Here is a 56,551-nt window from a genome sequence, read left to right on the forward strand (position 1 = left end):
CGGCTCTGCCCAGTCTTGCAGGCTCAATGCCTCCAGCTGGCCCTGAGCGATGGCGGGCCGGGCCAGAAAGGACGGCAGTGCACCAATGCCGAGGCCGGCCACCAGCAGCTGCCGCAACATCAGGCTGTTGTTGACGCTGGCGCGTGCGTCACCCGGTGCCTGCAGGCCGTCATCGGCCTGAGCCAGGCTGTAATTCAGCAGCGCATGGTCGCGCAGCGCTGCCACGCTGGCCGGACGGCCGTGTTGCTGCAGGTAGGCCGGCGACGCGCACAACATTTGCGACAGCGAGGCCAGACGCCGCGCAATCAGTGATGAATCAGCCAGTTCGGCGCTCAGGCGTATGGAGACATCAAAGCCCTGGCCCACAGCGTCCACCAGCCGGTCTTCCATGGATAGGTCGATCTGCAACAGCGGGTGGCGCTGCATGAAGCGCGCCAGCAGCGGCGCCAGCGTGCTCAGCGCAAACGACAGCGGCGCGTTCACGCGCAGCCGCCCCGTCACCTGCTGGGACTGCGCCCGCACTGACTGCTCCAGCATGTCAAAGCCATCGAGCAGCCGACAGCATTCGGCGTAGTAGGCCCGGCCGGTATCGGTCAGGCTCATGCGGCGCGTGGTGCGCTGGATCAGCACCGCACCCAGCTGCGCCTCCAGCGCGCGCAACTGCTTGCTGAGGGCCGCCGAGGAAAGATCGAGTGCATCGGCTGCCCTGGCGATGCTGCCCAGTTCGACAATGCGCCTGAAGGCGCGCAAAGGGGTGAGCGAATCCATGGAAGAGAAGAGCGAGAAACTGGGCCGCAGCGTAGCAGCTTTCGCTGCAGGGTCGACGCGACCGGGGCGGGCTCGCTCTTCTTCTGAAACGTGGACTGCTCAAGCCCTGCCGCGGGCTCGAGCGGTCCCAAGCATCACGCCAGCGTATAGGCCGTCTTCACCGTGGTGTAGAACTCCTGGGCATAGCGCCCCTGCTCGCGCGGGCCGTAGCTGCTGCCCTTGCGACCGCCAAACGGCACGTGGTAGTCCACACCCGCTGTGGGCAGATTGACCATGACCATGCCAGCCTGGCTGTGGCGCTTGAAGTGCGTGGCGTACTTGAGGCTGGTGGTCGCAATGCCGGCCGACAGGCCGAACGGCGTGTCGTTGGATACGGCCAGTGCTTCGTCGTAGTCCTTGACGCGGATCACGCTGGCCACGGGGCCGAAGACTTCTTCGCGGTTGATGCGCATGCCGGCTTCGGTGTCCACAAACAACGTGGGCGCCATGTAGAAGCCGTCCTTGCCGCTGCCCGTGTGGCAGGCGACGCGGGCGCCACCGGCCGCCAGGCGCGCGCCTTCGGCCTTGGCGATCTCCACGTAGCTCAGGTCCTGCTCCAGCTGGGCCTGGCTGACCACGGGGCCCATGTCGGTGCCGGCGGCGCGTGCGTCACCGACCTTGATTTGGGCCATGCGCGCCTGCAGGGCCTCGATGAAGGCGGGGTAGATCTTGTCGGTGACGATAAGGCGGCTGGAGGCCGTGCAGCGCTGGCCGGTGGAGTAGAAGCCGCTTTGCGCCGACAGTTCCACGGCCTGGTTCAGGTCGGCATCGTCCAGCACGATCTGGGGGTTCTTGCCGCCCATTTCCAGCTGCACCTTCTTGCCGCTTTTGACGCAGGCTTCGGCAATGCCGCGGCCCACGCCGGTCGAACCCGTGAAGCTGATGGCCGCCACATCGGCGTGATTCACCAGGGCTTCGCCGATCACGCGGCCCGGGCCCATGACCAGGTTGAAGACGCCGGCGGGGATGCCGCTGCGATGGATGATGTCGGCCAGGGCCCAGGCGCTGCCGGGCACCAGGTCGGCGGGTTTCAGCACCACGCAGTTGCCAAAGGCGAGGGCCGGAGCGATCTTCCAGGCCGGGATGGCGATGGGGAAGTTCCAGGGCGTGATCAGCCCGACCACACCAATCGGCTCGCGCGTGATTTCCACACCGATGCCGGGGCGCACCGAAGGCACGGTGTCGCCAGTGAGGCGCAGGCATTCACCAGCAAAGAACTTGAAGATCTGGCCGGCGCGGCCGACTTCGCCAATGGCTTCGGGCAGGGTCTTGCCTTCTTCGCGCGCCAGCAGCTCGCCCAGCTCGGCCTTGCGCGTCAGGATTTCCGTGCCGATCTTGTCCAGGGCGTCGGAACGCGCCTGGATGCCCGAGGTGGACCAGGCCGGGAACGCGGCGGTGGCGGCTGCCACGGCGGCCTGCACATCCTCGGCACCGCCCTGGGCGTACTCGCCGATCACATCAGACAGGTCGCTGGGGTTGGTATTGGGGCTGTAGGTGGTGGCGGCCGTCCATTGGCCGTTGATGAGGTTGTCGTAGCGGGACATGGAGTTCTCCGTAAGAAAAAGAGGAACGCGAAGCAAGCGTCGTGCAAATCAGGGCGCAGCCCAGGCCAGAGACGCCGAGCAAGGGCCGCCCCGCAGCGATGGCGCGTCCCCCTGGGGGGAAGGCGCGCAGCGCCTCAGGGGGAGGCATCACCTCACCATGCAAGGCCGTTTGTTGTCGAACTTCCAGCCGGGGATCAGGTGCTGCATGGCGATGGCGTCGTCGCGCGCGCCCAGGCCGTGTTCCAGGTACAGGGCGTTGGCGCGCTTGAGGGCTTCGCGGTCCACGGTCACGCCCAGGCCGGGGGTCTTGGGCACTTCCACAAAACCGCCCTTGATCTGCAGCGGGTTCTGCGTGAGGTACTGGCCGTCCTGCCAGATCCAGTGCGTGTCGATGGCCGTGACCTTGCCGGGCACGGCGGCGGCCACGTGGGTGAACATGGCCAGCGAGATGTCGAAGTGGTTGTTGGAGTGCGAACCCCAGGTCAGGCCCCAGTCGCGGCAGGTCTGGCCCACGCGCACCGAGCCGGCCATGGTCCAGAAATGGGGGTCGGCCAGAGGGATGTCCACGGACTGCAGCGACAGGGCGTGCACCATCTGGCGCCAGTCGGTGGCGACCATGTTGGTGGCCGTGGGCAGGCCGGTGGCGCGGCGGAATTCAGCCATGACTTCACGGCCCGAGAAGCCGCCTTCGGCGCCGCAGGGGTCTTCGGCATAGGCCAGCACGCCGCGCATGTCGCGCATCAGGCGGATGGCGTCCTTGAGCAGCCAGCCGCCGTTGGGGTCCAGGGTGACGCGGGCATCTGGGAAGCGTTTCGCCAGGGCCGTCACGGCTTCGACTTCCTGCTCGCCGGCCAGCACGCCGCCCTTGAGCTTGAAGTCGTTGAAGCCGTAGCGGGCGTAGGCGGCTTCTGCCTGGCGCACGATGGTCTCGGGCGTCATGGCCGTCATGTGGCGCACCTGGGTCCAGTCGTCGGTGCCCAGCTTGTCTTCGCCGGGCTTGACGTAGTCCAGGCCGGTCTTGTCGCTGGGGCCCACGAAGAACAGGTAGCCCAGCATTTCCACGCGCTCGCGTTGCTGGCCTTCGCCCAGCAACGCGGCCACGGGCACACCCAGGTGCTGGCCCAGCAGGTCCAGCAGGGCGGATTCGATGGCCGTGACCGCATGCACGCCGATGCGCAGATCGAACGTCTGCAGGCCGCGGCCACCGGTGTCTCGGCCTTCCAGGGATTTCTGCACCTCTTGCAGCAGCTGCAGGTGCTGGCCGATGGAGCGGCCGATCAGCACCTGCTGGCTGTCCTCCAGCGCCTGGCGGATGCCTTCGCCGCCCGGTACCTCGCCCACTCCCGTACGGCCCGCGCTGTCGTGCACCAGCACGACGTTGCGGGTGAAGTAGGGCGCATGCGCGCCGCTGAGGTTCATAAGCATGCCGTCGCGGCCGGCGACGGGGATGACTTCAATGGCGGTGATGGTCGGGGTAGTGGACATGGGAAGGCTCTTCAACAGACTCGGAGGGAAAAGGAAATCACTGCGCGGCGGACCAGGGCACCTCGGCCGCAGGGCGGCCCGTGGCGATGAACTGCTGCAGGTTGTGCAGCACCAGGTCGGCCATGGCGCGGCGGGTTTCGTGGGTGCCGCTGGCGATGTGGGGGGCCAGCACCACGTTGTCCAGGGCCAGCAGGGCAGGCAGGGGGCGGGGCTCGTCCTCGAACACGTCCAGGCCGGCGCCGGCGATGCGCTTGTTCTCCAGGGCATCGGCCAGGGCGGCTTCGTCGACCACGCTGCCGCGCGCCACGTTGACCAGGAAGCCCTGCGGGCCCAGGGCGGCCAGCACTTCGGCATTCACCAGGTGGCGCGTGCCTTCGCCGCCTGCGGCGGTGATGACCAGGATGTCGGCCCAGCGCGCCAGCTCCAGCAGCGAGGGCAGGTACTGGTGGGGCGAGCCTTCGACGGGGCGGCGGTTGTGATAGGCCACTTCCATGTCGAAGCCAGAGGCACGGCGCGCCACGGTGGAACCGATGCGGCCCATGCCGAGGATGCCCAGGCGCTTGCCGCTGGCGCGGGTGCGGATACCGAAGCGGCTCTGGCTCCAGTCGCCGCGGCGCACGAAGCGGTCGGACTCGCTCAGGCCGCGTGTGGCATCCAGCAGCAGGGCAAAGGCCAGGTCGGCCACGCAGTCGTCGAGCACGCCGGGCGTGTAGCCCACACGTGCGCCACGGCGCAGCAGAGCGTCCTTGTCGAGTGCGTCGAAGCCCACGCCGAAGCTGCTCACGAACTTGAGATTGGGCAGAGCGTCGACCACGCCCGCAGGCAGGCCCATGGCGGCCGAGGTGACCGCATATTCGAACTGGCCGCCATGCTCGGCAAGAAAGCGCTCGGGATCGGGCTGCTCGGAGAGGATGCTCACCTCGTAGGCCTGCGCCAGTTCGGCATCAAGCTGGGTCAGCGGCATCTTGCCGTATTGAAGAACGCGTGGTCGGGTGGTCGCCATGCCGGGAATTCCTTGCTTTGGTCAATGGTGGAGGCCGCAGCCTCCAGGGGAGAAAGCGGCCCGCTTGTACGGGCCGCCAGGGGTTTAAAGCTTATTCGGCCTTGATCCCCTTTTCGGCGATGAGCTGGGCGTAGGTCGTGTAGTCGGACTCGATCAGCGCGGCGAACTGCCGGGGTGTGGTGGTCCTGGCGACAGCGCCCTGTTCGTTGAGCCGCTGGGCGATGTCGGGCTGGGCCACGGTATCGCGGATGGCCGCTGCCAGACGGTCGATGGTGGCCTGCGGCGTCTTGGCCGGAGCCAGCACGCCCACCCAGGAGATGGACTTGAAACCTGGCACGGTCTCGGCCACCGTGGGCACATCGGGCAGTGCCGGCACACGCTTGTCACCAGTCACGGCCAGGGCGCGCAGCTTGCCTGCCTTGATGTGACCCAGGCTTTCGAGCACGGTGGCAAACGTGATCTGCACATGGCCGGACAGCAGGTCCACGATGGCCGGCCCGCCACCTCGGTAGGCCACATGCTGGATATCGGTCTGGGTGGCGCTCTTGAACATCTCCCCGGCCAGGTGCATGGAGCCGCCCGGGCCCGAGGTGCTGTAGCTGAGCTTGCCGGGCTGGGCCTTGAGCAGGGCAATCAGGCCGGCCACGTCCTTGGCCTGCACGCCGGGATGCACCAGCAGCACCTGGGGCAGCTCGGCGACCAGGCTGACGGGGGCGAAAGCCGTCTTGGCGTCGTAGGGCAGCTTCTTGTAGAGGATGGGGTTGATGGACTGGGTGCCGATATTGCCCAGCAGGATGGTATTGCCGTCGGCCGGCGCTCGGGCCACCTGGTCGGCACCGATCACCCCCGCAGCGCCGGGCTTGTTCTCGATGACCACGGTCTGTCCCAGGCGGCTGGCCAGGGCCTGGCTGAGCAGGCGGGCACTGGTGTCGCTGCCGCCACCGGGCGCGAAAGGAACGACCAGGGTCAGGGGCTTGCCGGACTGTTGTGCGCTGGCGGCGCAGGACAGTCCGGCCAAGACCAGTGTGAGCAGCAATCGGCGGGAAGGGTGTCGCATGCCTTGTCTCCGTTATCGGTTTTGTGGGTGCATGGGCCGCGGTTCGCGGCAGGAAAAACCGCCGGGCGCAGAGCGCCCGTCGGCGGCGGACCGCCTTCAGTCGGCGGTGATCTTGCGGGTCTGGATCAGCTGCTTCCAGCGCTCGTTCTCCTGGGCCTGAAAGCGCGTGAATTCCTCGGGTGTGTTGCCCACGATTTCCAGCCCCTGCTCCACAAAGCGCTTGCGGATGTCGGGTTGCTGCACGGCGACAATGGCGGCCTTGGCCAGTCTGGCCTTGACATCCGCCGGCAAACCCTTGGGAGCGGCCATGCCTTGCCAGGAGTAGACCTCTGCACCCTTGACGCCTGACTCGGCCAGTGTGGGAACGTCGGGCAGCACGGGCGAACGCTGGCTGCCGGTCACGGCAATGGCACGCAGCTTGCCGCTACGCAGATGGGGCAGCACGGCATTGACGTTCTGGAAGGAAAAATCCACCTGTCCGCCCAGCAGATCGGTGATGGCCGGTGCTCCGCCCTTGTAGGGCACATGCACGGCTTCGGTGCCCGTTTGCTGCCAGAACAGTTCGGCCGACAGATGGTCCGAAGAGCCATTGCCGGAGCTTGCAAAACTGATCTTGCCGGGATTGGCCTTGAGCGCGGCAATCACCTCGCTCACGCTGCGGGCCTTTTGCGTCGGGCTGGCAACGAGCACATTGGGCGCCTGCACGGGGATGGTGATGTAGTCGAAATCCTTGCTGGCGTCATAGGGCACGTTCTTGACCATATGAGGGGTCACCACAAAAGGGCCCAGCGAGGCCACCAGCAAGGTGTAGCCATCGGCCGCTGCACGCTTGACGGCTCCCGCACCGATGGTGCCCGTGGCACCAGGACGGTTTTCCACGACAAATGGCTTGCCCAGTTGCTCGGCCATGCTCAGGGCCACCGCACGCGCCACGGTGTCGGTGGAGCCGCCGGCCGGGAACGGCACGATGATGTTGACGGGCCGGTCGGGAAAGTTGCCGGCCGCCTGGGCAGCCAGGGCCAGGGTGGCACCCAACGTGATCAGTATCTTTTTCATGCTTTGTCTCCTGAAGACGCGGGGCCCGGTTCTTGGCCTGGCCCCTGCATCGGGTCTTACTGGGGGCCGAGCTTGTCGATCAGGACCTTGAGTTCCTCCATCTCGGAAGGCTTGAGGTCGGTCAGGGGAGCGCGCACGGGACCGGCATCGTGGCCGACCAGCTTGGCGCCGGCCTTGATGATGCTCACGCCGTAGCCTTCGACACGGTTGCGGATCTTCAGGTAGGGCATGAAGAATTCCTTGAGCAGCTTGTGCTGCGTGGCCATGTCGTCAGTGCGCACGGCTTCGTAGAACGCCATGGCCGTCTTGGGGATGAAGTTGAAGACGGCAGAGGAATACACGGGCGTGCCCAGAGCCTTGTAGGCGGCTGCATAGACTTCGGCCGTGGGCAGGCCACCCAGGTAGGCGAAGCGGTCGCCCATCTTCATGAAGATGGAGGACATGGTCTCGATATTGCCCATGCCGTCCTTGAAGCCCACCAGATTGGGGCAGCGCTCGGCCAGAATGGCCAGAGATTCGGGCGTGAAGCGTGTGCGGTCGCGGTTGTAGACGATGACGCCGAACGTCACGCTCTTGCAGACCTGCTCCACATGGGCGATCAGGCCTTCCTGACCGGCTTCGGTCAGGTAGTGGGGCAGCAGCAGGATGCCGTGGGCGCCCAGGCGCTCGGCTTCCTGGGCATGGGCAATGGCAGTGCGGGTGGGGCCGCCGGCGCCGGCAATGATGGGCACCTTGCCGCGGCAGGTATCCACGGCGGTCTTGATGATCTGACCGTATTCCTCGCCATACAACGAGAAGTATTCGCCTGTGCCGCCTGCAGCGAACAGGGCACTGGCACCGTATGGGGCCAGCCATTCAAGGCGTGCGGCATAGCCCTTGGCATTGAAGTTGCCCTGGGCATCGAAGTCCGTCACGGGGAAGGACAGCAGGCCGGAACTCATCACGTCTTTGAGGTCTTGGGGTGTCATGGTAATCCTTGAAAAGAGGAGTGCAAAAAAGATCTGGCAGCTCAATCCAGCTGCAGGTGGGCGGCTTGCACCACGGCGCGCCAGCGCGCGCGCTCGGCGTTGAAGAATTTGTCGGTTTCGGCGGGCGTCATCGTGACGACCTCGGCACCCTGGCCGGTCAGCCGGGAGCGGACCTCGGTGGAGCGGATGGCACCGAGCAGCACCTGGTTCACACGCTGCACCACGGCTTCAGGCGTCTTGGCGGGCAGCACCACGCCCTGCCAGGTGCCCGAGGCAAAACCCTGTGCGCCCTGCTCCGCCAGCGTCGGCACATCGGCAATCAGGGGCATGCGGGTGTTCTTGGAAATGCCCAGCAGCTTGAGCTTTCCGCTTTGCACATGCGGATAGGTGGCCAGCATGCCGTTCATCAGCACCTGGGTCTGGCCTGCCACCGTGTCCTGCACCGACTGCACGCCGCCCTTGTAGGGCACATACACCCATTTGGCGCCGGTGATGCGGGCCAGCTCCACGCCGGCCAGATGGGGGGCACTGCCCGATGCGGTAACGGCAAAGTTCAGGTCCTGCTTTTTGGACAGCTCCACTAGCTCCTTGAGATTGCTGGCCTGAACCGAGGGGTGCACCACCAGCATATGGGGCGAATAGGCCAGCATGGCCGCGCCGCGCAGCGCCTTGGAAGGATCGAAGCTGAGCTTGGTATAGATCGAGGGAGAGATGGCCAGTGCACCGAGATCGCAGAGCAGCCATGTATAGCCGTCAGCCGGTGCACGGGCAACGAATTCAGCGCCCAGATTGCCATTGGCGCCGGGCTTGTTGTCGATCACCACGGTCTGCTTGAGCTCCTGGGAAATCAGCTGCCCGATGGAGCGCGCAATGATGTCGGAGCTACCGCCGGGCGGATAGGGAACGACCAGACGGATGGGCTTGCTGGGCCAGGCATCGGCAGCCAGCAATGTGGACGACAGCAAACCGCCGGCCGCCAGGGCCAGCAGAGAGCGCAGAAAGTGCGAGCGTCGGACCATGGTGAAATGTCTCCTTGTTGTGGTCAGTCATCATACAACTAGGTTTTTTTGAACACCAAGAGATTTTTTCTAAGGGTAAGCACGGATCGCAGCCGTCTACCAGGCTTTGGTCTTCGTCACTTTCATCCAAGAAAAATGCGTCAGACTCAATCCTGAATAGCGATTGAAGCTATTAATTTGGAAGCACCTTCAAGTGCTCGACGCAGCGGGACACTGCGGCCGCCGCATGCTGCAGGCGGTCCGCCGCGCTTTGCTGCGGTCAGCCTCTTCCATCAGGCGCCCGCCAGGCCAGGGTTTCGGAATCAGGACTCTGCGCTCAGGCTCAGACGCTGCGCCAGGCGCAAACGCTCCCGCGAGTTGGTCAGATGGATGCGCATGGCGGCGCGGGCCGAATCGGCATCCTGGCGCACGATGGCGGCATAGATCTCCTCGTGCTCGCGGTTCACACGACGCAGATAGTCGGGATCGCGTGCCGGCGTATGCATGGAGGCGATGCGATTGCGCGGAATCAGCAGCGTTCCGAAATGCTGCAGGATGTCCTGAAAATACCGGTTGCCTGTGGCCTGCGCGATGCTCAGGTGAAAGGCCAGATCATGCTCGACAGTGTCGTGCCCCAGGGCGAAATGATGCTCGAACTCCTGCAGTGCCTCGCTCATGGCCTGCAGATGGGCTTCGCTGCGGCGCTGGGCAGCCAGACCGGCTGCCTCGGTCTCCAGACTGATGCGCAGCTCCAGCACGGCCAGCACATCGACGGACTCGCTGAGCTCGCGCGCGCTGAGCATGGGGCTTGCACTCTGGCGCGCGGGCAGCACAAACGTGCCTATGCCATGGCGGGTCTCGACCAGCCCTGCAGCCTGCAACTTGGACAACGCCTCGCGCACCACGGTGCGGCTGACGTCATAGCTGCGCACGAGTTCGGACTCGGTGGGCAGCTTGTCCCCCTCATGCAGCAGGCCCTGGCGGATCTTGTGCTCGAACTCCTCGGACAACAGATTCGCCAGACTGCGGCTGCCCTTGCTGGTTTTGCTGCGCAGCGCGTACCCCTCCGTCAGCGGCAAAGACGGGGTTGATTGGGGTAATTCCGATGTCTGAGTACTCATGAGCCTGATGATAATGGCTTTCAGTTGTACGACAACATACCACAAAGCCTCCTTATTTCAACTTCGGCCCGGAGCTCCTGCGCCGCATCAGTCATCTCAAGATGAGCACCTCTCACCAGATCCGCCACATCCGCATCACGCCGATTGCCTTCCGTGATCCGCCGCTGCTCAACGCCGCCGGCATTCACGAGCCCTGGGCGCTGCGCTCCATCATCGAGATCGAGACCGCCTCCGGCCTGGTCGGCATCAACGAGAGCTATGGCGACCAACCCATGCTGGATGCTCTGGCCAAGGCCGCACCGGCCCTGGTCGGGCTCTCGCCCTGGGCCCTCAATGAAATGGAGGCCCGTGTTGCCGCCCTGGTCACTCCGCCCAAGCTCACGGCCTCGGAATTTCTGGGTCAGCAGGTCTCGCTGGCCCCAGGCACCCATGTCTCCAAGACCGTGGCCAAGGTGGTCAGCGCCTTCGAGGTCGCCATGCTGGACCTGCAGGGCCAGATGGCCCAGGCCCCCATCGTCGACCTGCTGGGCGGCCCCGCACGCGACCGCGTGCCCTACTCGGCCTATCTGTTCTACAAATACGCCGAGCATGTGGACCAGCCCTATGCACCCGACGCCTGGGGCGAAGCCCTGACGCCGGCCCAGCTCGTGGCCCAGGCCCGACGCATGATCGACCAATACGGCTTCCAGAGCATCAAGCTCAAGGCCGGTACGCTGCCACCCGAGCAGGAAGCTGCCGGCATCCTGGCGCTGGCCGAGGCCTTCCCCGGCACACCGCTGCGCATCGACCCGAATGGCAACTGGACCGTGGAAACCAGCCTGAAGATCGTGCAGCAGTTGCGCGGCGTGCTCGAGTACTACGAGGACCCAGCCCCGGGCCTGGACGGCATGGCCGCCGTGGCACGCGAGTGCGACGTGCCCCTGGCCACGAATATGGTGGTGACGGACTTTGCCGAGTTCCGCCGCAACGCCGACATGGGCTGCCCCGTGAAGATCGTGCTCAGCGACCACCATTACTGGGGCGGCCTGCGTGCCACACAGCGCCTGTCCACGCTGTGCCGCACCTTCGACCTGGGCCTGTCCATGCACAGCAACTCCCATCTGGGCGTGAGCCTGGTGGCAATGACTCATCTGTGCGCCAGCGTGCCCCTGCTGACCTATGCCTGCGACACCCACTATCCGTGGCAGGACGAAGAGGTCGTCGAAGGCGGCCGCCTGCAGTTCGAACAGGGCAGCCTGCGCGTGCCCACCACGCCCGGCCTGGGCGTGACCCTGGACCGCGAGGCCCTGGCTCGCCTGCACGACAACTATCTGCATTGCGGCATCCGCAACCGCGACGACCTGGGCCAGATGCGCAAATACGACCCGGAATTCACCGGCAAGCAACCGCGCTTCTGAACTCCAGCCCCCTGCACAGAAAAGACCGCAAAGAGCAAACATCCAGCCCAAGCCGAGCTGGTTCGATCGCCCCCTTTCCACAGCGCGAAAAGACGCTTTTCAACCGGAGACAACCATCATGCAACGCCGCACCCTGCTTCAATCCACCCTCGCCGCCAGCGCCCTGCTGCTGGGCACATCCCTTGTCGCCGCACCGGCCCTGGCACAGGGTAACTGGCCCACGGGCAAGCCCATCACCTATCTGGTGCCGTTCCCCCCCGGTGGCAATACAGACACCCTGGCGCGCGTGATTGCGCAGCCGCTGAGCAAGGCCCTGGGCACGCCCGTGGTCATCGAGAACAAGGGCGGCGCCGGCGGCAGCGTGGGCTCGGCGCTGGCGGCACGTGCCCCGGCCGACGGCTACACCATTCTGGGGGGCACCATCAGCTCGCACGCCATCAATGTCAGCCTGTACTCCAAGCTGGACTATGACCCCGTCAAGTCCTTCACGCCCGTCGCCATGCTCGGCTCCGGCCCTCTGGTGCTGGTAGTGCCTGCCTCCAGCCCCTACAAGACACTGGCCGACGTGCTGGCTGGCAGCAAGGCCAAGGCCTCGTCGGGCGGCCTGACCTCGGCCTCGCCGGGCAACGGCACCTCCAACCACATGGCGCTGGAACTGCTGGCCTACCAGACCGGCGTGAAGTTCACCCATGTGCCCTACAAGGGCAGCGGTCCCGCCGTGCAGGATGTCATGGGCGGACAGGTGGACATGATGTTCGATACCGCCCTGGTTGTCGGCCCGCACATCCAGTCCGGCAAGCTGCGCCCCATCGCCGTGAGCAGCTCCAAGCGCCTGGAATCGCTGCCCGATGTACCGACGATTGCCGAGGCTGGCGAGAAGGGTTTCGACATGGGCTCCTGGCAGGCCGTTTTCGCCCCTGCGGGCACGCCCAAGCCCATCGTGGACCGCCTGCATGCCGAAATCCTGAAGATCGTGGCCACTCCCGAAGTCCAGGCCCGCCTCAAGAACTTCGGCATGCTGTCGTCGAACATGACGACCGTCGAGCTGGCCGACTACCAGAAGGCCGAGGTGAGCAAGTGGGCCAAGGTGATCAAGTCTGCTGGAATAAAGGCTGAATAAGTAAAGCCCCCCCCTGAGCCGCTTCGCGGCTTCCCCCTCTCTAACTTGCTTCGCAAGGGAGGGGGACGACACCATCGCTGCGGGGCGGCCCTTGCTCGGTGTCCCTCGCCTTGGGCTGCGCCGTTTGCTCAGGCTGTGCCGTAGCCGTGCTGGCCCTCTAGAAAATTGAGACATTGACATGAGTACCCCACTTCCGCTTTCCATCAGCATGCATCCGGCCGACAACGTGGCCATTGTTGCCAACGACGGCGGCCTGCCTGCGGGCACCGTGCTGCCGTCCGGCCTCACGCTGCTCGACAAGGTGCCGCAGGCGCACAAGGTGGCGCTGGTGGACATTCCCGAAGGCGGTGAGGTGCGCCGCTACAACGTGATCATCGGCTATGCGCTCAAGCCCATCGCCGCCGGCAGCTGGGTGCATGAGCGCTTGCTGCAGATGCCCGAGGCACGCTCGCTGCAGGGCCTGCCCATCGCCACCGTCAAGCCACCCGTGCTGGAGCCGTTGGCAGGCTATACCTTCGAGGGCTACCGCAATGCTGACGGTACGGTGGGCACGCGCAACATCCTGGCCATCACCACCACGGTGCAATGCGTGGCCGGGGTGCTCGACTTTGCGGTGCGCCGCATCAAGTCCGAGCTGCTGCCCCGATACCCCCATGTTGACGACGTGGTGGGCCTGGAGCACAGCTATGGCTGCGGCGTGGCCATCGATGCCGTGGGAGCCGAGATCCCGCAGCGCACGCTGCGCAACATCAGCCGCAACCCGAACTTCGGCGGCGAGGTCATGGTGGTCAGCCTGGGCTGCGAAAAGCTGCAACCCGAGCGCCTGCTGCCGCCGGGCAGCTTTCCCATCGTCGACGAACGCGAACCAGCACTTGATGTGGTCTGCCTGCAGGACGAGGCCCATGTGGGCTTTATGTCCATGATCGACTCCATCATGCGCCAGGCCGAGCAGCACCTGCGCCGCCTCGACGCCCGCCGTCGCGAGACCGTGCCCGCCAGCGCCCTGGTGGTGGGCGTGCAATGCGGGGGCAGCGACGCCTTCAGCGGCGTCACGGCCAACCCCGCAGTGGGCTTCTGTACCGACCTGCTGGTGCGTGCGGGCGCCACCGTGATGTTCAGCGAGGTGACCGAGGTGCGCGACGGCATCGACCAGCTCACCTCGCGCGCCGCAAGCCCCGAAGTGGCCGAAGCCATGATCGAGGAAATGGCCTGGTACGACGCCTATCTCGACAAGGGCCGCGTGGACCGCAGCGCCAACACCACGCCGGGCAATAAAAAAGGCGGATTGTCGAACATCGTCGAAAAGGCCATGGGTTCCATCATCAAGAGCGGCACGGCCCCCATCACCGGCGTGCTGTCGCCGGGTCAGCGGCTGGCCGATCGCAACATCAGCCAGGGTCTGGTCTATGCAGCCACGCCGGCCAGCGACTTCATCTGCGGCACGCTGCAGCTGGCAGCCGGCATGAACCTGCATGTCTTCACCACGGGCCGCGGCACGCCTTACGGCTTGGCACAGGTGCCAGTGATCAAGGTGGCCACGCGCAGCGACCTGGCGCGACGCTGGCACGATCTGATGGATATCAACGCCGGACGCATTGCCGACGGCGAGGCCACGATCGAAGACATAGGCTGGGAAATGTTCAGGCTGATGCTCGATGTCGCCAGCGGTCGCAAAAAGACCTGGGCCGAGCATTGGCAGTTGCATAACGCACTGGTGCTCTTCAATCCGGCTCCGGTGACCTGAAGCCGTACCGCGCGCCGGAACAGCTTGCAAATCCAGAGCGCTTTGCGAAGCCGCCATCCGGGTTGCAGACAGCATCACCAAAAAACGCTGCCATGGCAGCGTCTCTGGTTTGCGCATGTACCCTCAGGCGCGCATGGAGCCCGTCTTCAGATAGCGCTGGTGCCAGGCATAGGCTTCATCCAGCAGATGCGGCGTGTGCTTGCCCGGTGCATCGCGCAGCGCGCGCTCCAGGTACTCTCTCATCGCCGCCTTGTAGTCGGGATGTACGCATTTCTCGATGATCAAACGTGCGCGCTGCACCGGTGCGAGACCTCGCAGATCGGCGAGGCCTTGCTCGGTCACGATGACCTGCACATCATGCTCGGTGTGATCGACATGGGAGACCATGGGCACGATGCAGCTGATCTTGCCGTCCTTGGCCGTGGATGGCGTCATGAAAATGGACAGATAGGCGTTGCGTGCAAAGTCGCCGCTGCCGCCAATGCCGTTCATGATGGATGAGCCCATGACATGCGTGCTGTTGACGTTGCCGTACATATCGGCCTCGATCAGCGCGTTCATCGAAATCAAACCCATGCGGCGGATCAGCTCCGGGTGGTTCGATATCTCCTGCGGGCGCAGCATGATGCGCTGGCGGTAATAGTCGATATTGGCCAGAAAGCGCTCCATGGCCGCAGGGCTCAACGCAAGCGAGGTGGTCGATGCGGTATCGAGCTTGCCCGACTCCAGCATGTCGAGCATGCCGTCCTGCAGCACCTCGGTATAGGCGTTCAGATGGTCGAACGGGCCGTTGTTCAGCCCCGCCAGCACGGCGTTGGCGATATTGCCAACGCCCGACTGCAGCGGCAGCAACTCGGGCGGCAGGCGGCCCGCTTTCACCTCGTGCTGCAGAAAGTCGATGATGTTCTCGGCAATGCGCATGGAGCCCTCATCGGGCGCCGTGAATGCTGCCAGCCTGTCGCGCTGCACCGTGGGCACCACGGCAATCACCTTGCTCAGATCGCAATGCAGATACGGCTCGCCAATGCGGTCGAACGGGTGCTCCATGGGTATGGGTTTGCGCCTGGGCGGCACGGCCGCGCCGTAGTAGATATCGTGCATGCCCTCGAGCTCGGCGGGCTGGGCGCTGTTGACTTCGAGAATGATCTTGTCGGCCTGCTCCAGCCAGGTCTTGTTGTTGCCCACCGAGGTCGACGGAATCAGGCGACCATCGGGCAAAACACCCGCCACCTCGATCACCGCCACGTCAAGATGACCGAGGAAGCCGAACCACACATGCTGCGCTACATGCGAGAGGTGGATGTCCACATACTGCATGCGGCCCTCGTTGATCTCCTTGCGCACCGTGGGGTCCGACTGATAGGGCAGACGACGTTCGATGCCATGCACTTTGGCCAGTGCGCCATCGAGTTCAGGCGAGGTCGAAGCTCCCGTCCACAGACTGATGCGGAAGTTGCCGCCAGCGGCGTTCTGCGCTTCGATGCGGCGTGCCAATGCCTGCGGCACGGCCTTGGGGGCACCTGCGGGAGTGAAGCCGCTCATGCCCAGTGTCATGCCGGATTGAATCAGGCCGGCGGCCTGGTCCGCCGCCATGATGCGTTCGCGCAAGACAGGGCAAAGCACGCGATCTGCAGGAGAAGCGGTGGTGAAGGATGCCTTCATGAAATGTGTCTCGTCTCACCAGCTTTCGTGAAGCAGGATAGTTTTTTGTAGTTAAAGAGTTGCACTTTGACTGGTGCAAACCCGGATTGAACTACGACACACAGAAGACCGCCAAGCGTAGTTGACTAGAGAAAACCCCGATGCGCTCTCCTGAAGGAAGCCAACGCAATTGAGTTCATCTACAAAAAAGTGAGCATTCATCGCTCATCAGATAAAGGATGAGAACCTGAAGCTGCTGAGGCTCGCCACCATGGCAGATTTGCCAGAGCCCTGGCGGCAATTACAAAATATTTGCTTATCCTCAATGCCAGCCGACATAGGCTGACAAGCCCTCCGTGTTTTCGCAACCAGAATTCGACACATGGCTTTTGATACCTCCGGCTGGCAGCATAAGCTGCGACGCCTCACCCAGCCTCTGCAACCGCTCATTGATTCCGTACAGCTCTGGCTGCAGGCCGATGGTCTACGCATGAGCGCCGCCATGTCTTTCTACGGCATGCTGAGCCTGGCGCCGCTACTGTTGGCCGTCGTGGGCCTGCTGGGCTGGTGGCTGGACCGCAGCTATGTGGAAAGCACCTTGATCAGCCAGATACAGAGCGTGGTCGGAGAGCGCGCAGCACAGGTCGTCAAAAGCGCGCTGGCCAGCGCCCAGAACGCCAATCAGGGCTCGCTCGCGTCCGTGCTCGGTCTGGTGATGATGCTCTCGGGCGCCACGGGCGTGTTTGTGGAGCTGCAGGCTTCGCTGGACAAGCTCTGGTCCATGGGCGAAGAGTCGCGCCCACAGGAAAACAAACCATGGTGGAGCATGGCCATCTCGCGGCTGTGGGGACTGAGCTATGTCGTGGGCCTGGGATTTTTGCTGCTGGTGTCCATGGTGCTTTCAACCGCCATCCAGATGATCACCAAATGGGCCAACGACGAGCTGCAGCTTGTACCGCTGGGTCCGCTGATGGGGCTGATCAACGAGGGCCTTTCCTTCGGCATTGCGGTGCTGCTGTTCTGGGGCCTGATGCGCATGGGGGCCGGCATCAAGCCCGCCACCAGATACCTGCTGCTGGGCTCGCTGACGGGTGCCGCGCTGTTCACCATAGGCAAGCAGGCCCTGGCCTGGTATCTGTCCACCGCCGCCGTGGTCTCGGCCTATGGTGCCGCCGGCTCGCTGGTGGTGGTGCTGATGTGGTTTTACTTCACCTCGGCCATTTTGCTGTTCTCCGCCGCCACGGCCAAGGCCTGCAGCAAGTCCCGGGTCCAGTGGGTCGTCCCTTTTGTCGCGCGCAAGGCATCCAGCGCCAGGCCCATGGATTTGCAGCGCCTGCCCGAGAACGCAGGGGAGAACATCTAGGTCAAGCACAACAGCCATGCCAGACATGGACTCTCCGCCATCTTCTCCTCAGCGCAAATGCAAAAGGCCTGCGAATGCAGGCCTTTTGTCAGGGACAAGCCGGAATTACTTTTCCACGAAGGCGCGTTCGATGACAAAGTCGCCGGGCGTAGTGGTGTTGCCTTCCTTGAAGCCGCGCTTTTCCAGCAGTTCCTTGAGCTCGGACAGCATGGCGGGGCTGCCGCACAGCATGACGCGGTCGGTCTCGGGATTCAGATCGGGCAGACCCAGATTCTGCGGGAAGGTGCCGTTGTTGATCTGGGCCGAGATACGGCCCTGGTTGCGGAAGGGCTCGCGTGTCACGGTGGGGTAGTAGTGCAGCTTGCCCTTGGCGATATCGCCGAGGAATTCATGCTCGGGCAATTCCTTCTCGAACAGCTCCTGATAGGCCAATTCCTGCACCTGACGCACGCCATGCACGACGACCACATTGTCGAAACGCTCATAGGTCTCGGGGTCGCGCGCCACGGCCAGCCAGGGAGCCAGGCCCGTGCCCGTGCCGATCAGATACAGATTCTTGCCGGGCAGCAGATAGTCGATCAGCAGCGTGCCCGTGGGCTTCTTGCCCACGATGATGGTGTCACCCACCTGGATGTTCTGCAGCTTGGAAGTCAGAGGGCCTTCGGGCACCTTGATGGACAGAAACTCCAGATGCTCCTCATAGTTGGGGCTGGCGATGGAGTAGGCGCGCAGCAGGTTCTTGCCATCCACCTTCAGGCCGATCATGGTGAAGTGGCCGTTGGAAAAGCGCAGCGATGTGTCGCGGGTGGTGGTGAAGGAGAAAAGACGGTCGGTCCAGTGGTGGACGGACAGCACGCGTTCTTCAAGAAAAGCACTCATGATTCGTCTGAAATAAAAACTCTAAGCAGAAAACCTGCGCGGCAAATGCTGGGCGGTGGCGGGGCACTGCAGGTCAGGGCTGCTAGCGCGTTGGCTGCCGGTTGCCAAGCGGGACAAGACCTATATTGTCCGGCAATTGCACAGAAACGGGGGAATCACCCATCAATGTCTTGAGATCGAATAGTGATAAGCAGAATGAAGCGCTCCGATACCACCCGATCGCCGGAAAACTGCCTCGCCCTTCTTGACTCAGAGAAAACGCTGCTCTAGGATCACTCCCCACGCGCTTTGAACAAGCGCTTTATTTGTCTATATAAATGCTCAAATTGAGCATTAGTGATTGCAGCGACCCTGTGCCTCGGGCCATGGTCGCCCACCTAGCACCAAGGAGAATGACAATGCAGCTGCGCTGGTCCCTGCCCCTGCTGACACTGGCCGCCCTGCCCGCCTGGGCACAGGGCGTGATCAAGATTGGCGAAATCAACAGCTACAAGGCGCAGCCCGCGTTTCTGGAGCCCTACAAAAAGGGCATGGAGCTGGCGGTGGAGCAGGTCAATGCCGCAGGCGGCATTGCCGGCAAGAAGCTGCAGCTTATCGTGCGCGACGACAATGCCACGCCGGGCGATGCCGTACGTGCCGCCGAAGAGCTCTACACGCGCGAGAAAATCGATGTGCTCACGGGCAGTTTTCTCTCGCATGTGGGCCTGGCGCTGACCGACTATGCCAAGCAGAAAAAGCGTTTCTTCCTCGCCTCCGAGCCGCTGACCGACAAGATCGTCTGGGCCGACGGCAATCACTACACCTACCGTCTGCGCGGCTCCACCTATATGCAGACCGCCATGCTGGTGGAAGAAGCGCTCAAGCTCAAGAAGAAGCGCTGGGCCATCGTCTACCCCAACTACGAATACGGGCAGTCGGCGATTGCCACCTTCAAGACGCTGATGAAAGCCAGGCAGCCCGACATCGAGTTTGTGGCCGAGCAAGCGCCTGCGCTGGGCAAGATCGACGCCGGCTCCGTCGTTCAGGCGCTCGCTGACGCCAAGCCCGATGCCATCTTCAATGTGCTGTTCGCCACCGACCTCGGCAAGTTCGTGCGCGAAGGCAATACACGCGGCCTGTTCAAGGGCCGCGAAGTCGTGGGCCTGCTGACGGCAGAGCCCGAATACCTGGACCCGCTCAAGAAGGAAGCGCCTATCGGCTGGACCGTGACCGGCTACCCCTGGTATTCCATCAACACCCCCGAGCACGCAGCCTTCCTCAAGGCCTATCAGGCCAAGTTCAAGGACTACCCGCGCCTGGGCACCATCGTGGGCTACAACGCCATCCAGTCGATTGCTGCGGGCCTGCGCAAGACCAAGGGCGATCCCGACACCGAGAAACTGATTGCGGCCTTCAAGGGCCTGGAAGTCGCCACGCCCTTCGGCCCCATCACCTACCGGGCACAGGACAACCAGTCCACGATGGGAGCCTACATCGGCAAGACCGCCTATGACGAGAAGCTGGGGCACGGCGTGCTGGTCGACTACCGCTATGCCGACGGCAAGAACTACCAGCCCACGGACGAGGAAGTGAAGAAGCTGCGTCCCGCGACAGCGAACTGATTTCGCTTCGGCGAAAATGCCAGGCCACCTGCACTGCAGCAGGTGGCTTTTTCATCTCTGAACACACTATGTCGAGCTTCAGGAGCTACGCAGCATGAGTGCATCCGGCCTGCTGGCCCAGTTGCTCAACGGACTGGCCAGCGCATCGTCGCTGTTTCTGGTTTCAGTCGGGCTGTCACTGATCTTTGGTGTCACCCGCACCATCAACTTCGCCCACGGCTCGTTCTACATGCTGGGCGCCTTCATCGCCTACAGCAGTGTGGACCGGCTCTCGCCCCATATCGGATTCTGGCCCGCGCTGCTGCTGGCTCCGCTGGCCTGTGGCGCACTCGGGGCACTGACCGAGACACTGCTTCTGCGTCGCATCTACAAGGCGCCCGAGCTATTCCAGCTGCTGGCCACGTTTGCACTGGTACTGGTCATCAAGGACGCTGCGCTGTGGCTGTGGGGCCCCGAGGAACTGTTCGGCCCGCGTGCCACAGGACTTGAAGGCTCGGTGGAGATTCTGGGCCGCCAGTTCCCCACTTACGATCTTTTCTTGATAGCGGTCGGTCCCTGCGTGCTCCTGGGCCTGACGCTTTTGTTGACCAGGACCCGCTTTGGCACCCTGGTGCGTGCCGCCACGCAGGACCGCGAAATGGTGGGCGCCCTGGGCGTCAACCAGGCCTGGCTGTTCACCGCCGTCTTCGCACTGGGCACGCTGCTGGCAGGCCTGGGCGGCGCGCTGCAGCTGCCGCGCGAGCCCGCCAGCCTCGAGATGGACATGCTCACCATTGGCGCCGCGTTTGTGGTGGTGGTGGTCGGCGGCATGGGCAGCATACCGGGCGCCTTCATGGCCGCGTTGCTGGTGGCGGAGCTCAAGGCCGTCTGCATCTGGCTGGGCGTGCAGGAGATCGCGGGCTTCGAGCTGTCGTTCTCCAAGCTCACGCTGGTGGTGGAGTTCCTGGTCATGGCCGTGGTGCTGATCTGGCGGCCCTGGGGCCTGCTGGGCAAGCCCCAGGCACTGGCACGCAGCGCCGGCGAGCCCGAACAGCCGCTGCGCCGCTCGGGGCGTGGTGCAACGGCCGCATGGCTGGGACTGCTGAGCGCGCTGGTGCTGCTGCCGCTGACGGCAGGTGCAGCCGAAGGCGGCAGCTATGCCACCGTGCTGCTGGCCGACATTTTTGTCGCCGCACTGTTTGCGAGCAGTCTGCACTTCATACTCGGGCCTGGCGGCATGCACTCCTTCGGTCACGCGGCCTACTTTGGCCTCGGTGCCTACGGTGCTGCACTGCTGGTGCGTGCGCTGGATCTGCCCATGGAGGCCGCGCTGTTGCTCGGCCCCCTGGCCGCCGCTGCGGGCGCCCTGCTCTATGGCTGGTTCTGCGTGCGGCTGTCAGGCGTCTATCTGACCATGCTGACGCTGGCGTTTGCGCAGATCAGCTGGGCCATCGTCTTTCAATGGGATGACTTCACGGGCGGCAGCAATGGCCTGACGGGCGTATGGCCCCCCGAATGGGCATCGCAGGGTCCGGCGTTCTACTGGCTGGCGCTGGGCATCTGCACGCTGGGCATCTATCTGCTGCGTCGCCTGCTGTTTTCGCCGCTGGGCTATGCGCTGCGCGCATCGCGCGACTCGGCGCTGCGGGCAGATGCGATCGGTATCGACGTGCGCCGCGTACAGTGGACGGCGTTCGTGATCGCCGGGCTGTTTGCCGGCTTGGCCGGTGCGCTGTTTGCCTTCAGCAAGGGCGGCGTGGCGCCCGATGCGATGTCGGTCACCAAGTCGGTGGATGCACTGGTCATGGTGCTGCTGGGCGGTGTGCAGACACTGGCCGGCCCCCTGGTGGGGGCGGCAGCCTTCACCTGGCTGCACGACACCGTGGCGCGCAACACCGAATACTGGCGCGCGTTGATGGGAGCGACCATGCTGATTCTGGTGCTGCTGGCACCGCAGGGTATTGCCGGCTATGCGCAATGGCTGTGGTCGCGTGTGAGCGCCAAAGGCAAGGCAGGAGCCAGAACATGAACTTGCTGCAGGTACAGAACGTCAGCAAGGCCTTTGGCGGCGTGAAGGCCGTGCAGCAGGTCTCATTCAGCCTGCAGGCGGGTGAGCTGCTGGCCCTGATCGGCCCCAACGGCGCTGGCAAGAGCACCACCTTCAATATGGTCGGCGGCCAGTTGCCACCCGACAGCGGCCAGGTGCTGCTCAATGGCCAGTCCATCACCGGACTGCCGCCGCGCGCCATCTGGCGCAAGGGCGTGGGACGCACCTTCCAGATTGCACAGACTTTTGCCTCGCTCAGCGTGGTGGAAAACGTGCAGATGGCTTTGCTGTCGGCCGATCGCAGGATCTTCAGCTGGTGGCCGCGTGCCGCCAGCCACCGGCGTTCCGACGCACTGGCCCTGCTGGATCAGGTGGGCATGGCGGCTCAGGCCGATCGCCCCTGCAGCGCTCTGGCCTATGGCGATGTGAAGCGAGTGGAGCTGGCCATGGCTCTGGCCCATGATCCTCTGCTGCTGCTCATGGACGAACCCACGGCCGGCATGGCCCCGGGCGAGCGTGTCGCGCTGATGCAGCTGACGCGCCAGCTTGCGCAGCAGCGCCGCATGGGCGTGCTGTTTACCGAACACAGCATGGACGTGGTCTTCGGTCAGGCCGACCGTGTGGCCGTGCTGGTGCGCGGCCAGCTGCTGGCCGAAGGTACGCCGCAAGCCATTCGCGACGACGCGCGCGTGCAGCAGGCCTACCTCGGTACCGGCCTCGTACTTGAAAAACAGCAATGAATCAAATGCATAGCAACCAACGCTTGATGGATAAGGGCAAGAGCCCAAAATTGCTTGAAGTCCAGAACCTCAATGCCTGGTATGGCGCGGCCCATATCCTGCATCAGGTATCTCTGGCCGTGGGGCGCGGCGAAGTCGTGGCGCTGATGGGTCGTAATGGCGCTGGCAAGTCCACCACGCTCAAAAGCATTGCCGCCCTGGTGCCGCACCGCGAGGGCAGTATCCGCTTCATGGGAGAAGCGATAGAGAAAAAAGCCTCGCACCAGATCGCGCAGCGCGGCCTCGGCTATGTGCCCGAGGATCGCCGCATCTTTACCGAGCTGACGGTGCTGGAAAACCTCGAGGTCGGCAAGCAAAAGCCTCGCCGATGGCCCGATGGCTCCGCCATGCCGCACTGGACGCCCGAAAGGCTTTTTGCGCTGTTCCCCAACCTGGGAGAGATGCCTGACCGCCTGGGCGGGCGCATGAGTGGTGGTGAGCAGCAAATGCTGAGCGTGGCCCGCACGCTGATGGGCCAGCCCTGCCTAGTGCTGCTGGATGAGCCCTCCGAGGGGGTTGCTCCGCTGATCGTCGAGCAGATGGCGCGCACGATTCTCGAACTCAAGGCACAGGGCATAGGCATCTTGCTCAGCGAGCAGAACCTGCCGTTTGCCGAGGTCGTGGCCGACCGCGCCTATGTGCTGGAAAAGGGCCAGATCGTGCACGAAGCCAGCATGGCCGAACTGGCTGGCGACAAGGCCGTGCGCCAGCAATATCTGGGCGTATAGCGCCCGGGCCTAGTGCAAGGACAGCAAGGGCGTCAGCGGACGCAAGCGGGATGAGCGCAGCAGCTGGCCGGGCAGCAGGTAGCGCCCGCCGAGAATCGGTAGCTCCAGCCTGGTGAACACCACCCCGAGATCCATACCGCCTTGCTGCCAGGCCTGCCAGACCAGCGTGGTGCAGTACAAATCCTGAGCATCTCCCTGCAGCTGAAACGGCTTGCCCTGCTGCGCCATGGCCCAGGCCACGGCCCGCTCGCGCGTGCCGGGGTCGGAAGCGACCTGATACAGGCGATAGGCCCGGGCGCGCTGAGCGTCCAGAAAAAAGTCCAGCGAATCGAGCACCACGGCATCCGCCTGACCCGGACGCTCGGACGGCGTGGCATGCAACACCTGCCACTGACCGGGCCGCCCCACCAGCATGCCCACATGGCTGAAGTCACCATGGTCCACGGCTTGCACCAGATGGCTGACGTTTTCCGTACCCTGGCGAAAGATCAGATCGCCAGGCGCAGCCTGCGGCGGCAATGGCGGCATTGAAAAAGCCAGACCAGCGCAGCAGGCCGATACTGCGATCACAGCGGCCGTGGCCAGCCGCGCAAGCATCACAGCAGCACTTTCCAGACGCCTTCTTCCTGGACCAGATTGATGCGCTCGCGGCGGGTGCTGCCATTGCGATAGCTGACCAGCACCCTGAGCTTGATGACCTGCTCCTCCTCGGAAACTTTTCTTTCCACCACTTCGACCTTGGCCAGGCCGCCCTTGGAGTCGATCATTCCCTTGGCGCCTGTCAGCATGCGGCGCAGCTTTTGCTCAAAACTCGCCAGTTGCCCGCTGGAAATATTGCGTGCCGAGATCAGGGCAATGCAGGTGTCGAAATCGCCGGCAGCCATCAGTGCGTAGAAGCGCTGGATTAGTTCATCCTGGCTTTGTTCAGGGGTGGTCGTGGCACAGGCCGACAGGCCCAGAGCCAGGGGCAGCGAGAAGGAGAGATGCAGACAGCAGCGGCGGGAAAGGTAGACAGAAGCAGACACGGACCGGGTACAGCAAAAACAAGGAAGGCCGCAGTGTAGCCCCCACTGCGGCCTTGATCTTGCATGCTGTCAGTGCACCGGCTTATTCGACCACCACCGGGCTGAATTCCGGGGGTGCGCCGAAGTAGGCACGCGGCGACGCGGGCTGCGCGCCATCGATGTCCTGCACGCCATACTCGCTGGCCAGTTCGGCCGTATAGAACACGCCGCCGGAGCGCCGCGCCAGGCAGTCGGCATCGCCATGCAAGGCCAGCACCACCCGGCCAATGAACTGCGGCGTTTCGGCGCTGTCGAAGCTGTCGCCGTACTTGTCGGGCTCGGCCGCGCAGACGCGTTCGGAGCGCTCGGTCCTGACCAGTCCGGGCCAGAGCGAAACCACGCTCACGCCGGCAGGCTTGAAATCATGGGCCATGTCGAAGCTCATCTTGTCCGTGCCGGCCTTGCCTGCGCCATAGGCCGGCCCATGCATGTAGCAGCGACTGCCGGCCGACGAGATATTGACCACCAGGCCGCGCGCCGCGATCAGCAGGCCGGCCGCGCAATAGCTGGCCACATAGGTAGAACGCAGGCCCACATCGAGCAGTCCGGTCATCTCCAGCGGCTTCTGCCAGAACGGGCCGGGCACGGTCAGCGCATCGGGAATCGCAATCGCACAATTGACCAGAATGTCGAGCCGGCCATGCTCGCGGCGCACGCGCTCGAACAGCGCTTCCACCTGGGCATCATCGCCATGGTCACAGGCCACGGCAATGCCGTGGCCGCCGGCAGCCGTCACATCGGCGGCCGTCCTGCCCACCGTGCCCGGCAGCGGCGAGTCGCCCTCCTTCACGCTGCGCCCCGTCACGTAGACGGTTGCCCGCGCCGCACCCAGCGCCAGCGCCACACCCCGGCCCACGCCACGGCTGGCCCCCGTCACCACACATACCAAAGCCTGGTTCATGCCGTTCCCCTGTTTCATGAAGCAGCATGAATCTGAACCAGACAACGGCGCCCGGCAACGTCCAATAAGACTAGGTTTCGCGCTGCATGCGCTGTTGGGCCCAGGCGTGGCGGGCCAGTGTCTGCTGCGCCAGATGAAGCACGGGCGCATCCACCATCCTGCCGTTGACCGTGCAGACGCCGCCGCCAGAAGCCTGCATGGCCTGCACCACCGCACTGGCCTGGGCCACGGCCGGATCGCAAGGCGCAAACACGCGGTTGACCGGGCCGACCTGGTCCGGGTGTATGCACAGCTTGGCGCCAAAGCCCATGCGCAGTGCACGCCGGGTGTCGCTCTCCAGGCGGGCCTCATCCTTGGTGTCGATGGTGACGCCATCCACGGCGCGGGCCAGGCCCCGCCGGCGCGATGCGAGGATCAGCGCCAGGCGCACCGGCTGCAGCTCGGCTTCGTCCGGCTCGCACTGCATGCCGGCATCGACCTGGAAGTCCAGATGCCCGAAAGCCAGCCGCACCACCTGCGCGGTGCCGGCCAGTGCATCGCAGGCATCCAGGCCGGCCACGCTTTCCACCAGGGGCAGCAACGCACAGCGCGGGCCGGCTGCATCGGCAATCTGCTGCAGCACGGCCGCGCTTTCCGCCTTGGGCACCACGGCCCCGGCCACACCGACGGCCACCAGCCGCGCCAGCGCCTGCAGATCTTCATCGAACCATGGCGTTCCCCAGGCATTGATACGCACCAGCAGCCGTTCACGTTCGGACATGGAAAGCTGCTGCACGGCCTGCTCCAGGGCCAATCTGGCGGCCGGCTTGTCGCCGGGGGCCACGGCATCCTCGCAGTCGGCAATCACCATATCGGCGCCGCTGGCGAGAGCCTTGGCAAGCCGCTGCGGCCGGTTGGCGGGAACGAACAGAAAAGTGCAGGCGTTATGCAGCAAGGTGCTCATGGCGTCTCCTGGGAATGCAGGATGTCAATCAGGTGGTGGCGGGCCCGCGCCGGGGCGCGGATCTCGTTCCGTGCATGGCCTCACTCGGCCTTATTCGGCCGATACGCCGGCGGCCTTGATAACGATGCGCCAGCGCGCGACTTCGGCCTCCAGATGCTTGCGCAGTCCTTCTGGCGTGGCCTTGTCGGGCGTGACGAGATCAGAGCTGAGCTCGGCGATGCGCTTTTTGACGTTATCATCCTTGAGGGCCACATTCAGTGCCTTGTTCAGCTGCTCTATCGCCTCCCTGGGCGTGCCCTTGGGTGCATACATGCCATGCCAGACCTTGACGTCGAAGCCCTTGAGGCCCTGCTCGTCCAGCGTCGGGATATTGGGCAGCGACGACAGGCGCTGGGGTGTGGTCACGCCGAACACCTTCGCGCGCTTGCCGTCCTGGATCACGGGCATGGTCTGGGTGGTCTGGTCGCACAGCAGGTCAACCTGCCCGCCCATCAAATCGTTCATGGCGGGACCGGCCCCCTTGTAGGGAACGACGGTCAGCTTCACGCCCACCTGGTGCATGAACAGCATGCCGCACAGCTGCGACACGGCGCCCACACCGGCATTTGCCAGCGACACCTTGTCCTGGTGCTTTTTCACATAGTCCAGCAGCTCGGCAAAGTTGTTGGCCGGGAAGTCCTTGCGCGACAGCAGGGTCATGGGGACGTCCAGCACCTGGCCGATGTACTCGAAGTCCTTGAGCGGGTCATAGGGCAGCTTTTTGTAAAGCGAGGGCGCAGTAGCCATGCCCATGTGGTGGATCAATATGGTGTAGCCGTCGGGCTTGGAGCGCACGATGCGCGCCGGTGCCAGCGTGCCGCCTGCGCCCACGGTGTTTTCGACAAGCACCGACTGCCCCAGGTACTGTCCCATCGGCACGGCCAGCAACCGCGCCACTACATCGGTAGGCCCTCCGGCGCTGTAGGGAACGACCAGGGTCACAGGCTTGTCCGGCCAGCCTGCGGCCATGACGCCGCTGCTGGCGGCGAATGCGGAGGCTGCGGCCGCGGCGCAGATCAGTCGGCGGCGGATGGATCGATATTGCATGTTTTGTCTCCTTTGCACTTTGTGGAAGCGGGAGGCACTCTGTGATGGCGCCTTTGCCCGAGGGATGCCGGCCTTGCCTGCACCGGCGGAAAGAAACTCAATCCAGCAGATGCCGTACCTGCGGCCATTGCGCGACCTGCCACAGCCTTGCCACCGCGGCCTGGGCGTGCTCCGCGGGCACATGGCCGCCATAGGCGATCAGCCGCAGCGCCTTGGCCGTGATCTCCTCGCGCGACAGCGTGTTGCCAGGGTCGCCCTTGGGTTCGTCGACACGGCCCTTGAGCAAACGGCCATCCGTGGTCTGTACGCTGACCTTGCCTATCCAGCGCCGGGGATAGGCCTGATCGACCTCGGCATCAAGCTCCATGCTCACCTTGTCGCGCAGCTCCACGGTTTCCTGTGCCAGATAGTCGCGGTCGAACTCCGTCAGCCCCGCATGACCGTGACGCGCCGCCAGCGCCAGCACGGTGCCCATGGAGAACTTGCTCTGGTGGACGGTGCTCGGCCTGACCACGGGGCCCAGCACGTCGATGGCGCCCTGGTGCACATGGCAGGTGACCTGTGCCAGGTCGGCAGGCGCCAGGCCATGCTGCTGCATGACCTGCAGCAGTGCATCGGCGGCCGGATGCGTGTGGCGGCAGGAGGCATGCCATTTGAACGAGGTCTCTGCCGTGGCCCAGCGCGTGCCCAGCCCATCGCTGAGTCGGGCCGGGTCGGCATCCGTGGACATGCCTGCAGCCAGTCCCTGCGGCCCCGTGAAGATGTCCTGCGCGCCCGTGAATCCGTCCTGCGCCAGGAAGGCGGCCGTCAGCCCTGCAGATGCAGCATGCGCCGTGTGCAACTGCTTGCTGTCGGCGCCCGTGCGCAGAAACTCCCACAGCCCCGCCGACTGTGTGCCGGCCGAGCCGAAGGCATGCTGCATCTGCTCGGGCGTCAGCTTGAGCAGGCGGCCCACGGCCGCAGCCGCCGCCAGCGTGCCGGCCGTGGCCGTGGTGTGGAAGATGCGGTAGTGGCTACGGCCCAGAAACTCGCCCACCCGGATGCCGACCTCATAGCCAGCCACACAGGCCTGCATGAGCTCGACGCCGCTGGCACCTAGGCTCTGCGCCACGGCCAGTGCGGGCGGGAATACCACGGCGGCGGGGTGGAACACCGAGCCGTTGTGCACATCGTCCTGCTCGGCCACATGCGAGGCTGCGGCGTTGGCCTGGGCCGCCATCAGCGGCGAGCTGGTGGCGTCACTGCCCAGTATCTCGCAGGGGCCTGCGGCCGGCCCCTGGGACAGCGCGAAGCGCGTGATGCTCTGCACCGGGCGCGCGTTCTGGCCGGCGAGAGCGGAGCCGAACCAGTCCACCCACAGATCCTCGGCGCGGCGCTGCACCTGCAGCGGGACATCTTCCCAGCACAATGTGGCCGCGAACCGGGCCAGCGGATGAATGCTCACTTGGGTCTCGTTCTTCATGGAATCACTCCCGCGCATACACAGCGCACAGCTTTCACAGAGTTGCTTCTTCGGCGTACAGAGCACGGATGCGCTCGGCCGACCAGCCCAGCTCGGCCAGGATGGCCGCACTGTGCTCACCGACGGACGGCACGGCGTCCATGCGGTAGTCAAAGGCGCTGTTGGCACCGGGCGGCAGCAGCGCCTGCACCGGCCCGGCCGGTGTGCCCACGCTGCACCAGCGCTGACGCGCGGCCAGTTGCGGATGGGCCCACAGGCCCGCCATGTCGTTGACGCAGGCGTTGGCAATGCCGGCCTGCTCCAGGCGCTGCACCACCTGCGGTGCGTCCAGTCCGGCAAACACGCTCAGGATCAGGGCCTGCAGCTCCTCGCGGTGCGCATTGCGCTGTGCATTGCTATCAAAGCGCGCATCGCCGGCCAGTGCCGGCTGCAGCAGCACCTGCTCGCAGAAAAGCGTCCATTCGCGCTCGTTCTGCAGGCCCAGCATCACCGTGCCGCCATCGCCCGCCATGAAGGGGCCATAGGGGTAGATGCTGGCATGCGATGCGCCCGTGCGCGGCGGCGGCGGCGCGCCGTCCCAGGCGTAGTACATGGGATAGCCCATCCATTCGCCCAGTGCCTCCAGCATGGAGACATCGATATGGCTGCCCTCACCCGTGCGCCCGCGCAGCAGCAGGGCAGAAAGAACATTGGTATAGGCGTACATCCCGGCCGCGATATCGGCCACCGAGATGCCGGCCTTGGACGGCTCCTGCTCCGTTCCCGTAACCGAGAGAAACCCCGCCTCGCTCTGGATCAGCAGGTCGTAGGCCTTCTTGTCCCGATAGGGGCCGTCGGCACCATAGCCGCTGATGTCGCAGACGATGAGTTGGGGGTTACGGGCTTTCAGCACCTCGTAGGACAGCCCCATGCGCGCGGCCGCGCCCGGTGCCAGGTTCTGCACCAGCACATCAGCCGTGGTCAGCAGTTGCAGCAAGGCTTGCAGGGCCGCCGGTTGCTTGAGGTCCAGCGCCAGGCTTTCCTTGCTTCGGTTGATCCAGGTGAAATGCGAGGACTGGCCATTGACCCGCTGGTCGTAGCCGCGCGCAAAGTCGCCCGCGCCGGGGCGCTCCACCTTGACCACGCGCGCCCCCAGATCGGCGAGCTGGCGGGTGCAAAAGGGTGCGGCCACCGCATGTTCCAGCGAGACCACGGTGATGCCATCGAGAGGTCGAAGACTATGCTTTTTCATCTTGGAAATCCATTGCACTTTGGCGAAACTCACGACCCGAAAAACTGGCGCACTCAAAGCCAGGGACAGCAAGCAAGGGCCTACGCCGGCCGCACCGCCCCGCAGCGAGGCTGTCGTCCCCCTTTCAGGGGGAAGGCGCACAGCGACTCAGGGGGTCTTCCATTTCAAAACGAACGTGGCAGACCCAGCAGGTGCTCGGCCACATAGGAATAGATCAGATTGGTGGAGATCGGCGCCACCTGGTAGAGGCGGGTTTCGCGGAACTTGCGCTCCACGTCGTACTCGCAGGCAAAGCCGAAGCCACCGTGAAACTGGATGCAGGCATTGGCCGCCTCCCAGCTGGCCTTGGCCGCAAGATACTTGGCCATATTGGCCTGAGCGCCCATGGACTCTCGCGCGTCGAACAGTTCGCAGGCCTTCCAGCGCATGAGATTGGCGGCCTCGACCTCGATGAAGGCATCGGCGATCGGGAACTGCACGCCCTGGTTCTGGCCGATGGGACGGCCGAACACCTGGCGGTCCTTCACGTAATTCGTCACACGGTCCAGAAACCAGTAGCCGTCGCCTATGCACTCGGCCGCAATCAGCGTGCGCTCGGCGTTCAGCCCGTCGAGGATGTACTTGAAGCCCTTGCCTTCCTCGCCGATCAGGTTCTCCTCGGGAATCTCCAGATCCTCGAAGAACAGCTCGTTGGTCTCGTGGTTGACCATATTGAGGATGGGGCGCACGGTCATGCCCTTCTTCTCGGCCTCGCGCAGATCAACCATGAAGATGGACATGCCCTCGCTTTTCTTCTTCACTTCCGCCAGCGGCGTGGTGCGCGCCAGCAGGATCATGAAGTCGCTGTGCTGGATGCGGCTGATCCAGACCTTCTGACCGTTGATCACATAGCGCCCGTCCTTCTTCACGGCGCTGGTCTTGATCTTGGTGGTGTCCGTGCCCGTGGTGGGCTCTGTGACACCCATGGACTGCAGCCGCCATTCGCCCGAGGCAATGCGCGGCAGGTATTTCTCCTTCTGCGCCTGCGAGCCATGGCGCAGCAATGTGCCCATGTTGTACATCTGGCCGTGGCAGGCACCCGAGTTGCCGCCGCAGCGGTTGATCTCCTCCATGATGACGCTGGCCTCGGTCAGGCCCAGGCCGCTGCCGCCGTACTCCTGCGGAATCAGCGCGGCCAGCCAGCCCGCGTTCGTGAGCGCGTTGACGAAGGCTTCGGGGTAGACGCGCTGCTCGTCGATCTTGCGGAAATACTCGTCGGGAAACTCCGCACACAGCGCACGGATGGCATCGCGGATCTCGTGGTGGTTATTCGAGCTGGTATGTTCGATCATTTAAAGCCTTTTTGCCTAGAACGCTTATCCATCAAGCGTCATAAGCTATGGTTTTTAATTCTTCAGGACACCGTGGCCGTTGCCTGCATGGTGAGAAAGCCTTCGTGGTCCTGAGCCCACAGGTCGATGGTCCTGCCGTCCTCGCGCGGCTTGCCGTGCACGCTGAAAGGGTGAAGGTCGAAGGTCGGCCGCAAGGCCTTGAAGTCGAACGTGACCACCTTGGCGCCCTGCAGATTGCGGCGCAGCAGATCGAGCAGCAGCGTGGCAATCAGCGGGCCATGCACGATCAGGCCCGGGTAGCCCTCGACCTGGGTCACGTACTGACGGTCGTAGTGGATGCGGTGGCCGTTGAAGGTCAGCGCCGAATAGCGAAACAGCAAGATGTCGTCTGGCACGATGGTGCGCGACCAGGCAGCCTGGCCGGCGAGCGGCGGCTGCTGCGGTGACGGCACCGGATCGCCGGGCCTGGCGGCGGCCCGGTAGACGATGTCGTGCTCCTCGACCAGCGCCAGGCCGTCCTGGTTCGAGAACCGATGCTCCACCAGCACGAACAGCAACTCACCCGAGCGTCCGGTCTTGTGCTGCACGCTGCGGATGGTGGAGACGCGCTGCACCTCCTGCCCCAGGCGCAGCGGATTGTCTGTCTCCCAGCGCAGCCGCCCGCCGGCCCACATGCGGCGCGGCAACGGCACGGGCGGCAGGAAGCCGCCACGCCGGGGATGCCCGTCGGGGCCGATCTCGCTCTGGCGCGCATGAGGCAGGAAATACAGCCAGTGCCACAGCGGCGCCACCGGCGTACCGGGTGTAGGAGCAGGCTCATCCCGGTCCAGCGTGGCCGACAGGGCCCGCAAGGGAGCGGCGGTGATGAGGTCGAGCGCGGTTTCGCTTTTGCTCTGCCAAGTCTGAAGATGCGCCAGCTTGGCGTCGTCGATGATTGCAGGTTGCGGTTCTGTCATGGCTGCCATGGTCGAGGCAGCGACGCCGTCAGGCAAGCCGCGTTTTTGAAAGCATGTCTTCAGCGCTGCCTAAGGGCGTGACAACCCGTGGTGCGCAGCAGCGGCTTTCACGCTGACGAAGTCCGTCCTCGGGATTGGCAAATGGCGTCCGCGCCGGTTTGCCGGCATGCTGGGCTCATCTCTCACGACAACAGCAAAGGACGACAAGCCATGGCCCAGAAGATGATGCAAGACAAGGTCGTAGTGGTGACCGGCGCCGGAGGTGGCATCGGTCGAGACATTGCCTTGGCCATGGCGGCGTCGGGAGCCAGAGTGGTGGTCAACGACATCGGCACGTCCACCACCGGCGAAGGCACCGACGCAGGTCCGGCGCAGAAAGTGGTCGACGAGATCAAGGCCGCAGGCGGCCAGGCCGTTGCCAGTACCGACAGCGTCTCTGAAGCGGCCAGTGCCAGCCGCATTGTGCAATGCGCGGTGGACAGCTTTGGCCGCATCGATGGCGTCGTCAACAACGCCGGCATTCTGCGCGACCGCTTCTTCCACAAGATGAGCCTGGAGGAGTGGGATGCCGTCATCAAGGTTCATCTCTACGGCAGCTACTTCATGAGCCGCGCTGCCGCCAACCACTTCAAGGAACAGGAAAGCGGGGCCCTGGTCCACATGACTTCCACCTCCGGCCTGATCGGCAACCTGGGCCAGGCGAACTACAGCGCTGCCAAGCTGGGCCTGACCGCCCTGTCCAAATCCATTGCGCTGGACATGGCTAGGTTCAATGTGCGCTCCAACTGCATCGCTCCCTTTGCCTGGAGCCGCATGATCGGCTCCATTCCCACCGATACCCCCGAGCAGCAGGCGCGTGTGGCCAAGATTCAGCAGATGACGCCCAACAAGATCGCGCCGCTGGCGGTCTATCTGCTGTCCGACCAGGCCAGAGATGTGAACGCCCAGGTCTTTGCCGTGCGCAACAACGAGCTGTTTCTGATGAGTCAGCCACGTCCGCTGCGCTCGGTGCATCGCAGCGAAGGCTGGACACCCGAGTTCATTGCCGAGCACGGCATGCCCGCGCTCAAGGCCTCGTTTGTACCCATGGATCGCTCGGCCGACGTGTTCAGTTGGGATCCGGTGTGACCAGCCACACCCCCTGAGCGGCTGCGCCGCTTCCCCCTCTCTCACGCTGCGCGTGGGATGGGGACGACACCGGCGCGGCGGGGCGGCCCTTGCGCGGTGTCCCTGGCGAAAGAGGCCCCATGCGCGGCAGGGCAGAGCTGCCCCGGCTTGCCTCTACTCCCTCGCCCGCTTGCGAGAGAGGACCTCCACAGCGAATCACACCGAGGAGCCTGTACATGGCCATTGACTACCACCACCTCAAGGCGCTCCACTTCGAGCCTGTGCGCCAGCAGTACAGCGCGCGCGACAGCATGTTGTATGCGCTCAGCCTGGGTCTGGGCAACGACCCGCTGGATCACAGCGCCCTGTCCTATGTGTATGAGGGCAAGGACGGCCAGGGCCTGCTCACCCTGCCTTCTCAGGCCGTTGTGCTGGGTTACCCCGGCTTCTGGGCGCGCGAGCCAGACACCGGCATCGACTGGGTCAGGCTGCTGCATGGTGAACAGCGCATGCGGCTGCACCGACCGCTGCCAGCTGCCGCTCAAGTCGTGGGCCACAACCGGGTCACCCATCTGACGGACAAGGGCGAAGGCAAGGGCTGCATCATGGTGACGGAGCGCCGCCTGGAAACCACCGACGGCACGCTGCTGGCCACCGTACAGCAGGTATCTTTTCTGCGCGGTGATGGGGGCTTCAGCCAGACCGGACAGCCCACGGACACCCCGCTGCCCGCGCTGCAATCCACACCGGAAGACAGCGCACCGCACTTCACGGACATCCAGGCAACCCGCCCCGAGGCCGCGCTGCTCTACCGCCTCTGCGGCGACTACAACCCTCTGCATGCAGACCCCGCAGTCGCCACGGCCGCGGGCTTTGAGCGTCCCATTCTTCATGGGCTGGCCAGCTATGGCCTGGTCACCCGTGCCCTGTTGCGCCAGTGTGCGGGCGGCGATGCCTCACGCTTTCGGGCACTGGACATCCGTTTTGCCTCGCCGGTCTTTCCCGGCGAAACCCTGGTCACCGAAATCTGGCGCGTGCCTGGCAGCCAGACGCATTACCAGTTGCGTGCCAAGGTGCAGGAACGCGACAAGCTGGTGCTCAGCCATGGTTTTGCGGAGCTGGTGTGATACCCCCTTAGGCGCGTTGCGCCTTCCCCGCATCGCGGCGCTCGCAGGCAGGGGATGCGGGCCCCTTGCACGAAGCTCTGACCCGGGTCACGCCGGCTCTGGGCTTTGCACCACTGGTTTGTCTCCCTCTGCCGAGAAGATGTGTGAGGAACTGCCCAGCCTGCACATTCCGTTCTTTCCTCTCTTTGACTGGTACCAACCATGAACACTCCTGCCGTGTTGACCGCCGTGGAAAACGGTGTGGGAACCATTAGCCTCAACCGCCCCGAAGCACGCAACGCCCTAAGCCTGGAAATGCGCGACGGTCTGGCCCGGGCCGTGGTCCAGATGCGCGACGATGCCAATGTGCACACCGTGATTCTCACCGGCGCCGGCGGCGCCTTCTGTTCGGGCGGCGACATCGGTCTGATGATGAACAGCCGGCAAGACGGCGTGGCTCACCGGGAGCGTATGCGAGCCTTGCACCAATGGTTTGGCGAGCTGGTGAATATGGAAAAGCCGGTGATTGCCGCCGTCGATGGCGCGGCCTTTGGTGCCGGACTGAGCCTGGCCCTGGCTGCCGACTTTGTGCTTGCCACACGCCGCTCCAAGTTCTGCTCCGTCTTCGGTCGCATCGGCCTGGTGCCAGACCTGGGCGCCATGCAGCTGCTGCCACGCATCGTGGGTCTGCAAAAAGCCAAGGAGCTGGTGTTTACCGCACGCACCGTGGCTGCGGACGAGGCCAAGGCTCTGGGCATGGTCTACGACATTGTTGAAGACGCTGCCGCATTGCAGCTGGCGGCCCAGCAACTGGCCGCCCGTTTTGCCGACGCATCGACGACGGCCATCGGTATGGCCAAGAACATCATGAACCAGTCCTTCGAGCTGAACGCCCATGCCATGGCAGAGCTGGAAGCCAGTGCACAAGCCATTTGCCGCGGCTCCGACTACCACCTGGACGCAGTGCGCCGCTTCAAGGACAAGCAAGCACTGCGCTTTGACTGGGATCGCAAGGAATGAGCACGATTGCTGCGCGACTGCAGGCCTTGCTGCGTCCCGGCGACACCTTGTGGTGGGGTCAGGCCACAGCCGAGCCGCTGACCTTGACCCGCACCTTGGTGCAGCACCGTCATGCGCTGGCACAAGGTGGTCGGTTTCAGGTGTTTGTGGGCCTAGGCCTGTCGGACACACTGCAGCCCGCACATGCAGATGTGCTGGATTTTCTGGGCTATGCCGCCAGCGGCCCCCACCGCGCGCTGGCCCGAGCCGGCGTGCTGGACATCATTCCCTCGCACTACTCGCAGCTGCCGCCATTGATTGCACAAGGCCATATTCCGGCCGATGTGGTGTTGCTTCAGGTCTCGCCGCCCGATGCACAGGGCCACCACAGCCTGGGGCAGGTGCGCGAATACCTGCCCGCAGCCATGGAGCGCGCCCGTGTCATCGTGGGTGAAGTCCACCGTGATGTACCGTGGACCGCAGGTGGCCCCTATCTGCAAGCTGGCGACTTCGATCTGCTCATCGACTCCGACGCCGACTTGCTCGACATGGCCCGCACGGAGCCGGGCACCGTGGAACAGGCGATTGCTAGCCATATTGCCGGTCTGGTGGAGGATGGCAGCTGCCTACAGCTGGGCGTGGGCAATCTGCCCGAAGCCGTGCTGACCGCACTGCACCGGCACAAGGACCTGGGCCTGCATAGCGGCGCCATCGGCGACGGGGTGGTCGCCCTGGCCGAGGCCGGCGTGCTGACCCACGCGCGCAAGAGCGTAGATCCCGGCGTCGGCACCGCAGGCGTGCTGATGGGCGGGGCAGGTCTGCGCCGATGGGCCCATTGCAACCCACGGCTGCAGATGCGCGACACCGCTTACACCCACCACCCCGAAGTCCTGACGGCCATGGACAAGCTGGTGGCCATCAATTCCGCCATTGAAGTGGATCTGACCGGTCAGATCAATGCCGAAGTGGCCGGCGGCATCTATATGGGCGCCGTCGGCGGCGCCGTGGACTTTCTGCGCGGTGCTGCCCGCAGCAAAGGCGGCCTGCCGATTCTGGCCCTGCCCTCCACCGCCAAGACACACAGCCGCATCGTGCCCCGGCTTGGCGGACCGGTAAGCACGCCGCGCGCCGATGCCGGACTGATCGTCACCGAGCACGGCGTGGCCGACCTGCGCGGCCAACCGCTGTCCCGGCGCGTGCGCCGCCTGATCGACATTGCCGCACCGCAACACCGAGAACATCTGGAACAGCAGGCCCATGGTCTGCTGCGCCAGTGCGGAGCAGCTTTCCCTTGCTGAGCCGCTTTCCCATCACCACCACAAGGAGCCTCACCATGCGCCGCGCCGCCATTGTTTCCCCGCTTCGCACCCCCGTCGGTACTTTCGGGGGCAGCCTGCGCCCCGTCCCCGTGGAGGAGCTGGCTGCCACCACGGTGCGCGCCGTGGTGGAGCGCAGCGGCATAGACCCCGCCCGCATCGATGATGTGGTGTTCGCCCAGTCGTATGCCAGCAGCGAGACCCCTTGCGTGGGCCGCTGGGCCGCCTTGCAGGCCGGCCTGCCGGTGGAAGTGCCGGGCATGCAGCTGGACCGCCGCTGCGGCGGTGGCCTGCAGGCCGTTGCAACGGCAGCCATGATGGTGCAAAGCGGCGCGGCCGACGTGGTGATTGCCGGCGGCGTGGAGAGTATGAGCAACATCGAGTACTACAGCCCCGACATGCGCTGGGGCGCGCGCTCGGGCAATGTGCGCATGTACGACCGCCTGGATCGCGGCCGTGAGCGCTCGCAGCCCGTGGAGCGCTTTGGCAAGATCTCGGGAATGATCGAGACAGCCGAGAACCTGGCCCGCGACTACGGTATCAGCCGCGAGGCGGCCGACGCCTTTGCCATGCGCAGCCACCAGCGTGCCGCCGACGCCTGGGCCGCTGGCCGCTTTCACCACGAAGTCGTTCCCGTGAGCGTGTCCCAGCGCAAGGGCGAGCCTCTGCTGTTCAGCCAGGACGAGGGCTTTCGCGCCGCCACCACCATGGACAGCCTGGCCAGGCTACGCGTGCTGATGCCGGGCGGCACGGTGACGGCGGGCAACGCCAGCCAGCAAAACGATGCTTCGGCGGCCTGCCTGATCGTGGCCGAGGACAAGCTGGCCGAACTGGGCCTGACGCCCATGGCCGCCCTGGTGGGATGGGCGGCAGCGGGCTGCGAGCCTTCGCACATGGGCATAGGCCCCGTCGCGGCCGTGAAGAAGCTCCTGGCACGCCTGCACCTCACGCTGGACGATATGGATCTGGTGGAACTCAATGAGGCCTTTGCCTGCCAGGTTCTGGCCGTGCTCAAAGGCTGGGAGTGGCATGACCAGGCGGCCATCGAGCACAAGCTGAACGTGAATGGCTCCGGCATCTCGCTGGGTCACCCCATTGGCGCCACCGGCGTGCGCATTCTGGCCACGCTGCTGCACGAACTTGAACGGCGCAAAGGCCGCTATGGCCTGGAGACCATGTGCATCGGTGGTGGCCAGGGCATTGCCGCCGTTTTCGAGCGTTACTGAACACCGTCTCCTCGGTTGTGCTTGCCACCGGCAGTCTTGGCCGGTGGCTTTTTTGCGTGCCTGTGCAGGGATGGCTCAGGGTTACTACCCCATAAAAACGCGCAAAGCCCGGGTTTGCAAAATGCAGATTCCCGTAGGCAACAGGCTCGCCCACCATGGCGTCTTGTCGGTAAACCAGGCCCGATACGCATGACCTTCATGCATACCCACAAGGGCCCCATCACCAGGAGACAAGACATGCACACCTGCACACGTCGCAACGTTCTATTGTCCGCGTTGGCGCTGAGCGCGGCCACCACGGCCATGGCCCAGATCGGTGCCGGCAGCGCCCCTGTTCGCCTGCTGGTCGGCTACTCGGCCGGCGGCCCTGTGGACCAGGGCGCCCGCCTGTTTGCACAAGCGCTTTCCAAGGAGCTGGGCAGCCCGGTCACCGTGGAGAACAAGACCGGCGCCAATGCCACGCTGGCCGGCAGTGAGGTGATGCGCGCCAAGCCCGACGGCAAGACCCTCTGGTTTGCGGCCAGCCCCACCATCACCATCAGCCCCAATGTGATGAAGCAGATGCAGTTCGATCCGGCCAAGGATCTGAGCGCACTGGCCCCCGTGCTGAGCTACTACAACGTGCTGGTGATCAACAACAACGAGCCCTACAAGAACGCAGCCGAGCTGGTCAGCTACGCCAAGGCCCATCCCCAGAAACTCAGCTATGGCTCGGCAGGCATCGGCGGCTCCAACCATCTCGGCGCCCTGCTGTTCGCCACGCGCAGCGGCATCGAGATGAATCATGTGCCCTACAAAGGCAATGCCCCGGCCATGAACGATGTGATCGGCGGCCAGATCAGCATGATGATGGACATCATCAGCACCGCCAGCACCTTTATCCACAGCCACAAGGTACGGGCCGTGGCGGTGACCTCGCCCAGGCGCAACCCCTCTCTGCCCGATGTGCCGACCTTTGGCGAATCCGGCATCGAGGGCCTCAAGGGCTTTGACGTGGGCGGCTGGTATGGAGTCTACGGACCCAAGGGCATGTCGCCGGAGCTGGTGCAGCAGATGAACAAAGCCATCAATGCCGCACTGGGCCAGCCCGAGCTGAAAAAGCGCTACGCAGAACTGGGCTATGACGAATGGACCGGCTCTGCCCAGACGCTGGCCGACCGCGCCGCCAAGGAGCGCGCCATGTGGGCCACCGTGACCCATGGCATCGAGATCAACTGACCATGACTGCACGCATCCACCATTTGCTGGAACGCAGCCTGGAGCAGGGAGCCGATGCCCCCTTCATCCTGCTGCCCGATCGCAGCCTCAGTTTTGGAGATATCTCCCGCCTGGCCGATCAAGCCGAGAAGGAGTTGCGCAGCCTACAGGTCCGCCCCGGCGACCGTGTGATGGTCGTGGCCGAGAACTGCCCCGAACACGCAGCGCTGATCTTTGCCTGCAGCCGCGTAGGCGCCTGGTCCTGCGGCGTCAACGCGCGCATGGCGCCGGCCGAAATCGATGCCTTCGCCGAACGTGCCGATGCGCGCACCGTGTACTTCACGGCCAGCGCTTCCGCCAGCGCACAGGCACATGCCCGGCGCTACCAGGCCATGCCCAGCTGTCTGCCAGGCATGGCCTACAGCCCCATCAAGGCGGACAGCCTCGGTGAAACCGGGCCGCTGCAATCCGAGGTGGCAGGCCTGATCTTCACTTCGGGTACCACGGGCCAGCCCAAGGGAGTGATGCTGGGCCATGATGCGCTGTGCCATTTTGCGCAGCAGTCTGCGGCCTCGCGTGCGCTGTCGCCAGCTGACCGCTGCTATGCCTTCGTACCCATGACGCACATCTTTGGCCTGGCCACCGTCATGCTCACGGCCCTGCATGCGCGGGCCCAGCTGGTAATGCGCCCCCAGTTCGACCCGGCCGATCTGCTGGATGCACTCGAACACCATGGAGTCTCGCAACTGCAAGGTCCGCCCGCACTGTTCTCTCGTCTGTTGGCCTATCTGCAGGAACAAGGCATAGATCAGGTCAAGGCTCCGGCGTTGCGCTTTGTCTATACCGGTGCCGGCCCTCTCGACATGGCGCTCAAGGAACGTGTGGAAACCCTCTTCGGCCAGGCCCTGCACCACGGCTACGGCCTGTCGGAATACGCGGGCTCGGTCCACATCACCCGCATGCGCGAGTGGCGCAAGGACACCAGCGCTGGCTATGCCGTGGCCGAGGCCGAAGTACAGGTGACCGACCCAGCCACCGGCCAGGCCCTGCCCTGCGGAGAGCGCGGAGAGCTGTGGGTGCGCGGCCGCGGTCTGATGCCCGGCTATTTCCGCGACCCGCAAGCCACTGCGGCAGCCATGCGCCCCGGAGGCTGGTATGCCAGCGGCGACCTGGGCGAGTTGAGTTCAGACGGCGCTCTGTGGGTGGTGGGCCGCCTGAAGGAAATGATCATTCGCTCCGGCTTCAACGTCTATCCCGCCGAGGTCGAGACCGCACTCAATGCACATCCCAGCATCGAGCGCTCGGCCGTGGTGGGGCGCAAGGAGGCCGATGGCAACGAACAGGTGATTGCCTTCGTGGAGCTGCGCCCCGGTTGCCAGCTGGATATCCCGGCCCTGCAAGCCCATTTGCGCGAACGCCTGGCGCCCTACAAGCGCCCATCCCGCATCGAGACGGTGGCAGCGCTGCCCACCAACCCCAACGGAAAAATCGTCAAGCGCCTGCTGCATGCCCAGGCCGAATCCCTTCCCATGTGAGGCCCGGGCCTCCGCCAAGATCCAGTGAGACATCCTCCATGCCATCACACGCCGTTTCCCTGAACCGCCGCCACCTGCTCGCAGCGGCCGTGCTCAGCTCCCTGGGCAATGCCTCCTGGTCCCAGGCAAGCCACTGGCCAGTCAAGACCGTGAAATTCACCGTGCCTTTTCCTCCGGGCGGCCCGGTGGACACCACGGCGCGCATCTTCACGCAAAAGCTGACCACGATGTGGAACCAGGCCGCCATCATCGACAACCGCGCCGGCGCGGGCGGTGTGGTCGGTGCCGCGGCTGCAGCCAAGGACCCCGCCGATGGCTACAACTTCTTTGTCGGCTCCATCCACCATGCGGTGAATCCCTGGCTGATGGGCAAGCTCTCCTATGACATCGAAAAGGACTTTGTCCCCGTCAGCTTTGCCGCGCTGTTCCCGGTCTTTCTCGTGGCCCATCCCTCCGTACCGGCAAACAATGTCAAAGAGCTGATAGCCCTGTCCCAAAAAGGCACGGTGCTCAGCTATGGCTCCTCCGGTAATGGCGGCGGCACCCATCTGGCCGGCGAACTCTTCAACATGGAAGCCGGCACCCAGCTGCAGCACATTCCCTACAAGGGCAGTGCACCGGCCATGACCGACTTGCTGGGCGGGCAGATCCAGCTGATGTTTGCCGATGCCCCCTCGGCCCTGCAACACATCAGGACAGGCCGTATCAAGGTGCTGGGCGTGGCCAGCAAGAGGCGCTCGGACATGCTGCCCCAGGTGCCGACGATTGCCGAATCCGGCGGTCTGCCGAACTATGAAGCCTACTCATGGGCAGCGCTGTTTGCACCAGCCAAGACGCCGGAGGCAGTGCTGACCAAGCTGAACGCCGACTTCAACCTGGCCCTGAGCGATCCTGCCGTCAGGACCCGTCTGCTGGAGGCCGGCGCCGAAGGCGATCCTGGCACGCCCGAAGAGATGCGCCAGCGCCTGAAAGGCGAGCTCCGGAAATGGCAGAAGGTGATACAGACCGCAGGCATCAAGGCCGGCTGATCTTCTGTCTCACCGCGCAGCCATGGTTCCGGGGGAAAACAGCATGCCCGAGGCACTTCTGTCGCTTGCGCGCCATGCGCGGTCGCAGTTCTGCTGCACTCCCGGATGCGGCGCCATATTCCGTGAAGACGGTGTTTCAGATTCACGAATTGAGACCGGGGCGCGATGCAGGCATGCTGACCTCAAAACAAGGAAACCCGGAGCCTCACCCATGCACTTAAGCGCGCAGACCCATTACCAGGCCGAACTGGATGCCGGCCGATTCGCCATCCAGCAATGCACTGCCTGCCAGCAACATGTGTTCACCCCGCGTGAGCTGTGCCCGCACTGCGGTGCCAGCCCGCTGCGCTGGGTACGCCCCAGCGGCCAGGGCACGGTCTACTCCACCACCACCATCGCCCGCAAGCCCGAAGCCGGTGGCGACTACAACGTGGCGCTGATCGATCTGGATGAAGACGTGCGCATGATGAGCCGCATCGAAGGCATTGCACCCGAGCGCGTGCAGATCGGCATGCGGGTCACTGCCCAGACGATCCAGCACAACGGCAAGGGACTGGTTGTATTCCACCCCGCCGTCAATGCACCAGGAGAGGTCGCATGAGCGTTTCTCTGCCTTCATCAAGCCTGGATGCCGCAGCCGTGAATCGTGCCCTGCGCGGCAAGGTAGCCATTGCCGGCGCTGCCACCTATGGCTGCGGCGAAGCCCCCGGCATGGACGATATGACGCTGCTGGTACGTGCTGCCCACGCGGCCGTGGCCGATGCCGGCCTGACCATGCAGGACATCGACGGCCTTGCCACCTGCAGTGTCACCGCCAGCATGTGGGCCATGCCGGTGATCGAACATCTGGGCATCAATCCCAGCTACATCGACGGCACCATGCTGGGCGGCAGCAGCTTCGTGGCCCATTTGCTGCCCGCCATGCGCGCGCTGGAAGCCGGCCAGTGCAAAGCCGTGCTGATCTGCTACGGCAGCGCCCAGCGCTCCGGTTCCGCAGGCCGCAAGGACATCGTGGCCGCGCGCCGCACCATGGACCCTCAGCCTTATGAACACCCTTACGAGCCGCTGCTGCCGGCCTCGGCCTATGCGCTGGCTGCCCAGCGCCATATGCACCAGTACGGCACCACGCGCGAGCAGCTGGCCGAGGTGGCGGTAGCGGCCCGTGCCTGGGCCCAGCTCAACCCCGAAGCCTTTATGCGCGACCCGCTCACCATCGACGACGTGCTGAAGGCGCGCATGGTCTCCAGTCCCCTGGGCGTGCGCGACTGCTGTCTGGTCACCGACGGTGCCGGCGCCATCGTGCTCACCCGCGCAGACCGTGCCAGGGATCTGGCACAGCCCCCCGTCTACATCCTGGGCAATGCCACGGCCTGCTGGAACCGCCAGATCTCCTGCATGCCCGATCTGACCGTGACCTCGGCCACCCAATCCGGCCGGCAGGCCTTTGCCATGGCGGGGCTGACGCCAGCCGACATGGACATGGCCCAGCTGTATGACGCTTTCACCATCAACACCATCCTGTTCCTCGAAGACCTGGGCTTTTGCCGCAAGGGCGAGGGCGGTTCCTTTGTGCAAGGCGGCGCCATCGCCCCCGGCGGTCGTCTCGCCGTGAACACCAATGGCGGCGGTCTGTCCTGCGTCCACCCGGGCATGTATGGCGTGTTCCTGCTGATCGAGGCCGTGCGCCAGCTGCGCGGTCAGGCCGGCCTGCGGCAGCTGGAACGCCACCGCACGGCCGTGGTCCATGGCAATGGCGGCACGCTGTCCAGCCAGGCCACGGCGGTTCTGGGAACCGCGCAGGCACTCTAAGCCCAGGCCGCTACGCGTCATCCCTGGCAAGGCACCCGCTTTTCGGTGCAGGCCAGCCTCCGCGCGAAGCTGCACCGGCTTTTTCCTCACGGACAGCAGCTGCTGGGTGGCTCTTGAAGAAGCTACCCATCAGGCAAGACATAGCCATACGAGATAAGGAATAAATCACATGATTCGCGATCCCGAAACCCTTGAAGCCCTGCTCGACAGCGTGCGCCGCTTTGTGCGCGAGCGTCTGGTGCCTGCCGAAAACGAAGTGGCCGACACCGACGAGATCCCCGCCACCATCGTGCAGGAGATGCGCGATCTGGGCCTCTTCGGTCTGACCATTCCCGAGCGCTTCGGGGGTCTGGAGCTGACCATGGAGGAAGAGGTCCGCGTGCTGCTGGAGCTGTGCCAGACTGCACCGGCATTTCGCTCCGTCATCGGCACCACCGTCGGCATTGGCTCACAAGGCATTTTGATGGATGGCACGCCAGAACAACAGGCGCAGTGGCTGCCCAGGCTTGCCACCGGCGAGGTGATTGCTTCGTTCGCGCTGACCGAGCCCGAAGCCGGCTCTGACGCGGCATCGCTGCGCACCACGGCGGTCAAGAACGGCGACCACTACATCGTCAACGGCACCAAGCGCTTCATCACCAATGCGCCGCACGCGGGCATGTTCACACTGATGGCCCGCACCAACCCCGAGGACAAGGGCGCGGGTGGTGTGTCCTCCTTCATCGTCGACGCCAGGTCTGCGGGGATCAGCTTCGGCAAATACGACAGGAAAATGGGCCAACGCGGCGCCCACACCTGCGACGTGATCTTTGACAACGTCAAGGTGCCTGCCGCCAATCTGATCGGCTTGCAGGAAGGCAAGGGTTTCAAGACCGCCATGAAGGTGCTTGAAAAAGGCCGCATCCACATTGCCGCCGTGGCCGTGGGCTGCGCAAAGCGCATTCTGCGCGATGCCTTGCAGTACGCGCTGGAGCGCAAGCAGTTCGGCCAGGCGATATGTGACTTCCAGCTGGTGCAGGCCATGCTGGCCGACAGCCAGGCCGAGCTGTACGCGGCCGAATGCATGACGATCGATGCAGCCCGCCGCCGTGACGACGGCAGCAATGTGTCGACCGAGGCCTCCTGCGCCAAGATGTTCGCCACCGAGATGTGCGGCCGCGTGGCCGACCGCGCGGTACAGATCCTGGGCGGATCGGGCTATATGTCCGAATACGGCATCGAGCGCTTCTACCGCGATGTGCGCCTGTTCCGGCTGTACGAAGGCACGACGCAGATTCAGCAGATCATCATTGCCCGCAACATGGTGCGCGAAGCGCGGGCCAACGCATGAGCGTCATCACCCCGCCGACAACAAGGCCTGTGGAATTCGGCCATGAGCGCAGCGCTTTCATGCGCCTGCTGGGCGCCTGCCAGGTGGCAGATGCGCCCCCAGGCATGGTGCAGATACGACTGCCCGAGTTGCGCGAGGAGCTGCTCAACCAGCTGCCTGCCGCTCATGGCGGCGTGCTGATGAGCCTGCTGGATTCGGTGATGTCGCGCGCCGCCAGCGCGCTGCCCCAGGCGCCGTCGCAAACCGCCGTGACGGTGGAGATGAGCAGCCGCTTTCACCGTCCCGGTCGCGGCGGTTTGCTGGCCGAGGGCTGGGTAGTGCAAGCCAGCCGCAACCTGTGCAGCTGCGCCGCCAGGATCACCGACACACAAGGCACGCTGGTGGCTACCGCCCAGGGCACGTTCAAGTACTGGAAGGCTCCCACCACACTGAAAAAGTGAGCAGCTTCCGCTCATGGAGTCACGTTTTTAGGATTAAATCACCTCTAAATCGATACTCCACGTACGCAACGCGCTCTTGTTTTAGAAAGTGCTTGCGCTCCTAGAGCAGCTTGCCGGTATCGGACGTTCCCGCGGCATCGATCACCAGCAGCTGCACTAGCTCCTTGGCAAAACTGGGCAACGCATCCAGGCTGCGCATACAGATCTGCATATCGCGTAGCGACCAGGCATCCGACAGCGGCACGATGGCGATGTTCATGACCGCCGCATGGCGGCTGGCCGCCGACTCCGGCAGCACGCCTACGCCCACGCCGGACTCGATCATGCGGCAAGCTGTCTCGAAGTTGCCGACCTGGATGCGCTGCTTGATGGGCTTGTGCAGATGGTCCGAGGCCTGACGCAGAAACGCATGGATGGCGCTGGACTCGTGCAGGCCCACATAGTCCAGATCCAGCGTGTCGGAAAACGCCAGCTGCATCTCCCCATCCAGCGCATGCCCCTTGGGCACCACCAACACCAGCCTGTCCTTGCGATAGGGCAGGGTTTCCAGGTTCTCTGTACGCACCAGACCGGCCACGATGCCGATGTCGGTCTGCCCTTCGGTCACGGCGCGCACGATGTCGTGGGACAGACGCTCGCGCAGATCCACATTCACATCCGGATTGCGGCCCAGAAACTCGCGCAATACCGGCGGCAGAAATTCGCTCAGCGAGGTGGTGTTGGCATACACGCGCAGATGGCCCTTGATGCCACGCACATACTCCTGCATGTCACCACGCAGATGCTCGATCTGGCTGAGCACCATGCGCGCATGGGTCACAAACGCCTGGCCGGGCGGCGTCAGCGTCACGCCCTGGCTGGTGCGGTAAAGCAGCTTGGTGCCGATGCTGTCTTCCAGATTCTTGATGCGCGTGCTGGCAGCCGGCAGCGAAATGCACGAGAGCTCGGCGCCACGAGTCATGCTGTTGGCCTCCGCGATATGGGTCATCAAGCGCAGGTCTACGAGGTCAAAGTGCATGGACATGGCCCATTGTAAGAACGCCGCCAGCTGGCTGGCTGTCGCGTATTGGCGCGACCGGCCCGGATAAACCCGGCTTCCATAAATGCGAAGCACGCAACAGACCAGCCTGCCTACGATGGCTGCCAGCCCCTTCGCGGACCTGAACTCTCTTTTCGCTTCCATGACTGCTGCTGCCCCTGACTCTTCCACCACTGCCCGCACAGGTGCCCTGAGCCATCTGCGCGTGCTCGATCTCTCACGCGTGCTCGCCGGCCCCTGGTGCACACAGAATCTGGCCGATATGGGCGCCGACGTGATCAAGATCGAAAAGCCCGGCGAGGGCGATGACACCCGCCACTGGGGCCCGCCCTTTTTTGCAGATGCACAGGGCGACGCCTCTGCCCACGCCTGCTACTTTGCGGCCTGCAACCGCAACAAGCGCTCGGTCACGGTCGACATGGCAACCCCGGAAGGCCAGGCCATCATCCGCGAGCTGGCCAAGGACAGCGACATCGTGGTGGAGAACTTCAAGACCGGCGGCCTGCAACGCTACGGCCTGGACTACGCCAGCCTCGCGGCCCTCAATCCTCGTCTGATCTACTGCTCCGTCACCGGCTTCGGCCATACCGGGCCCTATGCGCCGCGCGCAGGCTATGACCTGCTGATCCAGGCCATGAGCGGCCTGATGAGCATCACCGGCCGCGCGGACAGCGAGCCCGGCAGCGGCCCCTTGCGCGTGGGTGTTGCAGTGATAGATCTGTTCACCGGCATGTATGCCACCAGCGCCATTCTGAGCGCGCTGGAAGCACGGCACCACACGGGCCGAGGCCAGCATATCGATATGGCGCTGCTGGATGTGGCCATGGCAGTGCTGGCCAACCAAGGCACAGGTTTCCTGAACACCGGCAGCATTCCGGGCCGCCAGGGCAACACCCACCCCAGCGTGGTTCCTTATCAGGACTTTCCCACGGCCGACGGCAATATGTTGCTGGCGATAGGCAACGACGGCCAGTTCGCACGCTTTTGCGAAGCGGCCGGCGTGGCCTGGCACCAGGACGCACGTTTCACAACGAACGCGGGCCGGGTCATTCACCGTGTGGAGATGGTGGACATGATGTCCGAGTTGACCCGCAGCCGCAGCACGGCCGACTGGATCGCGTTGCTGGAAGCCCGCGCCGTGCCCTGCGGCCCCATCAACAACATCCGTCAGGCCTTTGAAGACCCCCATGTGCAGGCACGTGGCCTGCGCATCACGCAGCAGCGCTACCCAGAGGGACAGCAGCCTGAGGGCGAGTGCATCAACCAGGTGACAACCACGGCCAGCCCTCTGCGCCTGTCCGACACGCCGGCCACGCTGCGTTATGCACCTCCAGCCCTGGGCCAGCACACCGAGGAGGTGTTGCGTGAAAGACTGCAGCTCGACGCTGCGCAACTGCAGGCGCTGCGCGACAAACAGGTGCTCTAGCTTCGCAAGACCGCTCCATGCCTTGTTGGGCGGCCCTCGCCTGATCCGGGCTAGGCCGAAGTCGCCGCATCCAGCTCCTGCGCCAGCGTTCGCACGAGTTCGGCCGCAGGCATGGCGCGAGCCAGCGGTGCGCCCTGGCCGGCCCAGTGCGCGGCATAGTCGCTACTGCCCTGCGCGCTGGCTGCCTGGTGCAGCGCCTTGCCTGCGTCATACACCATGGGATAGGCGGGCATTGCTCCCGCATAGTCTCGTCCCAGCTGGTGCAGACGGTTGAACATGCCGCGCGCAGGACGCCCGGAAATGGCGGCGGTGATGGCCGTGTGCTGTGCGCTGTCGCCTTGCAGCTCAGCGCGGTAGGCCTGGCTGGCTGCGGATTCGGGGCAGAGGATGAAGGCCGTACCCATCTGCACGGCACAGGCTCCGAGCTGCAGCGCAGCGGCAATGCCCGCGCCGTCCATGATGCCGCCTGCGGCGACCACGGGCAGGCGGCACTCGCGCGCCAGCAACCGCACCAGCGCCAAAGTCCCAATCAGCCTGTCCTGCTCTGGCACGAAAGCGCCGCGATGGCCGCCCGCCTCCATGCCCTGGGCCACGATCACATCCACCCCGGCCTGCTCGATCTGGCGCGCCTCATCGAGACTGGTGGCACAGGCCAGCGTGGTGATGCCGGCAGCACGCAAGGCATCGACAAAGCTCTGCTCCGGCAGGCCGAAATGAAAGCTCACCACAGCAGGGCGCAGCTCCAGCAGCATGGCCTGCAATCGCGCATTGCCCAGCGCAGACTCGTAAATGCAGCGCAGGCCAGACGGCACGGGCGCGCCGTAGCGCTCGAACTCCGGCGCCAGATAGCGCAGCCACTGCGCTTCGCGCTCGGCATCTGCTACCGGCGCACGATGACAGAAAAGGTTGACATTGAAGGGGCGATCGGTCAGCGCACGCGTCTGTTCGATGTGCTGGCGCGCCTGCTCAAGGCCGTAGGCGCCTATGCCGACCGAACCCAGGGCGTATGCATTGCTCACGGCAGCCGCCAGCTGCGGAGTCGAGGTCCCGGCCATCGGGGCCTGAATGATGGGATGCTGCAGACCCAGGCCTGTCATCCACAAAGGTAGTTTGCTCATCGCGCGTCTCCTGGTTGTCACTTCTCGATCAGATCACTGCGCCGCGCGGGCCAGACGGCTGGAGGCCACCAGCAGCGCCCCCAGGCCCAGCGCCGCGCAGCCCAGCACGAACAGCTGACGATAGCTGCCGCTGCTGGCGTAGACAAATGCCATCAGATAGCCGGAGCTGGCCTGCAACAGCGCAAATGCCGCCGTGGCATAGCCCCACATTTTCTTGTGCTGGCCGGGGCCGATGAGCTGCATCAGATAACCCGAGGTGATGGCCGCCATGCCCGGTGACAGCGCCCCCACCACAAAACCCGACAGCGCATGACCGCCGAAACCGGCCCAGACCAGCGGCAGGCCGATGGCCACGGCCTTGAGGGCATAGGCGCCCGTGGTCGTGCCCCACCAGCCCCAGCGCGTTGCGCTGTAGGCCGCACACAGCGGCCCGACCATCGCGCCAAGCCCGAAGAATGCCCATTGCGTCGAAGCATAGGCGCCGCCCAGCTGCAGCTCACGATCCAGGTAGTCCACCCAGAACACGGTGTGCGGCACAAAGCCGAAGGCGTCGCAGGCATAGGCGGTCAACACCAGGATCACCGCCAGGCTCCATGGCGTTGCACTGGACGTTGCGGCCGTCGCCGTGGGCTGGACCGCCACCGGCGCATGCAGCGGGATCTGGCGCGCAGCATGCCATCCGCTGTAAAGCGCCAGCGCACATAGTGCCGTCAGCGCCCACCAGACGGCGCTCAGGCTGCTGCGCGCAAACATGGGCACCAGCGTGGCGGCCAGCAAGGCTCCCACGCCAATGCCGCAGAACATCAGCGGGCCCAGCGTGGCGCGGCGCTGCGGCGCGGCCGCAGCCATGGCCACCGACGGGCCCAGCACCATCAGCGCGGCACCGGCAATGCCCGAGATCAGCCGCCAGACAAAGAACAGGGCCATGGGCTGGGGCAGGCTGCAGCCGGCAAAGCTGAGCATCACGGCCACCCAGCAGATCACCAGCACGCGCAGCGCGCCCATGCGCTCGGCCAGCGGCGCGGCGACCAGGGCCCCGATCAGATAGCCGAGCAGGTTGGCAGCCCCCAGATAAGCCACCTGCTCGCCGCTGAACCAGCCCGCATGGACCATCTGCGGCATCAGCGCCGTATAGGCGAAACGGGCCAGGCCGACGCCGCTCAAGGTGGCCATGAAACCGGTCAACAGCAGGGGAAGTTCTTTGCGCTCGATCACAGCTCGGGTTCCGGAGGGTAATTGGCATCAAGCCTAAACGCTGTGACGCGATCATGTCCAATGATTCAAAATGATGACTTACATCTCATTTCAAGATATTGGAGCCGCATATGCAACTCAAATCCCTGCGCATGTTCGAAGCCGTCTGCGAAAGCGGCAGCTTTGGTGCCGCTGCCCAGCGGCTGCACACCGTGCAGTCCAATGTCACGGCCCATATCAAAAAGCTCGAGGACGAAGCGGGCGTGCAGCTGCTGATGCGGGCCAACCCGGTCTTTCCCACTCCGGCCGGACGTACGCTGCTGGAATCTGCGCGGCAGATGCTGCAGTCGCATGATCAGGTGCTGGCCATGCTGCAAACCCGGCAGTTTGCTGCCGGCCAGGTCAAGGGTGCCTTGTGCATAGGGTCCATGGAAACCACGGCCGCCCTGCGCCTGCCGCCCCTGCTGGCCGAGTTGCGCAGGCTGCATCCGGGCATCGACCTGGAACTGGATGCCCAGCCCACGGCCGCCTTGCTGATGGAGCTGGCAGCCGGCCGCATCGACTGCGCCTTCATCAACGGAGCCGCACCGCAGAGCGAGCTGCATTCCTGGCCGCTGTTCCGCGAAGAGCTGGTGCTGGTCAGCGGACAGCCGCTGACGCGCTTCCCCACCGCTGCGGACTTCGGCAACGCCGTGTTCCTGGCCTTCCGTCAGGGCTGCAGCTACCGCCAGCGGATCGAGCTGCTGATGGCCTCGATGGGGGTGACGGCGGTGCGCATCATGGAGCTGGGCATGCTGGACACCATCCTCGGCTGCGTGGCCGCCGGCATGGGTTATGCGCTGCTGTCGCGCTCTCTGGTCGAAGCCCAGCAGCAGCGCTTTGGCGTGCACTGGATGACCTTGCCCGGCAGGAGCGGACAGGAGCTGGCCTTTGTCGATACCTGTTTTGTGACCGCCGCCGTTGAGGGCTGGTCCCCCGCACTGCACGCATTTGCGCAGGTGTTGGGCGTCGATCCCCGAACCACGCAGGCACGGCCCGTGCCGCTGGCCCTGGCGGCCTGAGCACGGCCAGGCATCACGGCTGCATCAGCGCACGGCGGTATTGCAATGCCTCGGCCAGATGGGCCTGCGTGATGGAATCAGAGCCAGCCAGATCGGCAATGGTGCGTGCCACCTTCAGGGCCCGGTGCGTGCCGCGCGCCGACCAGCCAAGGCGCGCTGCTGCCTTGTGCGCAAAGGTCAGCGCCTCGGGCTCCAGCTGCAGATGCGTGTCGAGCTGCACCCCCTGCAACTGATGATTGGGCAGGCCCTGGCGCTGCAAGGCCTTGTCCCTGGCCGCACTCACGCGTTGCTGCACGGCAGCGCTGCTCTCGCCCTCGGGCGCTGCCAGCAGCTCCTGGGGCGACAGTGCCGCCACCTCCACATGCAGATCGATGCGGTCCAGCAAAGGCCCGCTGATGCGCGCCTGATAACGCGCCACCTGATCGGGCGAGCAGCGGCAGGCCCTGATGCGCGATCCCCAGTAGCCGCAGGGGCAGGGATTCATGGCGGCCACCAGCTGGAAACGGGCCGGAAACTCCGCCCTCTGCACGGCCCGCACGATGGTGATGCGCCCAGTCTCCAGCGGCTCGCGCAGGGCCTCCAGGGCGCTGCGCGCGAACTCGGGCAGTTCGTCCAGAAAAAGCGCCCCGCAATGGGCATAGGAGATTTCGCCAGGCCGGGGCGGAGAGCCGCCGCCGACCAGCGCAATGGAGCTGGCCGTGTGATGGGGCGCAGCAAACGGTCGCTGGCGCCACAACTGCGGCGTGAAGCGGCCGCTGAGGCTGGCAATGGCGGCGGCTTCGAGCGCTTCCTCATCGGTCATGCCCGGCAGCAGGCCGGCAAAGCGCTGCGCCAGCATGGATTTGCCCGAACCCGGAGGGCCGATCATCAGCACGCCATGCGCGCCGGCAGCTGCGATTTCCAGCGCGCGCTTGGCCTGCATCTGGCCGCGCACCTCGCGCAGATCCGACGTCGGCACAGGAGCTTCAGCCGGCCTGCAACGCAGTTGCTGCCAGCCCTGCGCGGCATCGGCATCGGCATCGGGCGACAGGGGTGCGTCATGCGCGATGAACTGCCTGACCACATCCAGCAGATGCGCGGCGCTGAAGACTTCGATTGCCGGAACGAAGGCGGCCTCCTGCGCACTGTCCGGCGGCAGCACCAGGCGCACGCGGTGCTGCTGACGCTGCAAGGCCAGCGCCGTCGCCAGGGCCCCGCGCACCGGGCGCAGGGCACCGGTCAGGGACAGCTCACCCGCAAACTCATAGTCGGCGAGCCGCTGTGCATCGATCTGCCCGCTGGCCGCCAGGATGCCCAGCGCTATCGGCAGGTCAAAGCGGCCGGAGTCCTTGGGCAGGTCTGCCGGAGCCAGATTCACCGTGATGCGCTGGTTGTTCGGGAACTCCAGCCCCGCATTGACGATGGCCGCGCGCACGCGCTCGCGTGCCTCCTTGACCTCTACATCCGCCAGGCCCACCAGGGTGAACGAAGGCAGACCGTTGGCCAGATGGACCTCCACAGTGACGCCTGGTGCCTGCAAGCCCAGCAAGGCACGACTTTGAACCAGAGCCAGACCCATCACGCCCCCTCCCCTTCAAGCCGGACTGTAGGGTCTAGCGTATGCGCCAGCAGCTCAAACAGGCAATAGGGGTGTGCACAGGCCGTCAGCCGGCGGCGTCATCACGGGCAGGCGGCCTGCCGGCGGCCCGGCCACGACGGCGCTCGGCCTTGGGAAAGCTGCCCTGCTCCTGCATGCGGGCCGCCCGATTGCGCACGCGCTCGAACACCTGCGACAGCACCTGAAGCTCGGCATCGCTGACGTCGCCGAGCAGCTCCTGGTTGATTGCCTGAATCTGCGGAAACAGCTGCACATGCAGCGCCAGCCCGGCTGCCGTCAGCTGCACCATGGCCTGGCGCCCGTCGCCGGCCATGCCCTGCTTGTGCAGCAGCCCCTTGGCAATCAGCGTGGAGATGGTGCGCGAGGTGCGCGTGCGATCGAGCTGCGCCAGCTCCGCGAGCCGGGACGGCTGCATGGCGCCCTTGGTGGCCAGCAGGCCGATCATGCGCCACTCGCGCCGGGTGATGCCGAAGCCGCCCTCACACAGGCGCACCACCATGGTCCCGGTAGAGCTCATCAGACGGGCCAGATGGTAGAGGAACAGATCGTCCAGCTCGGACGGCTGCCGCCAGGGGTGGCGCTGCACCTTGGTCATGGATGTTTGTGGGTTTTCTCTAGGAATGATGGATTAGATCCATTATCGAGTCACTGCTTACAGTGGCTCCAAAGAAAACGACAGGAGACACCATGCCTTGCACCCGTATCGCCCGCCGCACTCTGGCCGGGCTGGCGGCCGCCGTGCTGCTCACGGCAGCCCATGCGGCCGACACCTGGCCCGCCAAGCCCATACGCATCATCGTTCCCACACCGCCCGCCGGCCCGTCCGACATCGCCGTGCGCCCGCTCGCAGCGGCCGTGCAGAAGGCCCTGGGCCAGGCCGTGATCGTGGAGAACCGGGCCGGGGCTAACGGCAATATCGGGGCAGCCGAGGTCGCCCGCGCCCCGGCCGACGGCTACACCTGGCTGTGGGCCATGGACCCGGTGCTCACCGTCAACAAGCATATCTACAAGAACATCGGCTACTCCAGCGATGCCATCGTGGTGCTCAATGCCGCCGCCAGGTTCTCGCAGACCCTGATCTGCAACCCCAGCCTCGGCTTCAAGTCCGTCAAGGACATGCTGGACGCCGCCAAGGCGCGCGAGCTGACCTATGCCACGGGCGGCGCGGGCTCGCCCGGCCATCTGGTCATGGAGTCCCTGCTGTCCAGCACCGGCGTGAAGATGGTGCATGTGCCCTACAAGGGGCCGGCACCGGCCATGCAGGACCTGATGGGCGGCCAGGTGGACTGCGGCTTCCTGGCAGCACCCACGGTGCTGCCCCAGATCCAGAGCGGCCGGGTCAGCGCCCTGGCCACCACGGGGCGCACGCGCTCGCCCCTGCTGCCGACATTGCCCACGATTGCCGAGTCCGGCTACCCCGACTTCGACGGCACCTACTGGCTGCTTCTCGCCGCCCCCAAGGGCGTTCCTGCCGAGATCCAGAAGCGCTTTCTCGCCGCCATGGATGCCGCCATCCGCTCGCCGCAGCAGCAGGAGCGGGTCAAGGCCGTGGATATCGAGATGGTGGGCAGCAGTCCCGAGCAGGCCCAGGCCAGAGTGCGCGAGATCTCGGACAAATGGGAAGCGCTGGCCCGCAAGATCAATCTGAAACCCGATTGAGGCCGCAGGCCCGGACACCGCCCGCCCGAGCTGTTCAGGCCGGTGCCGGCACGCACTTACACTGCCCACTTTCCCATCAGCAATGGCGTGAGACCGCGGCGCGGATCACAGACCAGGAGAGACATGACGATGCAAAGAAGAATCTTCGGCAAGCTCGCGGCGGGGCTCGGCCTGAGCGCAGGATTGCTGGGCAGCGGCGCGCTGCAGGCCCAGGAGACCCATGCCCTGTTTCCCAACAAGACACCGCTGCGCATGGTGGTCGGCTATCCGCCCGGCGGCGCCACCGACCGCGTGGCACGCATCGTGGCCGACCGCCTGCAGGCCCGGCTGGGCAGCCCGGTGATCGTGGAAAACAAGCCCGGTGCGGGCGGCCGTCTGTCGGCCCAGTACGTGAAGAACGCGCCCGCCTCCCAGCCAGCCGTGCTGCTGGCCAATCCCGCCGTGATGGTGGTCGCGCCGCTGGTGTTCCCGGACTCGGGCTACGACCCGGAAAAGGACTTCCGCCCCATCAGCGAGGTGAACCGCTACGAGTTCGGCCTGGCCGTCGCCAGCGCCGTGCCCGTGAAGGAGCTGCCGCACCTGCTGGCCTGGCTCAAGGCCAATCCGCAGCAGGCCAATTTCGGCGTGCCGGCCACGGGCAGCCTGCCGCACTTTTTCGCGCTGATGCTGGGCGAGACCGCCAAGGTGCCGGTCGAGGTCGTGGGCTACAAGGGCTCGGGCCCGCTGCTCACCGACCTGATGGGCGGGCAGATCCCCATCGCCGTGGACACCTTCGACACCCAGATTGCCCAGCACGAAGCGGGCAAGCTGCGCGTGCTGGCCACCTCGGGCGAGCGCCGCAGCGCCATGGCGCCCGGCATTCCCACGCTCAAGGAGCTGGGCGTGAACCTGGTCGGCACGGGCTGGAACACCTTGTTCGCCCCGCAGAGCATGGCGCCGGCCACGGTGCAGCGCCTGTCCCAGCTAGTGCAGGAGGTGATGAAGGAAGCCGACACGCAGCACAAGTTCGCCGCCTCCAACCTGGTGCCCGTGGTCAGCAGCGCGCAGGACACGGAAAAAATGCTCAAGGCCTACCGCGCGCAATGGGCGCCGGTGGTGCAGCGTTCAGGCTTCAAACCCTGATATTTGAGGAGCACCTATCGCTTGCTACCAAACATTTTCAGCATCAAATCTATTCAGAATCCTTTATTAAAAAGCGATAGAAGCTCCTGTTTTTGAATGTTCCCCGCTCTCCCATGACCGACTCCCGCCCCAACCTGATCTTCATCCTGGCCGATGACCTCGGCTATGCCGACCTGGGCTGCACCGGTGCGCGCGATGCACACAACAACGCCACCGACGTCTCGCCGCGTCTGGACGCCATGGCCGCCCAGGGCCTGCGCTTCACGCGCGGTTACTCCAACTCGTCGGTGTGCTCGCCCACGCGCTTTGCGCTGGCCACGGGCCGCTGGCAGTACCGCCTGCGCGGTGCGGCCGAGGAACCCATCGCCAGCGTGCATGGCGACAAGGTGCTGGGTCTGCCGCCCGATCACCCCACGGTGGCCTCGCTGCTGCGCGATGCCGGCTACGCCACGGCCCTGGTCGGCAAATGGCATCTGGGCTATCCGCCACATTTCGGCCCGCGCCTGTCGGGCTATGAGGAGTTCTACGGCTTTCACGCCGGCGGCGCCGACTACTTCGCCCACTGCGATCCGCGCGGGCGCCCCGACTTCTGGCGCAACGAGGAGCCGCACACCGAAGACGGCTACCTGACCGATCTGCTGAGCCGCCGCGCCGTGGACTTCGTCAAGCGCCAGACGGCCGAGCAGCCCTTCTACCTCTCGCTGCACTACAGCGCGCCGCACTGGCCCTGGCTGACGCGCGAGGACCGCGCCGAGTCCGAACGCCTTCAAGGCATGGGCAAGCATATCGACGGCGGCTCCATCGACACCTATCAGCGCATGATCCATCACATGGACGAAGGCATCGGCTGGCTGCTGGATGCGCTGGAGGAAAAAGGCATGAGCGAGAACACGCTCATTGTCTTCACCAGCGACAACGGCGGCGAGCGCTTCTCCAATACCTGGCCTTTCG

The 56,551-nt window shown here is 65.0% G+C and carries 50 protein-coding genes (2 of these 50 running past the window's edge); 25 read left to right on the forward strand and 25 right to left on the reverse strand.

The features are described from left to right. The 9 genes from DJFAAGMI_RS16785 to DJFAAGMI_RS16825 all read right to left on the reverse strand — a co-directional run. A protein-coding gene (locus tag DJFAAGMI_RS16785; RefSeq protein ID WP_211457999.1) for a LysR family transcriptional regulator crosses the window boundary here: on the reverse strand, positions 1-768 show its 5' portion. It extends 114 nt beyond the left edge of the window; the window shows 768 of its 882 coding nt (coding positions 1-768); the start codon lies at positions 766-768; the stop codon falls past the left edge of the window. A 134-nt stretch (positions 769-902) separates the two neighbouring features. Further along, positions 903-2,351, reverse strand: coding sequence for an aldehyde dehydrogenase family protein (locus tag DJFAAGMI_RS16790; RefSeq protein ID WP_211458000.1), 1,449 nt, complete (start codon positions 2,349-2,351; stop codon positions 903-905). A 147-nt stretch (positions 2,352-2,498) separates the two neighbouring features. Beyond that, positions 2,499-3,836: an enolase C-terminal domain-like protein gene (locus DJFAAGMI_RS16795; protein WP_211458001.1), complete on the reverse strand. Its 1,338-nt coding sequence runs from the start codon at positions 3,834-3,836 to the stop codon at positions 2,499-2,501. Positions 3,837-3,873: 37 nt separating this feature from the next. After that, positions 3,874-4,839 carry a 2-hydroxyacid dehydrogenase gene (locus DJFAAGMI_RS16800; RefSeq protein WP_211458002.1) on the reverse strand — a complete coding sequence of 322 codons (966 nt, stop codon included), beginning with the start codon at positions 4,837-4,839 and terminating at the stop codon, positions 3,874-3,876. A gap of 91 nt (positions 4,840-4,930) precedes the next feature. After that, positions 4,931-5,896, reverse strand: coding sequence for a Bug family tripartite tricarboxylate transporter substrate binding protein (locus DJFAAGMI_RS16805; RefSeq protein ID WP_043007135.1), 966 nt, complete (start codon positions 5,894-5,896; stop codon positions 4,931-4,933). A 96-nt stretch (positions 5,897-5,992) separates the two neighbouring features. Beyond that, positions 5,993-6,952 carry a Bug family tripartite tricarboxylate transporter substrate binding protein gene (locus DJFAAGMI_RS16810; RefSeq protein WP_043007133.1) on the reverse strand — a complete coding sequence of 320 codons (960 nt, stop codon included), beginning with the start codon at positions 6,950-6,952 and terminating at the stop codon, positions 5,993-5,995. A gap of 56 nt (positions 6,953-7,008) precedes the next feature. Next, a complete protein-coding gene (gene kdgD / locus DJFAAGMI_RS16815; protein ID WP_211458003.1) occupies positions 7,009-7,920 on the reverse strand; it encodes a 5-dehydro-4-deoxyglucarate dehydratase in 912 nt (303 codons plus the stop codon). A 41-nt stretch (positions 7,921-7,961) separates the two neighbouring features. Next, complete coding sequence (locus tag DJFAAGMI_RS16820; protein WP_211458004.1) at positions 7,962-8,939, reverse strand: Bug family tripartite tricarboxylate transporter substrate binding protein; 978 nt, start codon at positions 8,937-8,939, stop codon at positions 7,962-7,964. 302 nt (positions 8,940-9,241) lie between these two features. Then, the gene (locus DJFAAGMI_RS16825; protein ID WP_211458381.1) at positions 9,242-9,997 is read right to left on the reverse strand and encodes a FadR/GntR family transcriptional regulator; all 756 of its coding nucleotides are present in this window, start codon (positions 9,995-9,997) and stop codon (positions 9,242-9,244) included. Positions 9,998-10,140: 143 nt separating this feature from the next. Between DJFAAGMI_RS16825 and DJFAAGMI_RS16830 the strand changes: the two genes are divergently transcribed. From DJFAAGMI_RS16830 to garD, 3 genes are all read left to right on the forward strand, one after another. Next, positions 10,141-11,436 carry a glucarate dehydratase family protein gene (locus tag DJFAAGMI_RS16830; protein WP_211458005.1) on the forward strand — a complete coding sequence of 432 codons (1,296 nt, stop codon included), beginning with the start codon at positions 10,141-10,143 and terminating at the stop codon, positions 11,434-11,436. Positions 11,437-11,554: 118 nt separating this feature from the next. Then, positions 11,555-12,556 carry a Bug family tripartite tricarboxylate transporter substrate binding protein gene (locus DJFAAGMI_RS16835; protein WP_211458006.1) on the forward strand — a complete coding sequence of 334 codons (1,002 nt, stop codon included), beginning with the start codon at positions 11,555-11,557 and terminating at the stop codon, positions 12,554-12,556. A gap of 178 nt (positions 12,557-12,734) precedes the next feature. Further along, complete coding sequence (gene garD, locus DJFAAGMI_RS16840) at positions 12,735-14,300, forward strand: galactarate dehydratase (RefSeq protein ID WP_211458007.1); 1,566 nt, start codon at positions 12,735-12,737, stop codon at positions 14,298-14,300. 123 nt (positions 14,301-14,423) lie between these two features. Here the strand turns inward: garD and DJFAAGMI_RS16845 are convergent, their stop codons facing one another. Continuing rightward, positions 14,424-15,962: an acetyl-CoA hydrolase/transferase family protein gene (locus tag DJFAAGMI_RS16845; RefSeq protein WP_211458008.1), complete on the reverse strand. Its 1,539-nt coding sequence runs from the start codon at positions 15,960-15,962 to the stop codon at positions 14,424-14,426. 361 nt (positions 15,963-16,323) lie between these two features. Here DJFAAGMI_RS16845 and DJFAAGMI_RS16850 point away from each other — a divergent pair, with 361 nt between their 5' ends. Beyond that, positions 16,324-17,304, forward strand: a complete 981-nt coding sequence (locus DJFAAGMI_RS16850) for a YihY/virulence factor BrkB family protein (protein WP_211458009.1) — start codon at positions 16,324-16,326, stop codon at positions 17,302-17,304. A 105-nt stretch (positions 17,305-17,409) separates the two neighbouring features. Here the strand turns inward: DJFAAGMI_RS16850 and DJFAAGMI_RS16855 are convergent, their stop codons facing one another. Then, the gene (locus tag DJFAAGMI_RS16855; RefSeq protein WP_211458010.1) at positions 17,410-18,183 is read right to left on the reverse strand and encodes a ferredoxin--NADP reductase; all 774 of its coding nucleotides are present in this window, start codon (positions 18,181-18,183) and stop codon (positions 17,410-17,412) included. 398 nt (positions 18,184-18,581) lie between these two features. Here DJFAAGMI_RS16855 and DJFAAGMI_RS16860 point away from each other — a divergent pair, with 398 nt between their 5' ends. The 4 genes from DJFAAGMI_RS16860 (at position 18,582) to DJFAAGMI_RS16875 (ending at position 23,317) form a co-directional block, all read left to right on the forward strand. Beyond that, positions 18,582-19,784, forward strand: a complete 1,203-nt coding sequence (locus DJFAAGMI_RS16860; protein ID WP_211458011.1) for an ABC transporter substrate-binding protein — start codon at positions 18,582-18,584, stop codon at positions 19,782-19,784. Between the two features lie 94 nt (positions 19,785-19,878). Further along, positions 19,879-21,792, forward strand: coding sequence for an ABC transporter permease (locus tag DJFAAGMI_RS16865; RefSeq protein WP_211458012.1), 1,914 nt, complete (start codon positions 19,879-19,881; stop codon positions 21,790-21,792). Then, on the forward strand, positions 21,789-22,550 hold the full coding sequence (locus tag DJFAAGMI_RS16870) for an ABC transporter ATP-binding protein (RefSeq protein WP_211458013.1): 762 nt from the start codon (positions 21,789-21,791) through the stop codon (positions 22,548-22,550). Before DJFAAGMI_RS16865 ends, DJFAAGMI_RS16870 begins: the two co-directional genes overlap by 4 nt. Continuing rightward, positions 22,547-23,317, forward strand: coding sequence for an ABC transporter ATP-binding protein (locus DJFAAGMI_RS16875; protein WP_211458014.1), 771 nt, complete (start codon positions 22,547-22,549; stop codon positions 23,315-23,317). Before DJFAAGMI_RS16870 ends, DJFAAGMI_RS16875 begins: the two co-directional genes overlap by 4 nt. Positions 23,318-23,326: 9 nt before the next feature. Here the strand turns inward: DJFAAGMI_RS16875 and DJFAAGMI_RS16880 are convergent, their stop codons facing one another. The 9 genes from DJFAAGMI_RS16880 to DJFAAGMI_RS16920 all read right to left on the reverse strand — a co-directional run bounded on the left by DJFAAGMI_RS16880 (position 23,327) and on the right by DJFAAGMI_RS16920 (position 32,300). Further along, complete coding sequence (locus DJFAAGMI_RS16880) at positions 23,327-23,845, reverse strand: YiiX/YebB-like N1pC/P60 family cysteine hydrolase (protein WP_249334488.1); 519 nt, start codon at positions 23,843-23,845, stop codon at positions 23,327-23,329. A gap of 68 nt (positions 23,846-23,913) precedes the next feature. Beyond that, entirely contained in the window at positions 23,914-24,342 is a 429-nt protein-coding gene (locus DJFAAGMI_RS16885) for a DUF4878 domain-containing protein (protein ID WP_211458016.1), read from the reverse strand. Positions 24,343-24,424: 82 nt separating this feature from the next. Then, a complete protein-coding gene (locus DJFAAGMI_RS16890; RefSeq protein WP_211458017.1) occupies positions 24,425-25,282 on the reverse strand; it encodes an SDR family NAD(P)-dependent oxidoreductase in 858 nt (285 codons plus the stop codon). 70 nt (positions 25,283-25,352) lie between these two features. Further along, positions 25,353-26,225, reverse strand: coding sequence for an HpcH/HpaI aldolase/citrate lyase family protein (locus DJFAAGMI_RS16895; protein ID WP_211458018.1), 873 nt, complete (start codon positions 26,223-26,225; stop codon positions 25,353-25,355). A 90-nt stretch (positions 26,226-26,315) separates the two neighbouring features. Further along, a complete protein-coding gene (locus DJFAAGMI_RS16900) occupies positions 26,316-27,311 on the reverse strand; it encodes a tripartite tricarboxylate transporter substrate binding protein BugD (RefSeq protein ID WP_211458019.1) in 996 nt (331 codons plus the stop codon). A 97-nt stretch (positions 27,312-27,408) separates the two neighbouring features. Next, positions 27,409-28,773 carry an MmgE/PrpD family protein gene (locus DJFAAGMI_RS16905; protein WP_211458020.1) on the reverse strand — a complete coding sequence of 455 codons (1,365 nt, stop codon included), beginning with the start codon at positions 28,771-28,773 and terminating at the stop codon, positions 27,409-27,411. Positions 28,774-28,807: 34 nt separating this feature from the next. After that, complete coding sequence (locus DJFAAGMI_RS16910) at positions 28,808-30,004, reverse strand: CaiB/BaiF CoA transferase family protein (RefSeq protein WP_211458021.1); 1,197 nt, start codon at positions 30,002-30,004, stop codon at positions 28,808-28,810. Between the two features lie 164 nt (positions 30,005-30,168). Next, positions 30,169-31,335, reverse strand: a complete 1,167-nt coding sequence (locus tag DJFAAGMI_RS16915; RefSeq protein ID WP_003070450.1) for an acyl-CoA dehydrogenase family protein — start codon at positions 31,333-31,335, stop codon at positions 30,169-30,171. Positions 31,336-31,397: 62 nt separating this feature from the next. Continuing rightward, positions 31,398-32,300: an HTD2 family dehydratase gene (locus DJFAAGMI_RS16920; RefSeq protein ID WP_211458383.1), complete on the reverse strand. Its 903-nt coding sequence runs from the start codon at positions 32,298-32,300 to the stop codon at positions 31,398-31,400. Between the two features lie 201 nt (positions 32,301-32,501). Between DJFAAGMI_RS16920 and DJFAAGMI_RS16925 the strand changes: the two genes are divergently transcribed. The 12 genes from DJFAAGMI_RS16925 to DJFAAGMI_RS16980 all read left to right on the forward strand — a co-directional run bounded on the left by DJFAAGMI_RS16925 (position 32,502) and on the right by DJFAAGMI_RS16980 (position 45,384). Further along, complete coding sequence (locus DJFAAGMI_RS16925; RefSeq protein ID WP_003059581.1) at positions 32,502-33,419, forward strand: SDR family NAD(P)-dependent oxidoreductase; 918 nt, start codon at positions 32,502-32,504, stop codon at positions 33,417-33,419. Positions 33,420-33,634: 215 nt separating this feature from the next. Next, the gene (locus DJFAAGMI_RS16930; RefSeq protein ID WP_211458022.1) at positions 33,635-34,525 is read left to right on the forward strand and encodes a MaoC/PaaZ C-terminal domain-containing protein; all 891 of its coding nucleotides are present in this window, start codon (positions 33,635-33,637) and stop codon (positions 34,523-34,525) included. A 201-nt stretch (positions 34,526-34,726) separates the two neighbouring features. After that, on the forward strand, positions 34,727-35,524 hold the full coding sequence (locus DJFAAGMI_RS16935) for an enoyl-CoA hydratase/isomerase family protein (RefSeq protein WP_211458023.1): 798 nt from the start codon (positions 34,727-34,729) through the stop codon (positions 35,522-35,524). Further along, the gene (locus DJFAAGMI_RS16940) at positions 35,521-36,801 is read left to right on the forward strand and encodes an acetyl-CoA hydrolase/transferase family protein (RefSeq protein WP_211458024.1); all 1,281 of its coding nucleotides are present in this window, start codon (positions 35,521-35,523) and stop codon (positions 36,799-36,801) included. The genes DJFAAGMI_RS16935 and DJFAAGMI_RS16940 overlap by 4 nt, the downstream gene beginning before the upstream one ends. 35 nt (positions 36,802-36,836) lie before the next feature. Next, positions 36,837-38,045 (forward strand): acetyl-CoA C-acetyltransferase, encoded by a 1,209-nt coding sequence (locus DJFAAGMI_RS16945; RefSeq protein WP_211458025.1) that lies wholly within the window; start codon positions 36,837-36,839, stop codon positions 38,043-38,045. Positions 38,046-38,282: 237 nt separating this feature from the next. Continuing rightward, positions 38,283-39,263 (forward strand): Bug family tripartite tricarboxylate transporter substrate binding protein, encoded by a 981-nt coding sequence (locus DJFAAGMI_RS16950; RefSeq protein ID WP_211458026.1) that lies wholly within the window; start codon positions 38,283-38,285, stop codon positions 39,261-39,263. 2 nt (positions 39,264-39,265) lie between these two features. Next, positions 39,266-40,777 (forward strand): class I adenylate-forming enzyme family protein, encoded by a 1,512-nt coding sequence (locus tag DJFAAGMI_RS16955; protein ID WP_211458027.1) that lies wholly within the window; start codon positions 39,266-39,268, stop codon positions 40,775-40,777. A gap of 38 nt (positions 40,778-40,815) precedes the next feature. Continuing rightward, the gene (locus tag DJFAAGMI_RS16960; protein ID WP_211458028.1) at positions 40,816-41,805 is read left to right on the forward strand and encodes a Bug family tripartite tricarboxylate transporter substrate binding protein; all 990 of its coding nucleotides are present in this window, start codon (positions 40,816-40,818) and stop codon (positions 41,803-41,805) included. Positions 41,806-42,016: 211 nt separating this feature from the next. Continuing rightward, complete coding sequence (locus tag DJFAAGMI_RS16965; protein WP_211458029.1) at positions 42,017-42,406, forward strand: Zn-ribbon domain-containing OB-fold protein; 390 nt, start codon at positions 42,017-42,019, stop codon at positions 42,404-42,406. Continuing rightward, entirely contained in the window at positions 42,403-43,614 is a 1,212-nt protein-coding gene (locus tag DJFAAGMI_RS16970) for a thiolase (RefSeq protein WP_211458030.1), read from the forward strand. Before DJFAAGMI_RS16965 ends, DJFAAGMI_RS16970 begins: the two co-directional genes overlap by 4 nt. Before the next feature lie 169 nt (positions 43,615-43,783). Beyond that, positions 43,784-44,944 carry an acyl-CoA dehydrogenase family protein gene (locus tag DJFAAGMI_RS16975; protein ID WP_211458031.1) on the forward strand — a complete coding sequence of 387 codons (1,161 nt, stop codon included), beginning with the start codon at positions 43,784-43,786 and terminating at the stop codon, positions 44,942-44,944. After that, entirely contained in the window at positions 44,941-45,384 is a 444-nt protein-coding gene (locus DJFAAGMI_RS16980) for a PaaI family thioesterase (protein WP_211458032.1), read from the forward strand. The genes DJFAAGMI_RS16975 and DJFAAGMI_RS16980 overlap by 4 nt, the downstream gene beginning before the upstream one ends. 100 nt (positions 45,385-45,484) lie before the next feature. On the opposite strand, the gene DJFAAGMI_RS16985 is transcribed toward DJFAAGMI_RS16980, so the two are convergent. After that, positions 45,485-46,408, reverse strand: a complete 924-nt coding sequence (locus DJFAAGMI_RS16985; protein ID WP_003070474.1) for a LysR family transcriptional regulator — start codon at positions 46,406-46,408, stop codon at positions 45,485-45,487. Between the two features lie 157 nt (positions 46,409-46,565). Between DJFAAGMI_RS16985 and DJFAAGMI_RS16990 the strand changes: the two genes are divergently transcribed. Further along, positions 46,566-47,849, forward strand: coding sequence for a CaiB/BaiF CoA transferase family protein (locus tag DJFAAGMI_RS16990; RefSeq protein WP_211458385.1), 1,284 nt, complete (start codon positions 46,566-46,568; stop codon positions 47,847-47,849). 50 nt (positions 47,850-47,899) lie between these two features. Here DJFAAGMI_RS16990 and DJFAAGMI_RS16995 read toward each other — a convergent pair whose 3' ends face one another. Then, positions 47,900-48,967: an NAD(P)H-dependent flavin oxidoreductase gene (locus DJFAAGMI_RS16995; RefSeq protein ID WP_211458033.1), complete on the reverse strand. Its 1,068-nt coding sequence runs from the start codon at positions 48,965-48,967 to the stop codon at positions 47,900-47,902. A gap of 33 nt (positions 48,968-49,000) precedes the next feature. Continuing rightward, complete coding sequence (locus DJFAAGMI_RS17000) at positions 49,001-50,182, reverse strand: YbfB/YjiJ family MFS transporter (RefSeq protein WP_211458034.1); 1,182 nt, start codon at positions 50,180-50,182, stop codon at positions 49,001-49,003. A 110-nt stretch (positions 50,183-50,292) separates the two neighbouring features. Here DJFAAGMI_RS17000 and DJFAAGMI_RS17005 point away from each other — a divergent pair, with 110 nt between their 5' ends. Then, positions 50,293-51,222, forward strand: a complete 930-nt coding sequence (locus DJFAAGMI_RS17005) for a LysR substrate-binding domain-containing protein (RefSeq protein ID WP_211458035.1) — start codon at positions 50,293-50,295, stop codon at positions 51,220-51,222. A gap of 13 nt (positions 51,223-51,235) precedes the next feature. On the opposite strand, the gene DJFAAGMI_RS17010 is transcribed toward DJFAAGMI_RS17005, so the two are convergent. Both DJFAAGMI_RS17010 and DJFAAGMI_RS17015 read right to left on the reverse strand, forming a co-directional pair. Continuing rightward, on the reverse strand, positions 51,236-52,780 hold the full coding sequence (locus DJFAAGMI_RS17010; RefSeq protein ID WP_211458036.1) for a YifB family Mg chelatase-like AAA ATPase: 1,545 nt from the start codon (positions 52,778-52,780) through the stop codon (positions 51,236-51,238). 85 nt (positions 52,781-52,865) lie between these two features. Then, a complete protein-coding gene (locus DJFAAGMI_RS17015; protein WP_211458037.1) occupies positions 52,866-53,414 on the reverse strand; it encodes a MarR family winged helix-turn-helix transcriptional regulator in 549 nt (182 codons plus the stop codon). Positions 53,415-53,506: 92 nt separating this feature from the next. Here DJFAAGMI_RS17015 and DJFAAGMI_RS17020 point away from each other — a divergent pair, with 92 nt between their 5' ends. The 3 genes from DJFAAGMI_RS17020 to DJFAAGMI_RS17030 form a co-directional block, all read left to right on the forward strand. Continuing rightward, entirely contained in the window at positions 53,507-54,478 is a 972-nt protein-coding gene (locus DJFAAGMI_RS17020) for a tripartite tricarboxylate transporter substrate binding protein (protein WP_211458038.1), read from the forward strand. 129 nt (positions 54,479-54,607) lie between these two features. After that, positions 54,608-55,600: a Bug family tripartite tricarboxylate transporter substrate binding protein gene (locus DJFAAGMI_RS17025; RefSeq protein WP_043007149.1), complete on the forward strand. Its 993-nt coding sequence runs from the start codon at positions 54,608-54,610 to the stop codon at positions 55,598-55,600. Between the two features lie 113 nt (positions 55,601-55,713). After that, on the forward strand, positions 55,714-56,551 hold the 5' portion of the coding sequence (locus tag DJFAAGMI_RS17030; RefSeq protein ID WP_211458039.1) for a sulfatase family protein. Its footprint extends 491 nt past the window's final position; the window shows 838 of its 1,329 coding nt (coding positions 1-838); it begins with the start codon at positions 55,714-55,716; its stop codon lies off the right edge, out of view.

Origin of the sequence: Comamonas brasiliensis, assembly GCF_018292285.1 — a bacterium.
Lineage (GTDB): Bacteria > Pseudomonadota > Gammaproteobacteria > Burkholderiales > Burkholderiaceae_C > Comamonas > Comamonas brasiliensis.

Bases quoted from the DNA above. Each gene is read 5' to 3' on its own strand.
- DJFAAGMI_RS16790 (WP_211458000.1), bottom strand. From the start codon at position 2,351: ATGTCCCGCTACGACAACCTCATCAACGGCCAATGGACGGCCGCCACC.
- DJFAAGMI_RS16795 (WP_211458001.1), bottom strand. From the start codon at position 3,836: ATGTCCACTACCCCGACCATCACCGCCATTGAAGTCATCCCCGTCGCC.
- DJFAAGMI_RS16800 (WP_211458002.1), bottom strand. From the start codon at position 4,839: ATGGCGACCACCCGACCACGCGTTCTTCAATACGGCAAGATGCCGCTG.
- DJFAAGMI_RS16805 (WP_043007135.1), bottom strand. From the start codon at position 5,896: ATGCGACACCCTTCCCGCCGATTGCTGCTCACACTGGTCTTGGCCGGA.
- DJFAAGMI_RS16810 (WP_043007133.1), bottom strand. From the start codon at position 6,952: ATGAAAAAGATACTGATCACGTTGGGTGCCACCCTGGCCCTGGCTGCC.
- kdgD (WP_211458003.1), bottom strand. From the start codon at position 7,920: ATGACACCCCAAGACCTCAAAGACGTGATGAGTTCCGGCCTGCTGTCC.
- DJFAAGMI_RS16820 (WP_211458004.1), bottom strand. From the start codon at position 8,939: ATGGTCCGACGCTCGCACTTTCTGCGCTCTCTGCTGGCCCTGGCGGCC.
- DJFAAGMI_RS16830 (WP_211458005.1), top strand. From the start codon at position 10,141: ATGAGCACCTCTCACCAGATCCGCCACATCCGCATCACGCCGATTGCC.
- DJFAAGMI_RS16835 (WP_211458006.1), top strand. From the start codon at position 11,555: ATGCAACGCCGCACCCTGCTTCAATCCACCCTCGCCGCCAGCGCCCTG.
- garD (WP_211458007.1), top strand. From the start codon at position 12,735: ATGAGTACCCCACTTCCGCTTTCCATCAGCATGCATCCGGCCGACAAC.
- DJFAAGMI_RS16845 (WP_211458008.1), bottom strand. From the start codon at position 15,962: ATGAAGGCATCCTTCACCACCGCTTCTCCTGCAGATCGCGTGCTTTGC.
- DJFAAGMI_RS16850 (WP_211458009.1), top strand. From the start codon at position 16,324: ATGGCTTTTGATACCTCCGGCTGGCAGCATAAGCTGCGACGCCTCACC.
- DJFAAGMI_RS16855 (WP_211458010.1), bottom strand. From the start codon at position 18,183: ATGAGTGCTTTTCTTGAAGAACGCGTGCTGTCCGTCCACCACTGGACC.
- DJFAAGMI_RS16860 (WP_211458011.1), top strand. From the start codon at position 18,582: ATGCAGCTGCGCTGGTCCCTGCCCCTGCTGACACTGGCCGCCCTGCCC.
- DJFAAGMI_RS16865 (WP_211458012.1), top strand. From the start codon at position 19,879: ATGAGTGCATCCGGCCTGCTGGCCCAGTTGCTCAACGGACTGGCCAGC.
- DJFAAGMI_RS16870 (WP_211458013.1), top strand. From the start codon at position 21,789: ATGAACTTGCTGCAGGTACAGAACGTCAGCAAGGCCTTTGGCGGCGTG.
- DJFAAGMI_RS16875 (WP_211458014.1), top strand. From the start codon at position 22,547: ATGAATCAAATGCATAGCAACCAACGCTTGATGGATAAGGGCAAGAGC.
- DJFAAGMI_RS16880 (WP_249334488.1), bottom strand. From the start codon at position 23,845: ATGCCGCCATTGCCGCCGCAGGCTGCGCCTGGCGATCTGATCTTTCGC.
- DJFAAGMI_RS16890 (WP_211458017.1), bottom strand. From the start codon at position 25,282: ATGAACCAGGCTTTGGTATGTGTGGTGACGGGGGCCAGCCGTGGCGTG.
- DJFAAGMI_RS16895 (WP_211458018.1), bottom strand. From the start codon at position 26,225: ATGAGCACCTTGCTGCATAACGCCTGCACTTTTCTGTTCGTTCCCGCC.
- DJFAAGMI_RS16900 (WP_211458019.1), bottom strand. From the start codon at position 27,311: ATGCAATATCGATCCATCCGCCGCCGACTGATCTGCGCCGCGGCCGCA.
- DJFAAGMI_RS16905 (WP_211458020.1), bottom strand. From the start codon at position 28,773: ATGAAGAACGAGACCCAAGTGAGCATTCATCCGCTGGCCCGGTTCGCG.
- DJFAAGMI_RS16910 (WP_211458021.1), bottom strand. From the start codon at position 30,004: ATGAAAAAGCATAGTCTTCGACCTCTCGATGGCATCACCGTGGTCTCG.
- DJFAAGMI_RS16915 (WP_003070450.1), bottom strand. From the start codon at position 31,335: ATGATCGAACATACCAGCTCGAATAACCACCACGAGATCCGCGATGCC.
- DJFAAGMI_RS16920 (WP_211458383.1), bottom strand. From the start codon at position 32,300: ATGGCAGCCATGACAGAACCGCAACCTGCAATCATCGACGACGCCAAG.
- DJFAAGMI_RS16925 (WP_003059581.1), top strand. From the start codon at position 32,502: ATGGCCCAGAAGATGATGCAAGACAAGGTCGTAGTGGTGACCGGCGCC.
- DJFAAGMI_RS16930 (WP_211458022.1), top strand. From the start codon at position 33,635: ATGGCCATTGACTACCACCACCTCAAGGCGCTCCACTTCGAGCCTGTG.
- DJFAAGMI_RS16935 (WP_211458023.1), top strand. From the start codon at position 34,727: ATGAACACTCCTGCCGTGTTGACCGCCGTGGAAAACGGTGTGGGAACC.
- DJFAAGMI_RS16940 (WP_211458024.1), top strand. From the start codon at position 35,521: ATGAGCACGATTGCTGCGCGACTGCAGGCCTTGCTGCGTCCCGGCGAC.
- DJFAAGMI_RS16945 (WP_211458025.1), top strand. From the start codon at position 36,837: ATGCGCCGCGCCGCCATTGTTTCCCCGCTTCGCACCCCCGTCGGTACT.
- DJFAAGMI_RS16950 (WP_211458026.1), top strand. From the start codon at position 38,283: ATGCACACCTGCACACGTCGCAACGTTCTATTGTCCGCGTTGGCGCTG.
- DJFAAGMI_RS16955 (WP_211458027.1), top strand. From the start codon at position 39,266: ATGACTGCACGCATCCACCATTTGCTGGAACGCAGCCTGGAGCAGGGA.
- DJFAAGMI_RS16960 (WP_211458028.1), top strand. From the start codon at position 40,816: ATGCCATCACACGCCGTTTCCCTGAACCGCCGCCACCTGCTCGCAGCG.
- DJFAAGMI_RS16965 (WP_211458029.1), top strand. From the start codon at position 42,017: ATGCACTTAAGCGCGCAGACCCATTACCAGGCCGAACTGGATGCCGGC.
- DJFAAGMI_RS16970 (WP_211458030.1), top strand. From the start codon at position 42,403: ATGAGCGTTTCTCTGCCTTCATCAAGCCTGGATGCCGCAGCCGTGAAT.
- DJFAAGMI_RS16975 (WP_211458031.1), top strand. From the start codon at position 43,784: ATGATTCGCGATCCCGAAACCCTTGAAGCCCTGCTCGACAGCGTGCGC.
- DJFAAGMI_RS16980 (WP_211458032.1), top strand. From the start codon at position 44,941: ATGAGCGTCATCACCCCGCCGACAACAAGGCCTGTGGAATTCGGCCAT.
- DJFAAGMI_RS16985 (WP_003070474.1), bottom strand. From the start codon at position 46,408: ATGTCCATGCACTTTGACCTCGTAGACCTGCGCTTGATGACCCATATC.
- DJFAAGMI_RS16990 (WP_211458385.1), top strand. From the start codon at position 46,566: ATGACTGCTGCTGCCCCTGACTCTTCCACCACTGCCCGCACAGGTGCC.
- DJFAAGMI_RS16995 (WP_211458033.1), bottom strand. From the start codon at position 48,967: ATGAGCAAACTACCTTTGTGGATGACAGGCCTGGGTCTGCAGCATCCC.
- DJFAAGMI_RS17005 (WP_211458035.1), top strand. From the start codon at position 50,293: ATGCAACTCAAATCCCTGCGCATGTTCGAAGCCGTCTGCGAAAGCGGC.
- DJFAAGMI_RS17010 (WP_211458036.1), bottom strand. From the start codon at position 52,780: ATGGGTCTGGCTCTGGTTCAAAGTCGTGCCTTGCTGGGCTTGCAGGCA.
- DJFAAGMI_RS17015 (WP_211458037.1), bottom strand. From the start codon at position 53,414: ATGACCAAGGTGCAGCGCCACCCCTGGCGGCAGCCGTCCGAGCTGGAC.
- DJFAAGMI_RS17020 (WP_211458038.1), top strand. From the start codon at position 53,507: ATGCCTTGCACCCGTATCGCCCGCCGCACTCTGGCCGGGCTGGCGGCC.
- DJFAAGMI_RS17025 (WP_043007149.1), top strand. From the start codon at position 54,608: ATGCAAAGAAGAATCTTCGGCAAGCTCGCGGCGGGGCTCGGCCTGAGC.